Here is a 57,671-nt window from a genome sequence, read left to right as displayed (position 1 = left end):
AACTGCGTAATTCGAGCCGGTATCAGGATATCCGGCGGCAAAACTGGCGGTTGTTACCGGGAAATGGCCGCTGAGATCAAACGTTCCATTATTATCGACATCGATCCACCAGTCAACCAGGTTCTTGGAACTATCCTGATGGAATGAACCGCTCAGGTCAAAGGTAATGGCTGAATTAGCAGGGGTGGGATTGGGGGTAGCAGTCAATTTGGCTATTGGCCGCAGAGTGAAAACGTTTTTGGTCAGGATTTCCACTGCCCAGGAGGTCTCCAACACACGGTAAGTATGGTCGAAACTATCATCCCAAAATCCGCCTGGATTCTGGTAAGTAATGAGCCAGGTGCTGTAGGCATCGTACCAGTCCCAGCCCGGAGCTGATCCCAGGAATTGAATCTCGGAATAGGTATCACCCTTGCCATCGCCGTTGGTATCGATTTTAGCGATCCGGGCACCCTTGGCTACGGCATACATGTAGTACAGGAAAGCCCTATCGTCACTGAAGCCTTGATTGTAGAGACCAGGATTATTCTTCAAGAAATTCCCGGCAAGAATGATCCTGGGATCATCCTTGACTTTTCCCTGGAAGGATAACTGACAAATGCCGGACCCGGTACAGGCACCATATCCACCTGTTCCCTGAGCACTTTCCGAGGTATATCCAAAACGCCCGTTAGAAGCATTCTGGCTATAATTCGTCCAGTTTTGATTGAGGTCTTTAATTGCCTGGCGGATAGGAACTCCCCAGCCAAATTCAGCCGCCTCCATGCCAATGGCCGGCCATTGGCAGGCCGAGTTGTCAGGCCCATAACCAGGACCATATCTCCATCCACCATAGGTAGAGTGATACTGTGAATAATCGCAGTAATCGACCATATCCTCGACGATCGTGCGGTAGGTCTTGCCAATAACACCACTCGGTCCGGTGGTGGCTACCAGATTCGGTGCCCCGCTGGCTACACTGCCAGCCCCGACTAGAGCCATCATGTACATACCGATTTTGTATGGTCCCCTGTATCCCGAAGAGGGATAATAATTGTCAGCGATCCATACCCCATTGCCGTTATTATCATAAGGAGCACCTACACCTACTGCCGTCAGGGTGGAAATGATATAGTCAAGCCCTGCATGCACCGTTTTGGCATAGATACGGTCTTTTTCCCAGATTGCCCGGTCGGCTGCATCTACATCGCCGTCAAGGTCCTGGTCCTGAGTGCAGGGCTTATGGCCCTTGTTTTCAAAGGCCAAAACAGCCGCGGCTGTTTCAGCTCCCGATGAACTGTAGGAATTCAGATCGTAAATGGAGCCATTACTTCCCTGTTTCAGGTACAGCCATTTCAACCCCTTTTCAATGGCCAGATTGATCTTGGCTTCTTTAGTCTCGGAGGGTAAAACCCTGATTCTTACAACGGCGCTGTCAGATTCTCCATTGCCGTCGGTGACGGTCAGCTTGGCTTCATAAAGCCCGGAGGTAGCATAAGTATGGGTACAGGCTATATCCTTGGCATTGGTAACGGTACCGGTATAGTCAGCCGTGCCGTCATTATTAATATCCCATGCATAAGTGCCGGAAGTGGAACTGCCCCAAACTACATTTCCCCAGATAGTCAAAGCATTTCCTACCCAGGTATATGCCGAGGTATCTGTATCTCCATCCGGCATAACATTTACCTCTGGCGGGACGAGAGATGCTGTCGCTAATGAAGACAGCATCAATACAAAAAAGAAAACTAACAGGTTAACCTTGAGTGCAAAAAGTCCTTCCCTATGGTTCATAAGTTTCCTTTCCTCCTGTGGACCCTGGTTACCGTGCAAGAACGGAGGCCATTGGCTTATAAGCCAATGGCCTCCCGGGGGTTGCCAAGCGGCCCTCGTTGTAAATTGATAAGATAAACTATGAGAAAGAAGAATCAATTACTTACTGATGTTCTTTTCATCGCTAATCCCAAAGTCGCAAGACCAAGCACTACCAGAATTATGGTCGATGGTTCGGGGATAGGTGCAGGCCCGGCGAGTTGAGTGTATCCATTACCCAGGATCTGATAATTATGACTGGCGTCAAAATTCCCGACTTCAAAATATAACTGATCATAGGACCCCGAAGCATCCATATCAAAGGTAACTTGGAATCCTGAAAGCCAACTGCCAGGTGCGATACCCGGTGAAGTATCGATATCCGAATTGAACTGACCGGGGATGTCTACTGCAGAAGGTTCAAAAGAGTATGACGACCACCCTGCAGGTTGAGAAACTCCCGCATCATCAGGCACAAAATTACTGAACAATCCCGTATTAGCAAAATTCAATCCATCGCTGGTTTGACCAAAATAGATTGATATCCATTCAATGGGATCGGACAGGGTATCATTGGTAACGGTATAATCGAGGGTATAATTACCGCCTCCATTATTCGTCGGCACATATTCTATCTTGGTAGCCTTGGCGGTGGTAGCAATGATCATGAGGCAAAAGAGGAAGGTCATACAGAAAATCGCAGTTAGATTTTTCTTCATTTGAGGTTCTCCTTATAGGTATGCTAGATAAAAAATCCAATAATATTACCTCTTGTGCACTACCTTCCAGAACGATAGTCGCAGGTGGATGGTAACAGCAGCTCAATTCAGCTTATAATGAGAAAGTGATGCACAATTACCTGCCCTTGGTACTTCTCATGAAACAGCAATTCTGTCTTTCAAACTTACTGTTTCAAACTTACTGTGGATCACTTTTTGTTGAGCAGCCTGTCGAACAATCATGGAACCCCTGGTAACAGGGAAATCCAGAATCGGCATTTAGCCGCACGTGGCGATCTTCACGCCAGGTTTCCATTCTCCTGACAAACGTTTTATATATTCTTTTTACCACCTCCCAATGTAATAGCTTGACCCCTGAATAATTTGCCTGTATTTATCAGGCTTCCCAGGCGATCTGACAACCCCTCCTTCATCTATCCCTCATTCTCCGGTTAGAGAGAAGATAGCATGACAGGGATACTCGAGCGGTAACACCGCAGTCACCGCGCACTATAAGAGCTTGATGCTGTTAATAGTATTTATGACGATGTCCTTTTTTCTGAAAATATTTGCAAAAAAAATGCCAAAATATCAGCATTACCAATTCTGATATTACGAAACAGATGCTTACAGCCTTGGGTCATGCTTATACAGGATTATTACCTTACTTTTAGAGAAAGAACTGGGAAAAAATGCGTATATATGGCAATAGACATCATAATTTTTTCTGGAGGTATGTATAATTTTTTACCACAGGTTACTTTGGCAAAGGTATCTCAACACATTTACTGTTCCACAATCTTTAGCAACAGGTAGGATATATAAGGGAAAGTGAATTATTGGGGTATCGTGATTCTCTCAACCAAGGGAAACGCTGAATATTCCTACTCTCTTGCCCCCAGGCAGATATATATTAAAATATTAAATTTTTAATTTGAGATTGTCAAGCTAATTATCGGTGTTCATTCCGCAGCATCTCGACCGCGGCCTCGTACACCGAATCGACGGAAATGGAGCGGATACAGGAAAAATGGCCGCACAGATCGGTGTTTTCCTGTTTGCAGGGAGCACAGGGCAGGGAGCTTTGCACGATCCGGGAAATGCTTGACCAGGGGCGAAACATCCCGATTTTGGTCGGCCCCATGATAGCCAGGACCGGTACATCCAGGGCGCAGGCCATATGCATGGGGCCGCTGTCATTGGAGATAAACAGGCGGCAGTGCTGAATCAGGGCCGCTGCCTCAACAAGGGAAGTCTTGCCTGCAGCAGACAGGGGTTTATTTTTCATGAGGGCTGTCATACTTTCTATGTATGCCGTTTCAGTGCGTGACCCGAAAAAGAGTACCTGCACGTTCTGGTTTTCAATCAATCGATCTGCCAGTTGGGCAAAGTGCGAAGAGGGCCATTGCTTTCCCTGCCAACTGGCATTGGGATTCATGCCGACAAGGGGCTTGTCTCCCTGAAAACCTGCCTGGCGGAGGAAGCTCTGCATGGAGGAAATTATCGGCAATGGAGGGTAGAGGAAGGGAGGCTCCGGGGGGAGGGACAGCCCAAGCTCACTGCCAAGGGCCAGATACCTTTGCGTATCGTGAACTATAGTGCTGCCAAGCTCAACCGGATGGGTGAGCAGAAAATGATCAGCTCCGGCAGCGAGTGACTCCCGGTAATCGAAGTCGTGCGGGTAGCCGATCCGGTACCTGGCACCTGACAGGAGAGCGAGCCAGCTTCCAATGACTACAGGATACAGCACCAGCGCGGCATCATACCGCTTTTTTCGCAATCTTTTCAGGGTGGTGAAAGTTTTGCCGATGCTTCGGGAGTCTGCACTGATAACCTGATCGACGTAGGGGAGGAGGGAGCGAAGCTCCTGCCAGTTTTTTCCTACCCATAGATCGATTTCCCCGTGCGGATACCGGGAGCGCAGGCCCTTGACCAGAGGGAGGGAGAGGAGAACATCTCCCAGAGCAAACAGTTGGATGAGCAGGATTCGCCGGACCTGGCCCGGGGGAATAACCGGCGGGGGGCTTTGCGTCCCAGCCGGGAGTGTCCGGCCGCAGACCCGGCCGCACAGGTCCAATACCCTGCTCAGGATGTTGATGTGTTTTTTAACCTGGGGCAGACCTCTCATGGCCGCAGGAGGTATTTTCGGATCTGGATCATCATTTTTTCCTTTTCAGCCTCAAGGGTGTGGGAGGCTATGGTTTGTCGTCCTCCATCGATAATCCTGCTTCGCAGGACAGCATCATCCGCCAGGGTCAGGATTGCCCGGCAGAGAGCATGCGAATCGGCAGGAGGTATGAGCAGACCGTTGATTTTGTCACGGATGAAGCAGGGGATCCCCGCAACCGAAGTGGCGATGACCGGAAGTTTGCAGGCCATCGCTTCCAGGATGGTCTGGGGCAGGCCCTCTCCGGTCAGCGAGGGAAGGACAAAGACATCATGCTCCCGGAAACGGCTGAGCAGCTCCGGGCCATGTTTGACATACCCGGCAAATTTCACGGCTGCAGCGAGCCCTCGTTTTTCGGCCTCCTGCCGTAACAGGGGCTCTTCCTTCCCCCTTCCGATAATGGTCAGAGAGATTTGCCGCTTTTCCTCCTTCAGCAGCCTGTCCACGGCCTGAATAAGATATGGCAATCCCTTTTCCGGATCAAGACGGCCAGCGCTCAGCAGTCTGATCGGCTCATGGAGCAGGGGAGGACCGGGACGATATTCAGCTTCAAGGTTTTGCAGGTCCTGCCCGGAAACCAGGGAAATGATGACCGGAAAGGAAAGCGGATGGTTTTCCCGATACCGGCTCAACATCTCCTGACCTACGGTAAAAATCAACGCCTGCCGGGAAATCCTTTGAGAAAGCCATTCCAGCAGGTGAACCAGAAAGATGGAAATCGTGCGCCGGGCACCCCGGCACCGGTGCCGGACCTGCTCTGTCAGATTTTGGCGGACCAGAAAAAAGAAGGGTTTGTTTTTCCGGCGGCACAGACAGGCAGCCATAACCCCGATGGGGTGGGGAGCGGGCAGCCAGACCAGGTCCCATTGATCGAGGTTTTGTTTGAGCGATCGCCATATTTGCGGCAAAATGACCGGTCCCCTGGTATACAGGCTGTAGATATCCGAGTAGTAGGGAAAAGGGCAGACCTGGTGCTTGCGGGAATCCAAAGGATAGGCAATTTCCCTTTGTCCTCTCCCGCTCCTTTCGTCCCCGGAGTCAGCTACCCTTCCCCAGAAGGTGATCCGGTCGAAATCCCGGTCAAAGGCAGTGACAAACCGGATGAAAGCATCGTCCAGAAAATACCCCTGGCTGTCCCTCCAGATGATCCAATCATGAAACATGGCCAGATTCATAGCATTCCTCTCATAAGCATCTCTTAAGCATCTCTCCTGGAACTTTAATCATACCTGTTTTATCATAAAAAGCAACCAGAATGCCGATGGGCAAGTTAAGTTATCAGTGGTCAGTGGCCAGTGGCGCAAGGCGCTATCCTGCATCGTACCTGATTATCCTCATCACATTATTTAACGGGGGTCACAACAGAAGCTTACCATTTATAATGAAAATGTGATATCTTAAGAAGTAGTAGACTAAGTACACTGAATTAAGGCGTCGTGTACTAAGGTTGGACAAATAATCAGATCGGAGCTTTTTACGGGAGGAGAAGCTAAGATGGCAGAAACCGTTTCCATGAAAATACCAAAAAATGGCTCGATGGGGATACCTGACGAGCCTGCCATAATGCGGCAAATTATTTCTTTAGGGATCAGGCAATATAAAATGATCAGGCTCTGAAACTCTATAAAAATGATGGGGGTCCATCGGATATGTGGCTGAGTTATACCATCTGTCAAAGAGAGATTTGATTCAAGAGGCACGAAGAAGCGGAATAGAACCGGAGTTTTCGGAAGAAACAGTTCTTGAGGAACTTGGTTCGTGAAAGATATTGTTATTTCTAATGCCGGTCCATTGATCGTGGTATCGAAATTAAACCAGCTTCATCTGCTGAGGGAACTTTACGGCCAAGTTTACTTTTAGTACAACCCTCATTGACAGACTGATAACAGAATTAAACATACGATCCTAATTTTCATTGAGCAAGCACACAAGCAGGACAAGAACATGCCAAAAGTCAAGAAGTTGCGGCTTGCATGCTGCATCTGTGAAAATACCGACCCTGATGGCTATGAGGTATTGTATCCGCTGTCACGGGGCGAGGTCATCCGGTGCAGCCGCTGTGACCTGATCTATGTCAACGACCTTCCTCCCCTCCATGATGGTCAGGGCGATGAATATTTCGCCTACTGGGGAATAGATGTCTATCAGGAACTGGAAGGGTCTTTCTCCGAGGAATTCCGTCAGGCTCTCGAAGAAATAACCATGTTTAACCATTCACCCGGAAAGTTGCTCGATATCGGCTGTGGTCCGGGATATTTTCTCACGGTGGCCAGGCAGTATGGATGGGAGGCCGTGGGTCTCGATGTCAGTCAGGACATCGTGAATCTGGCCGGAAAACGCGGAGAAAGGGTTTTTTGCTGTACGGTGGAGGAATTTGCCCAAAAGCATCCGGCGGAAAATTTTGACTGCATTACGCTGTTCAATATCCTGGAGCACCTGGTCTATCCTGCACGCGCACTGTCTGTCGTCAGAAAAATCTTACAAGACAATGGGATCGTGGTCATTGAAACCCCCACCGAAGACAGCCTCATCCGCCGGACCGCCCACCTCCTCTACCGGCTGAGCGGAGGAAAATGCGACCATCTGACCAGGCAGTTATACCATTGCGGCGGCCACCATTTCGGCTTTTCTCAAAGGACAATACGCATGCTGCTGGCCAGCCAGGGCTTTGAGGTTATCAGCATTCAGCCGGTCCTTTCCTCGCCGAAGGTTGCCTTGAGAAAGAGAAAAGCGGAATTGGCCAAAGCGAAGGGCCTGAGTGAAAACCTGGTGCAGCTTCTCCTGATGGGATCGATTGCCCTGGCCTGGCTGGGAGCGACGATTTTCGGCCCCCGCCATGTGGCCAACCGGATGAGAATCGTGGCCCGGCCGGAAGGCTCCACAGCCCTGAAGCATGGTTGAAGCCCGGTCAGAAATTGACCGGATAGGATCAATAGCGGGTATTGGCCGCGCGTGCTTTGTAATATCCACTGAAGTCAGGGATTGTGCTGTTCGTGCTGCATCCAGATAGTAAAATGGCTTCGGCAATGTCAGTCAAAGGGTACTTCTGGTTCAAGGTCAGCCAGCACATTCAGCATATCTGACAAAGGGTCTCAACCTTATGGTATTTTTGAGTTTCCGGCTGAATGGTGACATGATTGATTCCAAATTCTTCTCGAAGAATCATGCACACCCTGACCATGACTTTTTCAGCTTCCACCAGGGAGCAATTGTCAAGAAGGATATGAAGAGAAGCATTGATATGCCGGCTGGATATGCCCCAGACGTGGATATGGTGAACATTGTGAATTTCTTCAATGGCATTCAAGCGGGCTTTGATTTTTTCAAGGTCAATGTTTTTCGGCACTCCTTCGAGCAGAATGTTGAGGGCCTCCTTCAATATCCCCCAGCAGTTAGCGAGAATGAAGAGAGCAATAGCCATCGAGAGGACAGGGTCCAGAATATAGCTTCGGGTGAAATATACCGTAATGCCCACAGCCAGAACCCCCAGGGAGGAAATTGCATCAGTCATAAGATGCACCAGAGTGCTTTTAATGCCAAGATCGCAGGAGGCACCTTTTCTGAGGATAAATACTGATATCAAATTAGCTGCAAGAGCCACAAGAGAGACCAAAATTACCATGCGGCCCATAACAGGCTCAGGGTGCTGAATCCGCTCAACCCCTTTCCAGAACAGAAAAGCGGCGGTCAGGAGCAGCAGCAGCACGTTCAGAATGGCAGCTATGGTTTCCGCCCTCTTAAAACCGAAACTCTTGGTATAGGTTGCTTTCTTTAAGCTGAGTTTGTTTGCGCCCAGGGTAATGAGAATTGAACTGACATCGCTGAGGTTGTGCATTGAATCGGAAATCAGTGCCAGGCTGTGAGAGTAAATCCCGGCCACTAATTCTACCGCCACAATGACCAGATTTAAAATAAGCGATATGATCAGCCGATAAATATTCTGGTGGTAACACTCAGATGGTGGGTGATTATGGCTCATATTCCCATGTTTGAGTTATAAGATTTTTTGTAAAGTATCTCTCTCAGTTTACCTTGATTTTTCTTTTTTGTACAGGATATTCTGGCTTATCCTGTTATTCTCAACGCATATTCATCGACCATCTGATCGGTCAGATTCAGCAGTCCGTCAGCATGTAATGATCCAGCCTTTGGGTATAAGGATATATTCTCTTCTTGAAACATATTCCTTGCTTGTGAATCAACTTTGTATTAATATTTTGCTAATTATGTAATTTTATCCATTTTCTGCTCTTATAACAGGAGAAGCGGGCAATGCAAAGATTTCTCCTTACCTGCACAGGCTCCATATCAGGCGTTAGGCGTTAATTATACTGCAACACAGGATAACAAAATAAGCACCCAGAATACCAGAATATATGGAAAGGGCAATGGAATGCTCTATAGTCGCCTTACCTTTACCAGTGAGTTACATGCCGAGGCCATTCTCCCTCCGTTCAAGGGATCAACTTTCCGCGGGGCCTTTGGTACTGCTTTAAAGCGGGTGGTCTGTGCCCTTGAGAGGCAGGATTGCCAGAGTTGCCTGTTGAACAGCCGTTGTGTATATTCTTTCTTTTTCGAGAAGAAAGAAAGTTGCACAAAAAGTGGCGTGAATCTTCCATCCCCGCCTCACCCCTTTGTCATCGAGCCACCGCTGACTCTCCAGGAGCATTTCAAGCCAGGTGATAGCTTTGACTTCAATCTTCTCCTTTTTGGTCGGGCAAATGACTGTCTCCCTTATTGTATCTATGCCTTTGATCAAATGGGACAGATCGGCATTGGAAGATATATAAACGGAAAAAGGGCAGGATTAAGCCCAATCAAAACAAAGGGATTACCCCAGCCAGCTATAACCTGGCTGGGGAAATGGAAATGAAAACGGAAATGGCGGGATTGGTGATGAGTTTTCAGTTACACAGGCCGAAGGGATATAAAAGAGAGGGAGACAGGGATCTTCCAGAAACAGTAAAGGAGCTGAAGCGTGTGCTGAAAAAGGCACAAAGTTCTTTTGCTTATGATAATCTGTACTTGCGAGACAGTCAGATTAGAGAACTGGCAGGTGTTCTGGTTGAATTTGCTGAAGATATCCATAATGATATTGGTATCTGGAAAGGCTATGAGCACTATAACCGGGAATTTTTTCATACTCCGCTGCCCATTACTCTCCGACCAGGGGTGAAATTAGAGGAGAAGGAGCTGTTGAAGCACCGTATTCATCATCTGATATGGGTATGGTATTCAATACTATGGACAGGGTTTATCTTTGAGCCGGAACACAAGGATTTAACTCTCCTGGCGGGAATGGCGGATGATTTCCTGGAAGAGCGGTTTACGACGATACCCCGGAGTTCGGGGGTAAAAGAATTCCTTTCCCGGCCGAATGAATACGGCTGGGATGTGAAGAAAAAACTGATCTGGTTAGGCCAGCATTCATACCTGTTCCGGCACAGCTTTCAGAATTATGCTCTTGAAGAATACGCCGGGCAAGTGAGCATTCCTATTATTGATGATTTTGTCTGTCAGGAAAACACCATTTGGTCCGGGCTGGGTGTTATCGATATCCTGGCGGCGACACTGGATATCACCCAAAAGCAAAAATCACAGGTAAGAAGCTGGTATGAGAGGCATCTGGCGTATTACAGGGTGTTAACTGTCAAAGGCCCTGGTGCAGAAGTGATGAATCTGATTAACGATAAACCATATACGGTTATGGTGGGAGAGCCTAATCCGTTTAAGGCCGGGCAGTTTATCTTCGGCAGCCTGGTTCCCTGGGATAAGGAATGGTACTGGTCCGGTGAACAAAAAGCCTTTCCCGAGATGCCGGAAAAACTCATTCAGGAAGCAAAGGATCAGTTTTTCAGAGAGCTCTCAGCAGTGTCTTACCGCTATTGTGAGGATCGGGCTCAAAGAGCCAGGGAGATGGTAAGTGCTTATTACCGCAAGTTCGTTAAATACAATGGTGATGATCTGGTAATCTATCCTGACGGTGCTTCCCTGTCTGCTGACTGGAAAAAGAAATTCCCGTTAATATACAGCCCTGATCTTCCGGCCAGAGAATTGGAAAAGATAAAAATGCCTGAGATACCTCTTTCTCCTGAGCTTGAACAATGCACAGACGGGATAGGTGTTTATTTTAACCCGGATGAGGGCGAGGAGATTATGACGGGATTCGACGATATTGTCAGCGGCTTTGAGAAAAAGGGAATTGACCTGAGTGAGGATGAGGAAGAAGGCATCATCGGGTTTATGCGCTCTGATTCAATCAGTCCGGGATTTGTAAAAAAAATGGTTGAGAAGTATGGCGATGAGTCCATAGCATCAGTATTCTATATGGACAGACTTCAGCATGAATATTATCTGGATTATCTGCTTCGCCGGTATAAAGGGCATTTTTACCGAAACAGGTATCCGAGTGTTTCTTTTCCCTGAGAGAAGGTAAGGAACGCTTGGATTCCCTTGATTGGAAGAGCAGAAAGTTCCGATACTTTAAAATATTAGCCAAGTTAACGTCGTGGACATAATAAATTGACTGTCGCAAAATTGCAGCAGAAAGTATCCCCGTATAACCGACCATGCTCCATCGAATTTCTCGTGAACTGCTTAAGGCTATAATTTATAAGCAGTTGGATTGTCTCAATAGTGAGACACTATAACAGTGGGTAGCAGTATTCCACAATCATCAGCATAAATTTCATGCCCATTTCTCCCTTTCCAAAAATTTTTATGGCTTTCGACAGATTTACGCTGGACTTACGCTGGAAAAAGATAGCAGCTTATAGGTTGTTAATATTACGAGAGCTTAATCGATAATCCTGTCATTTTCAAACAGGTTAAATGCACGATGGTGCGCTTAACCACGATGGTGCGCTTAACCATTGATTTAGTCCTGGAAATTGTATAAACTGACCAGGTAACAGTCACAGAGGATGAAAACAAGGATGAGAACCATAGTGAGCACTCCAGCCTTTTGGCAGGCAATTGTAAACCCTTTTTCCGAGATGAAAGGATAACGGCATGAAATTGAAGAGGATATTAGTCTTGAGTCTGATGGCAGGATGCATGATATCCGGTTTTCTGGCAGGTTCTCTTTGGGCAGGGGATTATTACATTGAGAAGCAGACCGAGACCCTGATTGATGGCAAACCAGCGGGCCCCCCTGCTTCCACGCTGAAGATGTGGGTAAAACAGGACAAGATAAGGTATTTCAATGAAAGCGATAAGAATACGGTCTTGCTCATTTATATGGACCAGGACAAGGCCTATCAGCTCAACGAAAAAGAGAAGATTGCAAAAGAGGTTGATTTGAAAGCGCAATTTGCGGCCATTGAGAAAGAGATCCAGGTATCCTCAAAAAAAACGGGGAAAACCAAAAAGATTGGCCAATGGGATGCCTATCAGGTTATCCTGACCAGTACCACCAAGGGGGTAACCACGGATGTGGAGTACTGGCTCAGCGATGCGGTCAAGATGCCCGCAGAAGTAAGGTCCAGAATGGCCGTTTATTTTGGACAAAAGAAAATCATTGGTGAATTGAACAAATACCCCGGATATCCGGTAGAGATTGCTGTTCATATGGATGCCCAGAACAAGAAACTCGATATGGTCACCAAGCTTGTCAAGGTGGAGGAAAAGGAAATCGACAGGAAACTGTTTGAGATTCCGGCGGAGTATAAGAGGGAGAATCTGGCGGCAAAGGACGCGGTGAAAGCATCCCCGCAGCCTGATGAGCAGAAGGGCAGCGGTCCCGCCCAACCCGGCGGAGCCGGTGTACCGGAAAAAGATACCCCTGAGCAGGGAAAAGGCGCTCACAAGTAGCGGTATTAGTGAAAAGATTTTGTGCGGCTCAAAGTTTTACCGCTGGTATGGGCAGGAAGTTCCTCGCTTTTTGCCCATACCATCTTGATTTCTCCCTTATTTCTCCCTCCTGAATCTTCGCCTTTATGCAGGCTTGGCAGAATCTGCCTTCCCAATCAGTTGAAAAGTCCCTCCTTACTTTTTCTGAAGGATCATAGGTTCTATGAATCAGGGCATTCCCCTTACTGGGAGATTTTCTATTGAAACACCAAGGACTTTCAAGGTTGAGCTCTCCTCATGTTCCCGGTTTGCATATACTATTCATAAGATGAATGATATATGCAAAAATATGCATAGCTGGGAGGGGAAAGGTTTTCGATTTATAAACATATGGTTAATCGATAAATGTTTCTCTGGTTATCTAATGCTCTGTGTAAGAAAGTACATAAAATTACATACCTGCACTATAAGGACCAGTTCTTGGCTTGAACTTGAGACAGCAGTCTCTCTCCAGGATAAAAATATAGCGGACTTCGATGATGGAAATTACGCATATTGAATCAATAGGTTAAGGTTACACCAGCACGAACTATCCAGGGAAAGACCGGGACTCTCCGTAACTTTTGTACTTGAGCATGGAATTTGCATTTCCTACAAAGGCAGAGGCAAGGAGGGAATATTGCATAAGAATTCCCGGTATTGGCAAGGTTACCGGGGTATGAGAGCGATAATTTCCATCATTATTTCTCGTATATTTAGTAGTATATAGAGAATTATCTGTTGATAACAGATACCCCAGCTTTACACCCCAGCTATTCAAAAGGTTAAGTTAATTTACTGTTATTCAGTGACGAAAGAGCCTATTCAACCAGAGAATGGGAAACTCTGAAGCGGTATTTTTCTATACTATTTCCAGGTTTCTCATTGCGGGTTTTTATAGTTTCGGCTTGGAGGATCTCTTATTGTACCCATTAACATTTAAGCGGTGACGAGATATGATCACATTTCTTAACTTTTTAAAAAACTTGACCAATTTCATATTTATCCAAGTGCTCCATTTTTTTTCTGCCAGATACCTCGACAATAGGAAATTAAAACAGATAGTTCGCTCCTCGTATCGATTTAAGTAAGATACCTGTTGCTGGAGAACTTGCAGAGCCATCTGCTGTAAGGTTATCCGGGATCTCAGAAAGATCCCGGGACGATAGAGACAGAGGTGATATTGTTAGGGTATTTATTGGTGCTCAAAAATGGACAGTTATGAAAATAACGAAAGGGGGTGAGAAGTTAAGAAACCAGCCCGGAAAGATTTTCAGAGAAAGGAGGTTGATTAAGGAATACTTCTTATTAGTGGTCGGCATGTATATTCATCCAAGTAAATTACTTCCCACTTGTCTTGCCTGCAATTTAACTCCTGGATAGTAGAATCTCAGGGCAAGCATTCAGCAAGGAGGTGTTTCTGAGAGAAGAGTTCGAAAAAAAAGGTCACCGGTACTTTCAAGGCGCGAACTTATCAATACCGATGACCCCTAAGGCTACATACAGAAAGTCTGGAACTTTTTGTATGCAATTCATATTTTTGCAAAAGATGTGCCAGGGGATGGCTTCCCCGAGGTAGCAAAGATTGAATGAGAAGTCATTCTTTGCTCTTAGCAAGATGTTGGATTACTTATGTTTTCCCGTCATAGTAGGAAGAACTTGAGAAACGAAAAGTGAGGGGAAGCATAATCGTTCCTCTGGCTCCAGTCCCATTAATAATCAAAGGTATGTTTCAGTGTTCAAGTTTTGCCTACTTGGATGTGATTCCTTGGCAGGCACATACCTTGAGCTGGAAGGGAGATTCATACTATGAGGAAATTTAGCTCACGAAAAAATGTAACGTGTCTTATTATTTTCTTCATGGTTACTGCTTTACTTGTTTCAACCCAGGTTTCTGCTCAGATTCTTCCATCGCCATACTATGACCCGTTTTATGGTTATAGTCCACTTCCATTGCCTCCGATTTCATTGTATCCTACACCTCCTCTTCTCTATCCTACAGTTCCCCTGTTCGATCCATATCTGGCGGCTCTGCCAACTCCTATCAGCCGTGCTGCGGCAGCAACGATAATTCTAACACCCGCAGCACCGGTAGTCACTGCTGCTGCACCTCTTGGAACGCTGGCTCTGACACCAACCACCCTTGTGTTTTTAATACTCTATCTGTCCCTGGAAGAATAGGACATGGAAAGTATCGTATGTTTTACCCTGTTTATGTTTAACTTTTAATGTAACTACTCAGGCTCTTGATAAAAGGATTATTCCTTTTAACAAAATCTTTGATTAAGGAGAATCTTTTACATGAAGCAGTTTAGCTTAGTAAGGTTTATGAGTTGCCTTATTATATTTCTCATAACAGTCATTTTTTTAACTTCAACACAGGTTTCCGCTCAATTTATTCCCTATCCTGCTCCGTATTATGATCCATACTTTGCCTTTGTACCTCCCGTGCCTTATTTCCCGGCTGCTCCGGTATTTGCTCCTCCGCTGTTCGATCCATACCTGGCACTGCCAACTGCAGCAAGCAGGACTGCAGCGGCAACTATTATTCTGGCTCCCACAACTCCGGTCGTCACCGCGGCTGCACCACTTGGCACATTGTCTCTTACACCAAGCACCCTGGTATTTTTGATACTGTTCCTGTCGCTTGCGGAATAAGTTCGGTATCGGCTGAAGAATTGAGGTGGTGTCCCTCTACAATTGGGGACAGGTCATTAGTCGTCCAAAATTAGTACAGGGACACTGCCGATGCTGGAAAACGTTTGAATGAAAGTATCACTTCAGATAACTTTCCGAAAAGTAGAGGAGTACAGATTTATGCGCAACAAGAGCTGTTTTATGAGTATCATTGGAAAATCTTTCCTAATTGTTATGTTATCTTGTGTTCTTACCTTAGCAGTCAGCCTTCAGAAGGGGTCCTGTCAATATCTTCCTTATATGCCCTTGACCTATGCTCCTTTTCTTCCGCCGCCGCCACCGCTTCTCTTCCCCTCGATCCAGTTTTGCCCTGTGCCATATCCAACGCTGCCCGGTATGAGAGCACCTCATGCCACCATTATCCTTTCAACCGGAATTACGGCGGTAAGTCCGACTACCGGAACTCTGGTCATTGGTGCACCGACAGTAGTTACGCCGACTACAGTACCGACAGTTGTCAGTACTGCTGTCCCGACAGTTACCACAGCAGCGCCTGCACCTTTAATCAGTATCCTGGGCATATTATACGCAAGCGCTCTCTATGAAAGCCCTCTTTCTGTGGCTAACCCACTGCTTTTTGCTTATTTATCATCGCTCACCATTTAGCAGACAAAAGAGAGCTTATATTCCTGCTAAGTGCGTAATCTAAGGAGATCAAGTTTATGCAGAAGAAGGGTTATTGTATGAGCCTTGCTCAGAAATCGCTTGCAGTCTTTTTCTTGGTGTGCATATTTATCTTGGGAATCGCTCTTCAGGAAGGTCTGGGGCAATATTATAACCCGTATTTTGATCCATTTCTTCCAGTTACGCCATTTGCTCCCGTGAGTTACAGTCCCTATCCGCTGCTTCCTCCTGTACCGATCGCGCCGGTGCCGTATATACGGGCACCTCAGGCTACGATTATTCTCTCCACTGGAATCACGGCGGTAAGTCCCACGGCAGGGGCGGTGGTCATTGGAGCACCAACGGTAGTTACTCCAACTACAGCACCAACAATTGTTTCTACTACCACACCTACAGTTACTACGGCAGCTCCTTCACCGTTATTTAGTATTCTGGCTGTACTTTATTCGGGCGCACTCTACGCACCGGCTCCCCTTTCTACCGCTAATCCGCTGCTTTTTGCCTACTTATCATCGCTGTTTATTTAGAGAGAGGGTTTAAGCAATGTCACAACAAGAAGTAAGAGGCCTTAAATTACTTTTAAGATTAGCTATCGCTAGTCTCTGTTTTATTTGTATTCTTTCTCTTTCCTCAAAATGTATGTCCCAGGTACCTGTTTTCTACCCCTATCCATATTTTTCCCCGGTTCCACCGGTCTATGCTCCCGTTCCTCCACCTTTATTCGTTCCTCCCTATATTGATCCAGTTCTGGCAGCCTCTCTGCCGATCCCGGTAACCAGGGCACCTGCGGCTACTATTATTATTACCAATCCGACAACAGGTGTAGTTTCCGTTACTACGGTAGCTCCACCCGCGGCTACAACTACTGCCTCAGTAAGTCCAATTGTTTCAGGCCTTGTCTCACTCTATGCGCAGGCACTTTATTCACCGGCAGCTTTAAGTACAGCCAATCCGCTTCTTTTTGCGGTATTATCGAATCTGTTTATCTGATCAGGAGGTGTCTTGAATTCCTCAAGATTCACTGTGGTGAATCTTGAGGAATTTCGCAATGCATAATTAGCTTGGCAGAACGGGTTTTTGAGAGAGATGAGAGATTTGATGAAAAGAGCTCTTGAGAGAGTATAGAGATACCTGGTAAGAAAGGAGGTTTATCATGGTCAAAGGTAAAAGAGGTATTGTGCTAGCCGTCTTTATGATTATAATTTCCCTGTCTGTGGTTTGTGTACCTTTGAGTAATGCGCAGTATACCGGCACTACTTTGCCTCCCCTCAGTACAGCCGTTGGATACGGGGGATTCTTTAATCCATATGTTTTTTCTCCCGGATTATACCGGACAGCGGCCAGTTATTATCCTGTTTTTGATCCTTTTGCCTCACTGCTCTACGCTCCTTTTGATCCTCTGCTCAGTGCAAGTTACTACCCGGCTCTCCCCACGCTGCCGTTTGCTCCACTCCCTGCCCCGGCAATATTGCCTGCAACTACGGCTGTTACTCCGACGCGTACAGCAGCCCAGACAGGAACCTGGGTAGGCACCTGGACGAGTACCTGGATTGCCTATATCGTTCTCTGGCACTCCGGTCCAATGACCTTGAATATTGTTGTAGATCCATTGTTAGGAACCGTTTACGGTACCGCTCTTCTCGCAGGAAGCAGATATACCAATATTCCGTTTGATGTAAGCGGGGTAAGGGTGAATAACATCATCAGTCTGGAAGGGATTCCAAAGCTGGGATTTCTTATTGATGTAACCTGTGTTCTCACCTCACCGACCACCATGAACGGTTTTTATGCGGTAACCGCTGCCGGCGATCTTGTGGATGAGGGAATATTCGATCTCAGCCTGCTTGCTCCGGTTCTTATATAGCTGTGCCATATAGTTAGCCGGCAGGTTATGAGAAGCATGAATTTTTTAACGTTTAAGGATGATCCAATTATGATTAGAGGGAAAAAGTATTTGTTATCTGTTTTGATCTTTACCTGTTTCTCAATAATGTGTTTGCCTCTGTGTGAAGCTCAATATCCCGTTTATCCCGTTTTTGACCCCTTTGCCGCTCTGCTGTATGCTCCCTTCAGCTATCCTGTTATTCCACCAGTACCTGTGGCGACTGCTCCAACCCGTACGGCTGCTCAGTCAGGGACATGGGTAGGCACCTGGACCAGTACCTATATCGCCTTTATCGTCCTCTGGAATACAGGGCCAATGACTTTGAATATCGTTGTTGATCCATTGCTCGGAACCGTTGTCGGTACCTGTGTTCTCCCGGGGAGCCGGTATGCAAATATTCCTTTTGACGTGAGTGGGGTGAAAGTAAATGACATTATTTCGGTCAGCGGACTTCTGTCTACCGGATACAATATGGTTTTGACCTGTCTTCTTACCTCACCGACTACGATGACTGGCTTTTATGTAGTAGAAGGCACCCATATCCCGGTACTGGATGAAGGAGTATTCAATTTGTCATTGCTGTCTCCGGTTTTACTATAGGTCACTTAATGTACTCCATCAAAGTTTAAGGATATTCAGCTATGATCAGAGGAAAAAGGTGCATCATATTATCTGTCGTTATTCTTGTCTGCGCCCTGATGGTCTGTGTATCTTCCGGCGATGCCCAGCTTTCCGGCGTTACCCTGTCTCCCTTAACCGGATTGAGGTCGGATGCCTTTACTCAAATGATTCCTGCTCTCCTTCCTCCCCTGCCGTATACTCCTTTTGCTGAAGGTTCTTCCTTTTTCAGTTTCGATCCTTTGAGCTTTCCTGTACTTTACGACCCTCTCAATTTCCTTTTGCCTTTGAATTCACTATCGGCTGTTTCCCCGTGGCCGGTAATCCAGGTGCCGTATTTGACCTCCATAATTCCAGCAGCAAGCTCGCTTGCTCCCGCTCTTTCTTCATCTGCCGGCCTGCCCATGCGCAGAGCCGCCCAGACAGGGACCTGGACGGGTACGTGGACCAGTACTTACATTGCCTATATTGTCCTGTGGCACACTGGTCCGATGACCCTGAATATAGCCGTAGATCCACTTACGGGAACCGCGGTTGGCACCTGTATTCTCACGGGGAGCAAGTATGCGAACTTTCTGGTGAATGTGAGTGGGGTAGAAGCCAACAGCGTCATTACCTTAAGCGGATTTCTGGGTACTGGATATGACCTTCTCATAAATGGCGTTCTTACCTCCCCGACTACCCTGACAGGCTATTATACAGTAACCGGTACCAATATCCCGGTACTGGATGAGGGAGTATTTAGTTTGGTGCTTCTGTAAATCGGAGGCAGAAGTTTTCATTTTTCGGAGCGGTCTTCCGTTTCCGGCGGCCAGGCTCCGGTATAATGTCCAGGCAGCAGGCGGGACGTTCATGTCCCGCCTGCTCAACCGGGCAGGGTGAGAAAATAAAAGGTGTCCTTTAAGACTATGGAAAAGCGAACGATCTCCATGAAAAAACCAGTATTCATATTTTATCTATTCTTTCTGCTGTGTTCTTTCCTCAGCCCCGTTTCTTTGAGCGAGGCTGCAGCCCCTCAACCGGGAAAACCGGCCTATAATCTTCTTCTCATCACCATCGATACCCTGCGGGCAGACCACCTGGGCTGTTACGGCTATCAGGATGTGAATACACCGGCGATCGATTCTCTGGCATCGGAGGGCATTCTCTTTACCCAGGCTCTTACTCCTGTTCCCATCACTCTGCCGTCCCATGTTTCGATCATGACCGGGCTCTATCCAGTTCAGCATGGTATCTGGAACAATGGAAATTTTGTTCTGCAGCAGGATGTCGTCACTTTGGCTGAAGTCATGAAATCAAATGGATACCGTACCGGGGCCTGCGTCGGAGCATTTGTGCTGAACTCCATGTTCGGCCTGGATCAAGGCTTTGACACCTATAATGATTCTCTTCCGGGCAAGAAGAGGTCATCGGCCAGCCCAATGGATAGTGAGCGCAGAGCAGAGGAGGTAACCAAATCAGCCCTGGAGTGGCTGGAGAAAAATCATAGCCAGCCCTTTTTCCTCTGGGTTCACTACTTCGACCCGCATGCGATTTATTTTCCGCCCCCTCCATTCAGGGAAAATTATAAGCACCGTCTCTACGATGGAGAAATTGCCTATACGGACAAGTGTCTGGGTGATTTGCTCGACGGCCTCAAGAGAATGGGAGCGACCGATAAGACGGTCGTCGTTTTGACCGCGGATCATGGGGAAGGGCTGGGTGAGCACGGTGAATCTACCCACACGATTTTTATCTACGATGCAACTCTTCGGGTCCCCCTGATCATCAAGGCTCCCGCCGGGCTTATGCCGGCAGCAAAAAAAATGATAAAGAAAGTACCTCAGATGGTTACTACCCTGGACATCTTCCCGACCATCATGGATCTTTTTTCAATCCAGCCTGACGGAGTCTCCTTGAGCGGTTTACCGGGAAAAAGCCTGCTTCCCCTGGTATCGGGAGGGTGTCAGGCCCTTCATCAGGAAGTATTCTGTGAAACATTGTATCCGGAGCTTAATTTTGGCTGGAGCCGGATCGAAGGGATAAGAACAGGGGACTGGAAATATATCAAGGCTCCCCGCTCTGAACTGTACCATCTGCTGAAAGATCCGGCAGAAAATTCCAATCTCCTGACCGGAGAGCCTGAGCTTGCCATTGACTGGGAAAAAAAGCTTGGAGCACTCAAGGAACAGCTCCGGAAGGAAAAAAGACAGCCCCAGATCGTCCAGAACGATGCTGCCCTGCGCCGGCTTGAAGGATTGGGCTACTTTCGGTCCACAAAAAAAGATCCGGCACAAGACTCTCAAAAACGGCCCGATCCCAAAGATATGATCCAATTGATCGACGGAATAGACCGGGGACTTTCCTATTATTATCTTGACTCTTATGAACTGGCCTACAATGAATTTAAAAAAGTAATCGATGCGAACCCGGAAAATGTCTCGGCCACCTTTTACCTTGCCTGTGTAGAGGAAAGAATGGGTAAATATGAACAGGCACGGGACAGATTCCTCCATCTTTTGGCCTTGCAGCCAGGCTATCTGGAGGCCCGTAACCACCTTGGCATCGTTTACCATCAGCTTGGCCAGCTTGATCAGGCGCTCAAGGAGTTTAAACTGGCCCTGGAGGAAGCCAAGTATGCAGATGTGTATTATAACCTGGGTGTGGTCTATAAGGAGATGGGATTAAAAGATGAGGCCATTTCAGCGGCCAAATCTGCCATCGAGCTTGATCCGGATTATGGCGATGCCATAAACCTGCTGGGTGAAATGGCCCTTGAGAGGGGAAGGCTGGAAGAAGCGAATAAATATCTGGAAGAGGCATATCAATACTTCACCCAGGTCCTGAAGCTTGAACCAAACCACCTGGAAGCACACAATAATCTGGGAGTGATTTATTTTCACCGCTCGAAGATGGAAGATGCTCTTCGGGAGTTTTCTCAGGCTGCGGCCATAGATCCAAACAGTGCCGAGGCCCATAATAACCTTGGCAGTCTTTTTCTGGCACAGGGATCGTATGACAAAGCCAAAGACGCCTTTCAGAAAGCCATGAAGATAAAGCCGGGCTATTCAGAAGCCCTGGTTAATCTGGGAACCGCATGGTTCAAGGAAGGTAACCTCGAAAAGGCTCAGGATATCTACCTCCAGGCTACCAGGCTTTTTCCGAACAACCAGGATGCCTGGAATTGCCTGGGGCTGACCCATTTCACCCGCAAGGACTATCAGGGTGCGATTGATCACTTTGAAACCGCTCTCAAGACAGGCCCGGCCAGAGCGGATGTTTACATCTCGATCGGGAAAACCTACCTGAGTCTGCGCTCCTTTGACAAATCGCTTGCCGCTTTGAAAAAAGCGGTGGAAGTCGATCCCCATAACAAGGAGGCGCATCTGATCATGGGACATGTTCTATTTGATGAGCTCGGCAGGGCCCAGGAGGCGGTAGTGGAATGGGAGGAAGCCCGCCGTCTTGATCCTTCCGACCCTGTTCCGCTGATGAACCTGGCCGCTGTCAGCTTTCAGGCCGAGAGATATCCGGAGGCCATTATGCTCTGGAAGAAAGCGCTTGAAATTGATCCTGATTCGAATGACGCCTGTCTCCACCTGGGAACAGCCTATCTTAAGCAGAACAATATCGAAGAGGCGATTCGGTCATGGCAGAAAATCCTTGACCGGGCACCTTCGCATACGGAAGCACTGATCAACCTTGGCACCGCCTTTTATCGGAAAGGAGACTTTGAAAAGGCCGTAGAAGTATGGCGAAAGGCGGAGGACGTCGCTCCGGAGGATCCGAAAATTCATTATAACCTGGCTCTGGCCCTCATGTATCGGAGAAACTACCGGGAATCCCTGGAAGAACTGGAAGAAGTCCTTCGACTTGAGCCGGACAACACCCAGGCACGAATGCTCATGGAGACAGCCAGACAGCAGGAGAGTTACTAAGATTCTCTGGTTATACATGTTACTTTTTGCAACAGGAGGTGAATATTAAGAAGTAAATTAGTTTTAACCATAAGCAAGAGCATATCCCCGAAAAATTGTATTTTATCTACTCGAATAGCCGGTACCATCCAGTTATGAAAACAGGATTAGTGACAACCCAGGAATACATCATAATACACCAAAGGAGGGAAAAACGATGAGAAAGTGGGTCTCATTACTCTTCATAGCAATAATCGTAGCATTCTCGTTTAGTCCCGGATCGGCTCAAATGCTGGCATATCCAGGGGCTCTTGGGTCTCGGGCTCCTTTTTTCTACGTTCCGCCGATTAGTCCCCTGTATGCACCTGCACCTTTTGCAACCCTGCCGTTAGGGATGCCGCCTCTGCTCACTGCTGCCCCGCGGCCTCTCCTTGCTCCAATGGGTATCCCGCAGCCGGTGAGAAATGCAGCGGCGACGATTACCATCATCTTTAATCCTGCTCTGTCAGTGGTTAATGTGAGCGCCGTGCCTATCGCCACAGCGGTTCCGGTAGTACCAACAGTACCAACGGCGGTGGTCCCTGCTCCGACTACAACTCCTACTGCTATTGCCACGCTTCTGCCTGCACTTTTGTCGGTTCCGACCGGCCCTCCCTGGACTCAGACCCAAACGATATCCACAACTGCCATTGTGCCTACTCTTCCAGCCGCAACTGCAACTATTCCAGGGTTAAGTGTCTTGCTGCCATTTATTTAATAGGAAGTGACGTTTTCACTGGTTAGAATTCAAACGTCAGGGCAAATCCCTCTCCACCACGGGAAAGCGGAGAGGGATTTGCAGTTTATGCGCTACTCTTCAATGCCAGGCTCAGAATCGGCCGCAGCAGTATATTCCCTTCCCACAAATCCTTCACCGGTAGTCTGGTAATATTCTCCAGGACATTGCCTTACCAGGTCCACCATAAAATCCGCCAAAGCCGGAAATTTTTCGTAGCTTATTTTAAGTTATCCCACCGATGTATCTACATAAATTATGTATCTAACTTTTATATTAGCTATAGATGCCTACACGCAACCAGAAACCAGAAAGTTTCCACAGATTCAGTGATTGGCTGCCAGTGCTTTTGACTTGGTTGTAATGTGGAAAATATTACCGGAGAGTCTAAAATTATGAAGATCTTGCAAGTTTGTCATGATGTTCAATCCCAGGGCGGAAAGGATTGGGTTGCTGAAGCAGATAAGCGGCTGCTCAAAAAGAATGGCCACCGGATAATTTACCTTGGGCAGGAGAATAAAAAGGCTATTAACGCCAGTAGATATACGGCTTCGCACACTGTCCATCATCATGGTTCACCCCACTGGAGAGATCAGTCTTCTCCGATTATCCAGATGATCCAAAAGCATCGACCCAATGTGGTACATGTCTATAATATGGCATTAACGGGCCTTCCTCAGTTCTCCAATACCTGTCAGAAGTTGGGTATCCCTGTTATCCAGAGTTTGTATCGGTACGAAGTGCTGTGTCCTAAATCCAGCCTTTTTTACTCAAATAAACTGTGCATTTCATGTATGAAACAATCTTTATTGAAAGGTGATGGTCTACAAAAATGTTGCAGGGATAATCAAAATCAGGTAACGGATGTAGTAAAAATGATCCGGGACTATTGGAACCAAAAAGCCTGTCATGGAAGTGTTGATTGTTACCTTGTTCCAACTGAATTCTTCAAGGAAAAGCTGATTGAATACGGCTTTCCCAATCAGAAGGTAGTTGTGAAACCTCATGCCGGCGACGAAGTCGAGTCCGCCCCCGCCCAGGAGGTTGAAGATTATGCCCTGTTTCTTGGAAAGCTATCTGAAGAGAATGGAATCCGGACCCTGCTGAATGCATGGTCATCTGTTCCCGATATCCCGTTAAAAATCTTAGGCGATGGTCCTCTCAAGCAGGAAGTGGAGGATGCCTGTTCCGGTTCCAAAAATCTCGAATTTTTAGGCTGGCAGTCAAAGGCTGAATGTACCTATCATCTGGCGCGTGCTTTAATGCTCATTTTTCCCAAAGAATCCCATGAGACCTTTCCATCCACCATCATCAGGGCTTATGCATATGGAATTCCGGTAATTGCCAGCGATTTGGGAGGAATGAAGCACTTTGTAATTAACGGAATCAGCGGCTGCCTGTTCCCTCCCGGTGATGCAAAGGAACTGGGGGAAAAAGTCTCCTGGCTCTGGAAAAACCGGAATATACTAACCTCGATGAGGGAGGGGGCCAGGACTGAATATGAGGAGAAATACAGTGGAGAGAAGAACTATCAGATACTCATCAATCTCTATCAGGATGTTTTATCTCAAAAGAAACGGGTAGCAGTCAAGAATATCAATCGAAATTTTCATCATCTGCAAAACCTGTGACCTGATCCGGAAGGTGTATCTTTCGTTCTACAAGAGAATCAGGCCGACCTGGATGAGGCCGATCATGAATCCGAGGACTCCTCCATAGATTTCGATGGCTTTGAGTTCCCTTGAAGATATTTCCAGAATAATCTGCTCTAATTTTTCCAGTTCGAATGACCTGATACGATCTGTCACCAGCGCCTGCATGTCGAGATGTGCCTCCAGGCCTGCGGCAAATCTTTCGGCCAGGTCCGGCAGCATGAGGATCATTTCGGAAACGATAGCTGTCCTGATTTTGGCTTTGGTCTCCGTGCCGATAAAGGCTGAAATCATAGGGTTCAGAGAAAGGATCTTTCGGTCGATCAATTCCTGCACCTTTTGGTCGATGAGTTGCCTGAAGGATTCAATAACCTGGACCGATTTCAGGCTTTCGGCAATATCCGCATGGGATATGAGGTGGTTTGAAACCGTTTTCCCAATACTTGCGGCCAGTTCCTCCCTTCGTTTCGGCACCAGTCCCTGTATTTTCAGAGGTCCAAAACCAACAGGCTGATACGGGTGAAAGATCATCCGCACAGCCAGGTAGTTGGTAAACCAGCCGATAAGGGCACTGATAAAAGGAATGGAAGTTATCTTGAGCGTCGTGTACACTGAATTTCTCCTTATATCTTCTCACAGGGATCCAGAAAGTGATCGAATCGAAATTCCTATTATACCCGATCTTCACCGAGACTGAAAACGATTTTCTCGTAATCTTCAGCATGCAGAGCGGGAAAACAGGTAAAAATTCCTGACGGTCTGAATCCTATCGGCAGAGAAAAAATTTATGCCTTGAGAAATATTTTTTATACCCCTCTCAGGTCTCCCTGCGGTTTCAGATGGCTCATTTTTTGATCGTCTGCATCTTTAGTCAGTTGTTATCTGCCTGATTCTCTTCCTTTACCGGATATTACCCTCTCTGGTATTGATCTTGCTTGTATGAGAAGCAAGCAAAATCAGGGTCGTGCACTTTTAGGCCAGCCGCACGTGACAGGTTGAGGTTGGGTGAGTGATAAGGGCAGTAGCTGTTTGTGGTGGTTATGGTTGTGATTGTGTGGGTCAAAAGGGGTTAGAGTGAAGTGAGGAGCGAAAGATGGGTAGTAGGGGAAGTAATTGGTTATGGACGATATTGTGGTTAGTGGTTATTTGCCTGGGAGTGGTGAACAGAGCCAGTGGTCAAAGTATACCGGACAAGATGATTATCAATAATGAAGTGTATACTACCGATATTTACCAGGGGGTTCAGTTTGATCATAGCGGCCATGCTGTGAATCTCTCCATTGCCTGTAAGGTCTGCCATCATGAGTGGAAACAGAACGAAACCAGGGTGCCGGGCAAGTGCATTGGTTGCCATGCGGGAAAAGAGGCAGAGGGAATTCTCCTGCGGGATGCTTATATGAATATATGCAGAGGATGCCATAGCAATTTAAAGATCGAGGGAAAGCCGTCGGGCCCAACCCGGTGCGACGAATGTCATCCAAAAAAGAGACGTGTTAAGCAGTAATTGACGAAGATATATCGATGGTATGGAGACTCATGAATGAGTAGTGTGGAAATAGAGCTAACCAAGCAAAAGGGCGAAAATACTTTCCCCCTTCGGGTTTTCGATTATCAGCAATTGCTGATCAAGTACCTGAATTACGTTGTCTTGAATAATGAATTGATGAAGGTCAATAACGAGCTGAATACCCTTATCAAAAAATTGAAAAGACAATGCTCCCAGGATGGTCAAACCGGTTTGTATAACTATCGGCATCTTCGTCAGCGATTGAATATGGAATTTAAACGGGCCAGAAGGTATCAGGAGCCCTTGACCTGCATCATGCTCGATGTAGACCATTTTAAATCAATTAACGATACCTATGGCCACCGGTTTGGTGATTTTGTACTCAAGAAACTGGGTTATATGCTGCGGCATCCTTTGCGGGAGACGGATATCGTGGCCCGGTATGGTGGAGACGAATTCGGCATCCTCGTTCCCAACACCGGTTACCAGGGAGCGTTCATAATTGCCCAGAAGATCTATGAACGGATCACCAGCTACTCTTTCCGGTATAATGGCACCTGTACCAATATTACCGCCAGCCTCGGTCTGGCATCATTTCCGGATGATCAGGTTCTCACCCCCGGCCAGCTCATAGATTTTGCCGACAGGGCCCTGTATCAGGTGAAAAAAAATGGAGGGAACGCAATCTTGGGCTTTCAGGATATTGGAAAACCGCAAGAATGCACCATGGCAGCAGCAAACCGGAAGTGAATCAGCATACGAGATGTGAAGTGAAGTGAAGTGAAGCGGATTATCTGTCAGAAGAACGATCAGGTGGTTCACCGGAAGTGTCACGGAGTCTGTCCATGACTACCTCGGCACGGGTATAATATTTTTTCTCAGCATTGCACTTCTTACAGCAGGGGACAACATTGCCTTTGGTACTGCTGCCGCCACGGGACAGGGGTACAATATGATCCATGGTCAGCTCCTGCGGTGAAAATTGCTTTTGACAATAGTAGCAGATTCCTGCCCCTATCCTGTTTTTCCACCATTGGGATTTTCGAAGCTCTCTGGCCTTTTCTTTCTCCCTGGCTATATGCCGTGGGTCTTTTTCAATATGAATCCAGTCGTTCTCCATAATAAAATAAGTCTCTTTTTCTCCAAAGCTTTTCATTCAGCCACAAAGGTTCCCTCAGCCGAAGCAGGTTGAGGACTTTTCCTGACCAGCAGGTAAAAAGGAAGCCCAACCAGGCCCCAGAAGATCGCTATCAGGTGAATCACGGCGATGATTTCACCTCCCAGGGATGAGCCTACCAGTTTATACAGGTATTCAAAGGCTGCCTCTCCCACTCCCAGGCCGGCCGGAGCAATGGGCAGAGCACTGGCAATGAGACCAAGTGGCGTGATAACCCCGTAGAAGCGCCAGCTCATCGGGGAACCGATAACCCTGCCAATGATAAGGCTGGTGATAATGATGGTCGTATGAACCAGAGAGGAAAGGAAGAGTGAGAAGTAAATGGTAAATTGTTTGTCCCGATAGACCCGCATCGCCCGGTAGCCCCTCATGAGCATATTCCCCAAGAGTCCGTGGGAATGTCTTTCCAGATGGGCATCGAGAAAAGAAACCGGCAGATTCAGCAGCAGAATCAGTCCCAGAAGGGTGGTGATGCAGACTGCGAGAATAGAACAACTGAAGGTCCTGACCATCCGGTTTCCGCCCAGACTGATAGCCGGATGGGCAAGCACCGATATTCCCCCCACCAGCACCAGCCCGGCCACTCCCAGAACCCGATCGATGAGGACCGTGGTGATGGTTTCCATTTTCTTGCCCGGATAGATGGAAGCCAGGTAGTAGCATTTGACCAGATCGCCTCCGGTAGCTCCCGGCAGGCACAGATTGAAAAACATGCCGATGAAATTCAGGCTCAGTGTTTTCCAGAAAGTAATCATTACCCCCTGGGCGAGCAGAAGCAGATACCATCGAATGGAAGTGATGACCGTCAGAAGGCCCCACAGAAGCGTAACCAGCGAAAACCACCCCGGATGCGCCATGACTTTACCCATCGAATGCAGGTTCAGGCCGCCACTTGAAATCAGATAAACGATCAATCCGGCCGCAAAGGCGACCTTGAAGGCCGTTAACAGGTTCTTGTGCAGTTTAGTCATGGAGGCAGTCTTTTCCCGGTTACAGTTTTTCCTGGTTGTCCAGATGTTCCCCATCTTTGATGGGAACATCCCCTCCACTCCTCATGGTAGACGTAACCACCCTTGTACTCGATTTTGACAACTTCGTTCATATTCCACATATGATTTGCCTCATGTTAAGGGTTCAATCTCCAGGATGGACCTCTCCCTCCAAAGAGGTGCGAGGGAGTAGAGCTGCGGATTTATCGCCACGTGTACTCTGCAGCATGCAATTTTTCAAGAATCCATTCACGTATTAATTCAGTATTTTTCAACCCCCTTCGGCGTGCTGATCTTTCCAGGGATTGTATTTCATCCTCTTCAAGATGTAATTGAATGTCCTTCCCCTTGCTGAAAACTGGCTCGGTAACTTCTTCACGTAAATCCTCAAAGTCAGTAATATCGTGTTTATCCCAAAAATGAGCAAGCTCACTTATTGAATTTTTGGTAATTCTTGCTTCCTCATTTGTACCTCCATTTTTTATATCGATCTTTTTCTTTTTGTGTCATATCTCTGGCTGTTACCGGATACCCTTTGATTACAATATACCTCAATCCGGGAATTTTGGGAAGTGTACTTGTATCATAATTCTACCAAAAACATTCTCAAGTATTCTTCTCTGCCCACTCGTCACAGCCTGCTGCAAGAAAGCTTGGTGGAGAAGGATATTCCGGCTTGCTGAATTACCGGAAGAATGTTACCATAATTCTCTTACCTGAAAAGCACCTATAGGGTACTGATAAACCATAATCGCGAAAAACACGAAAGACAGGGAAAAACACCTATAACCTCACGAAAAGGAGGAACTGCTCAATGCGTCAGGAATCGTTTGATTTTTTGAAAAGGCTGGTCGATGCTCCAAGCCCGTCGGGGTTTGAGGCACCGGCGGTGCGGGTATACCGGGAATATATTCAACCCCATGCTGATACGGTAACTGTTGATGTTATGGGCAATGCCTCGGCAACGCTGTCAGGGAAAACTCCCGGCCCCCGCATCATGCTGTGCGGGCATTGCGATGAGATCGGCTTTATGGTGCAGTATATCGATGATCAGGGGTTCATATTCTTTTCTGCCATCGGCGGAATCGATATCCATCTGGTTCCGGGCCACCGGGTCCGCATCCATACTTCAGGAGGGTCGGTCCTTGGAGTCATCGGGAAGAAACCGATCCATCTGATGGAGGATGAGGACCGGAAAAAGGTGGCCAAGATTACTGATCTGTATATCGATATCGGGGCTAAGGATAAGAAGGAGGCTGAAGAGGCGGTCCTCATCGGAGACCCTATTACCATAGATGTGGGACTGGAGCGGTTAAAGAACGATCTTGTCTGCTCCAGGGGGCTTGACGACAAGGCAGGCGCCTTTGTTGTTGCGGAAACTCTGCGTCTGCTCAGGGAAGAGGGCAAGCCTTTTTGCGGCCAGGTGATTTCCGTGGCTACGGTCCAGGAAGAGGTCGGCCTTCGCGGTGCCACGACCAGTGCCTATCAGCATAAGCCGGATGTGGGAATTGCGGTTGATGTCGGGTTTGCCACTGATCAGCCGGGCATCGAGAAGAAAAAGGTGGGCGATTTTTCCCTTGGCAAAGGCCCGATCATTTCCCGTGGAGCTAACATCAATCCGGTAGTCTTCGACCTTCTGGTCCGGTCAGCCAAAGAAGCGGATATCCCCTGTCAGATAGAGGCGGCCCCCCGGTCCACCGGCACTGATGCCAATGTCCTGCAACTGTCCAGGGGCGGGGTGGCAGCCGGGCTGGTCAGTGTTCCCTGCCGGTATATGCATACTTCGGTCGAGGTGGTGTCCCTCCAGGATATGGAAAGCTCTGCCCGGCTGCTGGCTGCTTTTGTCCGGAATTTATCGGGCGACACTTCCTTTATTCCGGTATAACAAAGGGCTGGTTTATTTTCAGACTGGCAGGGGGGGATTCTCAAGCCCCCTCTCTACCGCTTGAGGACCACGATGGTTGCTCCCCAGGAGCCTGCCTGCGGAGGAGCCAGGGAAAAGGATTGCACCAGGGGAGATGTCCTCAGAATGCTGTGGACTCTCTCCCTCAGCATTCCGGTTCCCTTGCCGTGAATGATGCGGACCTGATAGATATGCCTTTCCCGGCAGGCCTCAAGATAATCCTGAAGGAGATCAGGAACCTCTCCGGGCAGGAAGGTATGAAGATCCAGAGAATCCTCAATGGGGACCTCTACCGCCTCAAATTCATTGTATTGTGAGCTCTCTGTGTCTGACATGGCTGCTTTGCGGCTCCCAGGAGGGATGAAAGCGTTACTCTCCCTCAAAGGTAAGATTCATAATCTTAAATAGCCATTGCGTAATGTATCATTGTCAAGCTATTATACAGTGAGTATTGGGGTCGTTGCAATAATCGTCCACATTATGCCGGGGCTGGAAACTTTTGCCTATCGGGAGCACAAGGAATATTGCTATGAAGACAGTGACTGTACTTCAGGTTAGAAGCCATCTGGGAGAGACCCTGGATCTGCTTGCCAGGACCAAAGAACCGGTTTTGATAAAGATCAGCCAAAGATCGCGGCTGGAAAAGCCAGCAAAATTTGCGGGACGTCCCATTTTAATTTTACTAATCGTCTGAAGTTTGTTACAATTATGAGAGAATAGATAGCCTTACGATGTCCGGAGAGTAGAAAAGAAGAGCATGTCTTTTTTAGATCAATTGCGGCCGCGTTTTTCACCTGCAGTTCGCCAAAGCGGCGAAACGTGCTTTGCTCAGGGCCTGGTAGATATCAGAACACTCAATCCCAGGAGGATTGAGGCCACAGTCAAAGAGAAAAGGAAGTACACCGTAGGGATTGATCTCCAGGATCGATCCCGGGTCGAGATGTCTTGTACTTGCCCCTCCTTCCTTGATTGGGGCGAAAATTGCAGGCACCTGTGGGCTACCCTCATTGAAGCTGACCAGCGGTGGAACCTGACAGACGAGTGGAAGGGCTCGAAAACCGAAGCTCAGGCTCCGGAAGCTGACGACCTTGCAAATGATGGTCTTCAGGAGAGCCTGGAGTTACCAAAACCCACTCATGGCCACGAATTAAAATCCACCTGTGATGCCCATGACGAGACTTTCATCCTTTCTGAGCTGAAGCGCAGGCGGGATTGGCGGATTCTGTTGCCCGGACCTGATGATGCCTCCGGCGCGAAGCATAAGCGGCGGAGCAGGGAAGCATCCCAGCAGTTTTTCCCCTTTTTTATCCTTGACCGGGAATTGAGCCTTCAGCGTGGACAGGCAATTCTCAAGGTTGAAGAAAGGTTCCTGAAAAAAAACGGGGCCTGGGGCAAGTCCCGAAGTGTCAGGCTCGACCTTGGCAAGGCCGGGGCTGAGCGATATGAAAGTGCCGCTGATCAAAAGGCTATGGAGCTCATTCAGTCTCTGAAAAGCGGGCGTGAGCATCTGGTTTACCGCTACAGCTACGAAAGCCTCCGGGATAGGGCAGCCGATGAAATTCCTATTCCCACGACCATTGCCTGGGACTTTCTGTCCATCCTGGAAGCTACCGGACGGCTCTATTTCCGGATCAATGAGATCGACAAGACAAATTGCTTTCAGACCCGATACCGCGAGGTGAAGCTGAATTTCGCTCACGTGCAGCCCTGGCGTTTTAATATTCTCTTTGAGGAGAACGAGGAGGAGGATGGTTATCAACTGTGCCCCGTACTCACTCTTCAGGACCGGTCGATTCCCCTTACTGAGCCGGATATTATCTTTTCCGGAGATCCCCACTGGTTTATCTATCAGGGGGAGATTCACCGGATTGCCAGCCGGATACCCTTCATCTGGATTCACGAGTTGCGCAAGCCCGGACCGATAGTGGTTGATCGGGCCGAGATTCCGGATTTCCTTCGCACGCTTGACCAGGAAGGGAGACATTCGCTTTCCGATGTCTTTATCCTCCCCAGGGAGCTGGAATTTACGAAAATCCTGGGATTAGTACCGCGGCCACAGCTCTCCATTACCTTTACCAGAGAGCTGTGGGCACATCTTGATTTTCGGTATGGTGATGACTGCCTTGTGGATTCACGAAGCTCCTCTGCGGTTATCAGTGACTTTAACCGCCGGGTTCAGGTTCTGCGCGATCTTGTCCGGGAGCAGGAGTGCATCCGGAAACTCCAAAGTCTGGGATTTAAGCCGCTTAACCATCCTGATTACGAATTCAGTATCTCCCGGGATGCGTCGGTCAAGGCTTTGCAGAATCTCGTGGAGGATGAAAAATGGCAGGTACTGGGCCGGGACCGGAAGAAAATCCGCCTTTCATCCAGGTTTCAATTTACGGTTGCCTCCGGTGTCGATTGGTTTGATCTGCGGGGAGAGGTCGAGTTCGGCGACCAGACTGTCTCTTTGCAGAAGATATTGGAGCTGCAAAAACACGGAGAGCGGTTCATCCCCCTGGGAGACGGGGCCCTGGGTATCCTGCCGGAGGTCTGGCTGAATCGTAATCGCTTTGCCCTGGAACTGGGCAAGAGTCAGGGAAAAGACAGCCAGGGCCTGCGGTTCTCTCTCGGACAGGCAGGACTGCTTGACTTCCTGCTGAATTCGGGAGAGAGGGTATCGTTTGATGAGCATTACCGAAAGATCCGGGATTGTCTGAACAATTTTCAGGGCATCCGGCCTGTGGCTGCACCGAAAGGCTTTCAGGGGATCCTGCGCCCGTATCAGAAGCGGGGGCTCGAGTGGCTGCTCTTCCTGAACGAATTCGGCTTTGGCGGCTGTCTGGCCGATGATATGGGCCTTGGCAAGACTATCCAGGTTTTAGCCTTGCTGGAGCATATCCGGGAAAGAGGATGTCAGGCACCTTCCCTCATCGTCGTTCCGACCTCGCTGGTTTTCAACTGGCAAAGAGAAGCCCGCCGGTTTACTCCGCTCCTGCGGGTACTTGCCTACACCGGCTCTCAGCGCAGGAGCATGGTGAGTGATTTTGGAAATTATGACCTGATCATCACCAGCTATGGAATTCTGCGCCGGGATATCCTGCATCTGCGGGAATTTGAATTCACCTACCTGATTCTGGATGAAGCCCAGGTTATCAAGAACCATCAGACCCAGGTAGCCAAGGCGTCCTCGGTAATCAGGGCGAAGCATCGCCTGTCTCTGACCGGAACCCCCCTGGAGAATCATCTGGGAGAGCTCTGGTCCCAGTTCGAGTTTTTGAATCCCTCGCTTCTGGGCAGCTACCGGGAATTTATCGACCGGTTTGGCAGCCAGGCAAAGATTCAAACCCGGCGGAAAGATGATGCCGCTGGCCAGGAGAGGGAAGAATTGCCCGGCCAGGCGCAATCCGATCTAGAACCCTTGAGACGGCTGGTCCATCCGTTTCTGCTCAGGCGGACCAAAGATGATGTGGAGCCGGAACTGCCTGACAAGACCGAACAGATTCTTTACTGCGACATGACCGAGAGCCAGCGCGCTCTCTATGCCAGGTTCCGGGACCGCTACCGGGACACGCTGCTGAAAACCATTGACCGGGCCGGGCTCGGCTCTTCCCGGTTTAAGGTCCTGGAGGGGCTTTTGCGATTGCGGCAGATATGCTGCCATCCCATGATCCTGGCCGGGATTCAGACGGTTGAAAAAGGGTGTTCTTCCGGTAAGTTCATTGCCTTTCAGGAGATGCTCAGTGAAGTAATTGGAGGTGAGCATAAGGCCCTGGTTTTCTCCCAATTTACCAGTATGCTCAGGATCATGCGCCGGTGGCTCGATCAGAACAGCATCAGCTACCAGTACCTGGATGGCCGGGTCCGGGACCGTGATCAGTGCATCCGCCGGTTTCAGGAAGATCAGGACTGCAAGCTGTTCCTCATCAGCCTGAAGGCTGGAGGATTCGGCCTGAACCTGACAGCCGCCGATTACGTGTTCCTGTACGATCCCTGGTGGAATCCTGCGGTTGAACGGCAGGCCGTTGACCGGACCCACCGGATTGGCCAGCAGAAAAGGGTTTTTACCTACCGATTGATAACCAGGGATAGTGTGGAGGAGAAAATCCAGGATCTGCAGGAGCAGAAAAAAGATCTGGTCAAAAATGTCATTCACTTCCACGAAGGCTTTATCAAGCACCTGACCAGAGAGGATATCGTCGCGCTCTTTTCCTGAAGGGGGAAAGTATTCTCCCGGCGATGACGATGGTTTCTGCCGCTTTAAGCTTCCCTTACACTTCCCGTCCGAAGCTGACGAACACTACATTGCCTTCTTCCTGCCTGAAGATATCCTGCTCCAGCTCCGATTTCCATCTATTCGCCAGATGGAAGAGCTGGTCCAGGTCCTGAACCGGGGTATCCAACGTAGCAGTGCCAATCCCGAATTCCTGGATAGCTGCCAGAAATTTGATCTTTTCTTCCTTTGACAACCTGCCAACAGGAGCCTTCATCCTTCTTCCCGGCCTTGAACAATCTTTTCCAACCATGCCTAACCGTCCTCCTTAAAAAGAGAAGTTATCAGTTATCAGTTTTTTGCTGGTCACTGGCCACTGATCACTGACTACTGAAAAAAATCCCCCCAGATCATTTAATCGGCAGATTCCCTGTATTTCTTCGGCATTTCCGGAAAAAAAGTACGAGTGCAGTGTTTGCGGCCGTACGCGCATGACCCCTGGTTTGCAAGATAATGGTTTGTAAATATTGACAAAAGCTGTCTTCTGGGATATCCTGTCATCAGTAAACTAACCGGGAGGCAAATTGTATGGCTACCAGAAATGTGATAATTCCGATTGCCGGAATGCATTGTGTCAATTGCGCCCTGAACGTCGAAAAGAGGCTGAAGAAGCTTCCCGGTATAGTGGAGGCTTCGGTCAATTTTGCCACTGAACAGGCTTCTGTCGAGTACCTGACGGAGCGTGCCACTGAAGAAGGGATAGTGGAGGCTATAGCAGAGGCTGGTTACCGGCCCTTGTTCATGCCAGCCGGGGCTGAAGAAGAGGCCGGGGGGGAGACCGAGAAGGCTGCCCGCAGGGCCGAGATAGCAGACCAGACCCGGAAGTTTCTCGTTGGTCTGATTCTGACCATTCCCGTATTCATCCTCAGCATGGGCAGAGACCTTGGCCTCCTTTCGGGAGCATGGGTCCATGCTTCCTGGTTCAACTGGCTGCTGGGGATCCTGGCTACGCCGGTCCAGTTTTATACCGGCTGGGATTACTACCGGGGGGGATGGAAGAGCCTGAAAAACCGCAGCGCCAATATGGATGTCCTGGTGGCTATGGGCTCCTCGGTGGCGTATCTGTATTCAGCGGTGGTCCTCCTGTATCCTGCGCCTGGTCAGCATATCTATTTCGAAACCTCGGCCATGATTATCACCCTGATCAAGCTGGGCAAGATGCTGGAAGCGCGGGCCAAGGGCCGCACGGGTGAGGCCATCCGGAGGCTGATCGGGCTGCGGCCAAAAACCGCCACCATCGTTATCAGCGGGAAGGAAAGGGAAGTGCCTCTTGCTCAGGTTAAAATCGATGATACTGTCATCGTCCGTCCCGGAGAGAGCATCCCGGTTGACGGGCTGATTCTGGCGGGAGAGTCGGCGGTCGATGAGTCCATGCTGACTGGAGAGCCACTGCCGATCGACAAGCGGCCGGGCGATAGTGTCATCGGGGCCACCATAAATCAGGTGGGGATGCTCAAGGTCAAGGCCACCCGGGTTGGCCAGGACACTGCCCTGGCCCGGATCATCCGGCTGGTGCAGCAGGCCCAGGGCAGCAGGGCCCCTATCCAGAATCTGGCTGACCGGACCTCGGCTGTCTTTGTGCCAGCAGTCATCGGGATTGCCGGGCTTACCTTCATCCTCTGGTGGACTATTGGCGGCGCCTTTGCCCCGGCCATGATCCGCATGATAGCGGTCCTGGTCATCGCCTGTCCCTGCGCACTTGGCCTGGCAACACCGACAGCCATTATGGCCGGGATGGGCAGGGCCGCAGACCGCGGCATCCTGTTTCGAAACAGCGAGGCACTGCAATCGGCCAGCAGGCTGGATACTCTTGTCCTTGACAAGACCGGCACTATCACCCTGGGCCAGCCATCCGTGGTCAGCGTCATGATCCTTGATCCGGCCATGATTCAGACTGAGGATGAGCTTTTGCAACTGGCCGCTTCCGCCGAGCGGGGGTCTGAGCACCCTTTGGGCCGGGCTATTGTCAGGAAGGCTGAAGGAGAGGGAATCGGGCTTTTTGAGCCGGAGAATTTTCAAGCCCTGGGAGGATCGGGTGTGTCAGCCATGATAAACGGCAAACCGGTCCGGGTGGGAAAGCAAGCCTGGTTCGGGGAGCTTGGGCTGAAGCTCGAAGAAGGGGCGAAAAGCCTGATCCGCGCCTTGCAGGAAGAAGGGCAGACAGTCATGCTGGCAGCGATTGAAAACCGACTGGCAGGTCTGATCGGGGTGGCTGATTCAATCAAACCCGAATCACCCGCGGCTATCGAAGAGCTTCATCGGCAGGGGCTGAAGGTGGTCATGCTGACCGGAGACAGCCTCCAGACCGCCAGGACTGTCGCCTCCCGGATGCATATCGATGACATTCTGGCCGAGGTCAGACCGGAGGAGAAGCTGAGCAGGATCAGGGATCTTCAGGACAAGGGACATCTTGTCGGCATGGTGGGTGACGGCATCAACGATGCTCCGGCCCTGGCTCAGGCGGATGTGGGTTTGGCTATCGGAACGGGAGTGGATATCGCCATCGAGGCCGCAGACATTACCCTGGTCAGCGGCAGCCTGAGCGGTGTGCCCAGGGCCATTCAGCTCAGCAGGGCCACGATGAGAACTATCCGGCAAAACCTTTTCTGGGCTTTCTTTTATAATGTCGCCCTTATCCCGGCAGCAGCAGGAGCCTTCTCCGCCATAGGATTCCTGCCGGGATTCCTGCGGCAGTTACATCCCGTTCTGGCTGCCCTGGCCATGGCTACCAGCAGCCTTACGGTTGTGTCAAACAGCCTGCTCCTCTCCAGGGGGATGGAGAGGGAGAGTGGCCAGTGATCAGTGGCCAGTGGTCAGTAAAGGCAGTGGCCGGTTCTCAGAGCAGATTACCAGGGAGTGCCAAATCGCTCCGGGCATCGGGGGGGAATGTCCGATAAGCAGAATATCATGCGTTTGGCACTCATGAATGCAAGCCGGTAACTTCGATGGTTTTGAGGAGACAGGAATAGTGGACGCAAGATCATGGATCCCTTATGGGCGTGCGCTCCTTGATTTTTCCAGGGGCAAGGTTGCAGCCAAAGTCATTGTCCATGAGACTGAGGGAAGAACAAGGAAAATGGCCATGAGCACTTTCTTCCGAAAGCCTGCCGAATTTCCGACTCTCGAGCAGACCGCACTGAACCTTTGCCGGGGCCGCGTTCTCGATATCGGCGCCGGAGCCGGATGTCACAGCCTTGCCCTTCAGGAGCGGGGATTTTCAGTCTGTGCCATTGACATCTCTCAGGATGCGGTGACAGTTATGAAGAAGCGGGGAGTAAAGGATGTTTACTGCGCCGACATCTTTGACTTCCAGGCAGGGCCATTCGATACGATCCTTATGATGATGAATGGCATCGGGGTGGTTGAGAGCCTGAACGACCTTGGCCGTTTTCTGGATGCTGTTCATAGCCTGATCAAGCCTGATGGACAGATTCTGCTTGACTCTTCCGATGTGAGAAGAGGCTCGAAAAAATACCGGGATACGGACTCCATGATTGACAGCGAGTCAGGCCGCTATATCGGGGAGGTCTGGTTCCAACTGGAATACAAAGGCCAGAAAGGGCTTCCTTTCTGGTGGCTGTTTGTGGATTCCGATACCCTCACCGAGCAGGCTGTAAAATCGGGCTGGTTCTGCCAGGTTATTTATCATGAGTGGGACGGACACTACCTGGCCCGTCTGGTCCCCCTGGGGGAAGAATAATGGAACTACTCAAGGCACAAAGGGGCAAAGGCACAGAGGCACAAAGTTCCCTTTGGCTGTTTTGTGCTCAACTGCCCGATTACGATGCTCAAAATGCACATTGTATCTTCTTTACCCATTTGTGCCTTTGTCCCTCTGTGCCTTTGTGCCTGAGTAGTATGGAACATCTTGAAATTCCCTGACTGGCGAAGGCTCCTTAAACGCCAGGCGTAAAAGTATCGGGGTAATAATGGCTGTGCTCAGGCACAGGAGAACGGTCATGGAAAAATCTGTCTGATTGATAATTTTCTGTGACAGGCCGATGGAGGCTACAGCCAGGGCCACTTCAGCTCTTGGCACCATACCAATCCCGATCCGCAGGCTCTCCCTGGTCGGCAGCTTGAATGCCCTGGCGGCCAGAGTGCAGCCTATGACCTTGGTCAGGACAGCCGCCAGAATGAAGAGAGTAATGAAGAGGACATTACCGTGCATGCTCTGCAAGCTGGCTTCAAGGCCGATGTTGACAAAAAAGATGGCAATAAAAAAGGATTGGCCGAGCACATTAAACCCCTGAAGAATCTCTCTCTTCAGTAAAGTGTTGCCCACCAGAAGCCCCGCCGTGTAAGCGCCGGTAATGGCAGCCAGCCCGCACCGATTGGCCAGTGCGGCAAAGATGAGCATCAGTCCGATAGCTACAGCCAGGGGTGCCTGTTCGGATTTCAGACCCTTGATATAGTGCAGACAGGGCTGGATGACCCATTTCCCCACGATAATCGAGACCAGGAAAAACAGGCAAAGCTTGCCCATTGAAGTCAGGATATGAGTATCCTGTGTTCCGATGAAAGCTGACACCAGGGCCAGTACCACGATCCCCATTACATCATCGATGATGGCTGCGCTCAGGATCGTTCTCCCTTCCAGGGTGTCCAGCCGCCTCATGTCCCACAGAGTCATGACGGTGACACTGATGCTGGTGGCGGTCAGGATCGTGCCGAGTAAAAGCGCCCTGGGAAGGCCGAAGCCAAAAAGCATGGTCAGACCGAAACCGGCCAGAAAGGGCAGGCTCACCCCGCAGGAGGCAACCGTGAAGCTGAGGGTCCCCTCCTTGATCATCTTGTGAATATCAGTTTCCAGGCCAGCCATGAAAAGCAGGACAAAAGCCCCGATTTCCCCCAGCACTTTGATGATTTCATTTGACCTGATCATGCCGGTAGCCGAGGGGCCAAGGAGCAGACCCATGAACAGGAGACCGAGAACCGGAGGCTGCCTGAGGCGGGAAGAAATATCGGAAAAAATCTTGGCCAAAATGAGGATAATCGCTAAATGAACATAGAATGCCATACCTGCACCAGACCTTTACTTATGGATGTTCCAATCATGTGAGTAGGAAAAATATTTATGATAATCCTTGCTGTCTTGGTCTGTCAAGAGTAAGTTTTCGACAGGACACGATAATTTGTTCTAATTTTTAAACTGTTGATGCGTATATTCGTTCTGGGGGGCCCAACGACCGCACAGAAGAACCGGCCATTCTCAGGTTATTCACCAGACATAAGGAGTAAAAGACACAGGAGAACAAAGAGAGTACGCGCTTTCTCAATCCCAAGACGGATTTTGCCTTCAAGAAGATATTCGGCAGCAGGGAGAGTTTGGAAAAAATTAAAGAAGCCATGAAGGACAGCATCGAGCTGCAAGGAAATAGAAGAGTTAATCCTGCGGTAATTGCTCTGGAATAATCCTTCTGCAAGTTACCGTTACCGTTTCTTTTTATTCGCTTCCTCCTCATACAGTTTCTGATAGAGGATTTCCCATTCCGCACTTCCTTCGATCACTTTCCGCTTGTAGCTCTCCAGGCGTTGTCGCACTTCCTGGTCCAGTTCTTCTTCAACTTTTAACTCGTCAGTGATGATCCTGACAATCTCAAGCCGTATGTCATTTTCATCTCTGAAGATCTCAATATTTTCATCCTGCATGAAGGCTTTCATCAGTATATGGGAAATATGATTAACCTTCTCCCTGCTCAATCTCATGATTTTATCACCTCGTAGTGGATAAGAGTTTATTAGAGAATCAAATTCCTCTCTTTGACCAGCTTCTCCTTTACCAGCCGGAACATCTTATGGTATTCAACACTTCCCTGGCGCACTTCGGAAGAAACCTTCTCCAACAACTCTCTGACTTCATCATTCAACTTGTCTTCAACCATAAGATCATCGATGATCACTTTTCTTACCAATGCCTTGGCCTTGCTGTCATCCTCAACTTCCAGGGCTCCCTTGTCTTGAAGCTCATCGATGATCCTGGATGCAATAACCTCTATGTGCTGTTTTCTCAGTTTCATGCAACTTTCCTTTTGACTCGAAAAAGCCCCGAAGGGCAAGCAGCTCAAGCCGCTGCTCAAAGGTTTTGAAGCTTAAATTCAAATAAAAACAAACATCAAGGGTTAAAACATATCCCATTAAATCCGATAGTGCTCCAGCAGGTGGTCTTCAACCGGAGAGACTGTCAGTACGCTGTGCCGGTCATTGCCGCCCGGTGCATAACTTACCTGAATAGCATCCCTGACTTTTGCATCACTGTATCGGGCCGTAATGGAAGCTGCAAGTTGAAAGTCTGCCTCTTCCAGATTCCCCAGGGCCAGGGATATTGGGCCGGGTGCATTCATAACCCGAAAAAGCCAGTTGTCGGCATTCGCCAGGGCGAGAATCTTCTGGTTTTCAGCGTGGTTCCTCCCGACGATCAGCCTCACCCCCGGTCGAATCAAAAAGTGCCTTCCAAGCTTGAGCAGAGGCATATCTTCCAGCCTGACCCGATCATCTTTCCGGGCCAGAGTAGCCTTCAGCCGCCGGGAAAAGCTCTCATCCGTGAGCAGACAACCGCCGGCGGGACTCGGATAGTTGAAGATGCCAAACTCCCTGGCCAGCTCCATCTGCCGCTTTCTGGATCTGCCGGAAATGTCCAGCAGGGCATCCCTCCTGACCAATCCCTGCTCTTCAGCCTGAGTCGGAGGCAGCAGTCGGGCGGAAAGCGGACGTAAAAGATACCGGGTGAGCCCGGAATCCCTTTCGATGATACGCAGGGCATCCCTTCGCTGTGACATTGGGCGCTGGCCCAGCACTTCTCCGGTGAATACAAAAGCCCCTGCGCACTCCTTCAGAATCTCTCCAGCCTTTTTAACCATAAATATCTTGCAATCCAGGCAAGGATTGAGATTCTTCCCATACCCATATTCCGGCGACTGGATCACCTGAAGGAAATCAGCGCCAAGTGTTACTTCGCGCAGACTGAACGATTCCGCAGGCAAAATGCCGTCCAGGATTCCTGTTTCAGGCTGACGGTCCTCGAAAATGGGACCCGTAAACTTTACCAGGATTACCCGGAATCCCTGATCCACGATCAGCTTTACAGCCAGAATGCTGTCCAGTCCCCCCGAATAGAGGCCAACAGCCAACTTCTCCATGTTATCTTCTCTCCATCACCCAATCGGGTGTTCACTGGCGGTTTTCACACCGCACCAAACCAGGCCCCTTATCCTCTTCCCAAGTAGACCATAGCCAGGCCAATAAGAATACTCGCCAATCCCAGGAATCGTAACATGGATTCAGGAATATCATCGATTCGCAACAGCATCTTCTTCCAGGCAACTGGAAATAAAAAATTCGGAATACCCTCAATAATAAAAACCATACCAACTACACAGAGAAAAAACTCCATCTCTTCCCCTTCAGGATCATGTATCTGTCTGTTAGTGGCTTACTCCTGGTGGTCATGCTTTTAAACCCATGTGAGAGCTGGGGCTTTGCTTTCTCCATGAACTATACAGGTAATCAAAAGTACAACCAGTCAAGCCTAAATCATAACATTAATGCCTGGAATCTTCAACCCTGAACCGAGAAAATTCTGAGTTTTCGATATAAGGGGAAAAGAGGTGCATGCCCTCTTTGGTTTTTTGGATTGGGTACTTGTGGTGAAGGCTTTGCTTGGTCTGGCGAAAGAGGCTGTTTTCAATAATACTTCTTTCATCATAAGCATCGAAAGCCAAAAAGAGGTCCTGGGAAACGTCCATGTTCGTGACAAAGACCCTGGATTTATCCCATCCGCAGTTATGATTTTCCCATTGAGTAATCACAATGGCATTGATTGGATTCGGGATAAAAGATTTCTTGTTCTGATCCTCAGCATGTCCTGGCGGTCTGTAGGCCGCAGAGGTATTCAATTGGGAAATTCCATAGAGTTCGGTAACTATTTGCTGCGTATAAGCTTCTTTGCCCCAACTCCTGGTCACAGTCTGCGTTCTGCGTTTACAGCAGACTTCACTGCCAGCAAGTTGAGCAATCTGTCTGGCATCTTCTTTGATATGCATTCCTTCCTGTTTTCACCGGCACCACAAAGCGAATATTCATCGTCTTATGAAGCCACCACAAGGTTTCTCCATCTAAAAATCCTCTATCAGCCATAAGTTCCGTAATCTTGCTGTAATGCCCAGTGACGACTATCAGCCAGGAGCCCATACCTCCTACAGGCTGATTCGGGGATTACCCTGATTGACTATTTTCAGATTTTTGATTTCGATCCTGTAGGGGAGAACGCTCTTTTCTACAGCTTCCGTGAGAAGGGAACGAATCCGGCTGACTCCCAGGCGTCCGGCCAGAATGAGCGGCAGGTATCCCTGAATATCGGTTTGAATCCGCTGCCTGATCCTGGTTACCAGAGCCTGATCGACCGTTTCCATACTGCAACCAAGGTCGGTATAAATCCTGGCCAGATCGGAAGTCCGGGATAATCGGTAGAGAACTTCCAGGTCAACAGCCATAAGAGGCCTGGTCTCTTTGGTCAGTTCGGCCCTGATCTCGACGACGATTTTCCGGTCCTGCACGGTAAAGAGAACCGGTTTTTGAGCCAGATAAAATCCCAGATAAAATCCCTGTTCACCGCATGATGCCGGCTGGCGGTCACTGGTGAGGAACAAGGCCCTCTGTCCTTCCGGCACATAGATAAGGGAATTGGCAGTTATTGGCCCCTGCCAGAAAAGAACATACAGGAGAATTAACCGTGCGGTCCGCTTTCTCCCCTGTGCCTCCGACAAAAAGGCAGACTGCGGCAGGACGAGTACCAGGCCGGTCAGCCACAGGAAAAATCCCAGAAAATATCCCGGCCCCGGAGCTTGACCCAAAAGCAGGATGACCAGCGGGAGGATCACGCCAAGCAGAGCATAGACAGCCTTCCAGCCCGCGGTATCACCGGGAAGACCTTTCCTGCTCAGGGGGTGGGCTTGTGCAGGATGTTTCTGCTGACCTTTGACGCGAGTAGAACTGGTCTGCTGGCCGGGCAGTGCTGCTTCCTGGTTTTCTTTTTCCCGGAAGGGGAAGAAAAAGACCGCCCATAGCATAACCGGCAGGAGAAAGAGAAGATAAACGCGGAAAAAGGTATAGAGATACAGCCATCTTCGGGCCATCTTCTGAATCACCAGGATCAGCGTAAAGGCATGATAGCCGAAAAGAACCATACTGCCAGCCATTATTCCCAGCACCTTGACCCTGGGCCGCAATTTGCTCACCAGCATGAGGGAGATGAAAGGAATCAGATTGGGAATGATGAAGGGAATATCCTGAATCTGCATCTTCCCTCTGGCATAAATCAGCCAGAGGTCATTCTGCTCAACAGCCAGCCGCAGAGGCCAATAATCCAGCCAATATCTCCATGAAATGGACAGTGCGGCATTGACCAGCCCCTGCAGAAGAAAAAGATAAACCCGGAAAACAGCCATCAGAATTCCATAACTCAGACCGGAGAAGAGAATAAATTTGACCGTCGCCGGGAGAATACCTTTACCCTGGCGGAGTCTGCTGCCAAGCTGTCCGTCGATCCACAGGAGCCAGAGGTAAACCATAACCATAACCAGCACCATGAAGGTGGCCTCCCAGAGATACCGGTGAACCAGATCGAGATATTGAGGCCAATGGAGCTGGATCATGGCCAGAGAGACAATGCGAAGCACGTTGAAAAAACCAAGGATGGGAATAAAAATGGCCAGACCCAGAAGTTTTTGACGGATCAGAGCCGGGTAGGAGAGAACAAAGGCCGTGAAAATGAGAAAGATATATATCCCCGTGCACTCATAGATGATCTCCAAGGCCCCTCCCTGAGAAATACTGATCGTGCTCTCTGAAAGCCCTGATCGAATCCTGAGCAGATTGAGAGTGGCGGAAACCATCCCTGCGGTCATCCGGTTGGCCAGTTGAATCGTGGAAGGTGAATACTCCTCAAGGTTTTTATTCACCAGGCAAAACAGGCCAAGGAGCAGAACGAATAGAAGGGAGGAGAGGATGAGGCTTTTGTTTTTGGCCACAGTACTTTTCATGGCTGTATATTGGATCATGTGTCGATGCTGAGGCATGCTGGTCATTTATATTCATCAGCTTCCTTTCAAGGAAGTGTTTGAACCATCATGACTTCTGGCCGTTCTGAACCGATGACTGAAAGCTCTCGCAAGACCGCTTCAGGAATGAAGACCTCAACCCAAAAGATAATCTCATTCATCCAAACTTTTAATCCTTTATCACACAGTTATGCAGAGCGTAAAATTTGCTTTCGTAGCATCTCGCTTACAAGTTGACTGACAGTGATACCAAGTTTCTGGGCTCGCTTATGAAGCTCGTCAATGATATCTTCATCTACTTCTACCTCATAACGCCTTTTTTTTAGCTCACCTTGAACATCCACAGTCTGAAATATTTCCAGATAGTCTGTTGTATCATGGGTATCCCAGAATTCTGCCGCTTCCTCGTAGCTTGCAAATTCGTCTGGTATAGGATCAATCTGTTTTTTTTTGCTGTTCATAATACCTCCGTTCAGCTACGGTCATATCTCTGGCCGAAATGGGCAGTGCCATTGTCTGGCGTTTGCGAACAAAGAAAACAACCAGATATCTCCCTGCCTTCGTTTGACCATAAGCAACGTATAAATCTTCTCCCTTTATTTTTCCCTTCTCTACTCGACGGACATAAGGTTGAGAGAATAAGACCTGTTCGACCTCATAGACAAGAACGTTGTGCTTGCTTTCGATCTTATCCATAAGCTTATCTTTCCAAATAACTTCATGCAGCAGCACAATCAAATCCTCATGCTAAGGTCGCCACTCTCATCTTTATTATTTAATTTTACCAAATTGTTACCTCTTCTGCCAGCATAGAGTTCACCCAAATTCATTTCCGGGTGAACCGGAAATTCCTTTTCACCCCCTCGGCCTTTCGATCCGGTACTTTTTAATTTTCCGCCAGAGCGTGGTCCGGCTGATGTTCAGCCGCTGGGCGGTCTGGGTCAAATCCCATTGACATTCCTGGAGTGCCTCAAGAAAGGCCGATTTTTCCGTATTGGCGATCAGGTCATGCATTGAGGCTTTTTCCCCCTTTTTCTGGTTTCGGATTTCCGCCGGGAGGTCCTGGACTTTGATTTGTGCTCCCTGGCATCGGATGATGGCATATTCGACAGCGTTTTCCAACTGGCGGATATTGCCCGGCCAGTAATATTCCATGAGTATATTCACGGCCTTCTGAGACATATCGATGATATTTTTCCCGACCTTTTGGTTTATCTTGGCGATAAAATGCTCCACGAGCAGAGGAATGTCCTCCTTTCTCTCCCGCAGGGCCGGAACATCGATCGGCACTACGTTGAGGCGATAGTAGAGGTCCTCGCGGAAAGTTCCCCTGGCCACAGCTTCTTCCAGGTTTTTGTTCGTGGCGGCAATGATCCTGACATCGACCTTAATCCGCTCGTCTCCCCCCACCCGGACAATCTCCCGCTCCTGGAGGACCCGAAGCAATTTAATCTGGGCATTGAGGCTGACATCGCCTATTTCATCGAGGAAGATGGTGCCTCCGCTAGCCTGCTCGAACCGCCCCTGCTTGTCTTTGATGGCCCCGGTAAATGCGCCTTTGACATGCCCGAAAAGCTCGCTTTCGAGCAGATACTCGGACAGGACCGAGCAGGTCACCTCGACAAAAGGATAATTGCACCGTGGGCTATGGTCATGAATGGATTGAGCAATCATCTCTTTACCAGTACCGCTTTCTCCTTTGAGCAGGACGGTACTGTTGTTCTGGGAAACAACCTGGATAAAATCATAAATTTCCTGCATTCTCCTGCTCTTGCCGATAACGTCGCCAAACCGGCATATTCCCTGCTGTGTTTTGGCCTGTTTCTCATGCCACTCCCGCAACTGTTCTTCCAGCCTCTTTCGCTCCGAAATGTCCCTGCCGATTCCCATGACCTGCGTGATTTCATTTCCCTTGCCCTGGAGAGGGGTCTCATTGATTTCCAGAAAAATTGGCCGTCCATCACTGGTTAAAAATTCGACCCAGTAAGGCTCTGCCTTCTCACTCCTGGTGCTCCAGCGGGATGGGGATTCAATGAAGGCCTGGTTCAGGGGGTTGGCGCTCAGGATTTTTTCAGGGGGAAGGCTTTTGAATTCCTCAGGGGAATAGCCGAGAATGCGATGAACAGCATGGCTGACAAAAGTGATCTCCCCCTTGAGAGTGCGGATAAAGATCAGGTCGTTGGTAGTATTAATCAGGGTATTGAGCTTATCACGCTCCTCCCTGATCTTTTGCTCGGCTTCGGCCTTCTCCCGGATATCGCGGGCAATCCCGATAATTTGCGTCAAATCGTTTTTCTCATTCCGCATGACTGACCAGGAAAAGCTCACCGGGATCGTCTCTCCTGCTTTGGTGAGCATGATGCAGGAGCTATCCTGTCCTCCTTCCTTCTGAACTATGTTTTCAAAATCCATCCCCTTGAAGGGGCAATCATGATGGAAAAGGTGATCGAACGATTTGCCGATCATCTCATCACTGGTATATCCCAGGACGTTCACAGTGGTCTGATTGACAAATTCGATGCTGCGGTCGGGAGAAACGATGATCAGCAGATCGTTCATGGTATCGAGGATAGTCTGGAAATAGTTCCGGGAAATCGATGTTCGCTTTAAATTGTCGGTCATGCCATTGAAGGCCTGGGAGAGGGTGATCAATTCCTTGTGGGATTGGACATCGGCCCTGGTGTCGAAATCTCCGGCTGAAACACAGCGGGTAGCCTGAATCAGTTGATTGATGGGAATAGTGATTCCCCTGCTGATAAGAAATCCGAAAAACAGGAGCAGTATACCTCCCATGAGGCTTGCCCACAGCAGGTTCAGGACGATCTTTTTCAGGCTGTGCTCTTTGCCCTCCAGACTGCACAGGAGCATGAGAGCCCCTATGGCTTCTCCCTGAAGGTTCTCGATGGGAAAGGAAACTGCCCGGTACTCGTCATTGAGGATGAACACCCTCTGTGCTGACTCTGATGGCTGCCCATGGGTGTGGTAGACCTTTTCCCGGATCTTTGGAGGAACCGCAAGCTGCTCTCCCGAGTGAATCGGCAAGGTACTGAAAACTGACGTCCCGTCACTGAAGACCAGAACGTGAAGGCCGGTCAGTTGATGAACCTTTTCAAAAAACCGGTTATCGAGGTTACGGATAGCTGCCATATAACCGAGGATTCCTCCACGGCGGTTGCGGATGGGAAAGATCATTTTGGCAACCAGGGAATGAGAAGCATGAGGAGCCTTATCAAAGCCAAAAATTTCAGCCGTCACCTTCCGCTGCATGATCTGATTCCGGAACTCGTCATGGCTTTCCTTTTCCTGTGCTGCCATGAAAGATTCCTGGAGGATCATCCTGCCGCTTCGGTCGAAGAGGGCCACATAATTCAGGACATTATCCAGCAGAAGGTCATGCTTGAGGGTATCCCATTGAGAAGAAAGAAGGGGACAGGAGAAAGCCACGTCGTTTTTCAGGGCAGTATCCAGGGAATCCGGCAGCAGGGAATCAGCCATGCACGCCAGTTTTCGCATCGGCTCCTTCACTTCCTCAGTAACAAAGTAATTCCAGATAATGTTCATCATGCCGGTAGCGCTTTGAGCGATAAACCTGTCCAGTTCCCGGTCCATCAGTTGGGTCTGCATGCCGATGTGGGTCAGAAAAAGAGTAATGAATACCAGTAAGAACGGTACTACGATGCTTTTGAGAATCGTATTGGGTTTCCTGCTCATGGTGGTCTCTTCTAGGATTCAGTCCTGGCCCTGATAAAGGAAAGGAGCAGCATACAGGCTGTGAACGTAGCAACGGTTCCCAGTGTTCCTCCAAGGATTTTGGCTATCTCCTGATCTTTGATCCCCGGTACATGATAATCCGGAATTGGTGCCTGATAATGGATAATAATGCGGTGGGGATGAATATGCCCCCGGTCCAGAACCAATTTCTCCAGTCCTTCGGCAGATCTTGAAGCAAAGGGAGATATGGCCAGGCTGATCAGCAGGGCAAGTCCCAGCAGGGTAGAGGAAATCTTTTTTGCTGATGCCGAAAGAAGCCTTTGCTGGCTGAATAAATCAGGAGCCCAAAACCGGAAGCCAACCAGAAGAAGCACGGTCAGCATTCCTTCGGCAATGCCGACCTCGACATGTGGCCCGACCATAGGACCGAGGGTAGCGAAGAACCGCTGAATTCCGCATACGGAGAGCATACTGCAAACTGCCAGACTGGTGATCAGCAGGGTAAGCCAGGCTGAGAGAAAGGCACTGATGTAGCAGCCATACGGCTCAATGGCAAATTTTTTCAGTAAAGAGTAGATATAGTAACTCCCAAAGGTGCTGATCAAGGCAATGGTCAGCAAATTAGGGCCAAAGGCCATGATGCCCCCATCCTGAAACAGGAGAACCTGGATGATATGCTCAAGGGTTATGACTACCGTGCTTACATGTGGCCCCAACAGGATAGAAGCAAAAACCCCTCCCATAAAATGGCAGGAAGACCCCCGCGCAACGTCAAAGTTGGCCAATTGCAGAGCAAAGGTGAAGGCCCCTACGGAGCTGGCCAGGAAAACTTCCCTGGTGCTGATTCGCTTCCAGGTTTTCTTTATACTATAGGCCAGCACTCCGGTGCAGGCCACGTCCATGATCAGGCAAAGGCTGTTACTGTAAAATCCGTCCGGTGCATGCACTGCTTCCTATGACCTCCATCTTTGGAACATCATAATACGGTTCCTGGTATGTATCGTACTGTTCACTCTGGTATTATTCACTATTGTGTGTTTTCTCTTGTAAGGATAGCATTAGAACTTCAATAAATAAAGCAGGATTTTAAAAAAAAACGCAAACTCATTACTCATATCGGCATATGCCGGCATGAAAATGTTTCATGAATGAAATAAATATTCCACGTTTGCAATGCAACCCGCCTCATTGTCCGGCATCTCTCATGAGGGTGCATCATTTTAAAATTAGCGCTAAGGTGCTGATATTTGCCTGAGAGAGAACATAAAAATCCTTGCTTCGATGCAAACTTGAAACAAATCACGGTAATAGTTCTCAGGGAATCTAGGCCAGGATTACGGCATGTCCTGCTATTTTCAAGGCATTTCCTGTATGGCATACTATGTGCATAAAGAGGAAGTGCCTAATACACCAAAATTAGGCTACCTATTCAAACCGTGGCAGAAAAAAGAAGCCTTTCCGCTGACGCAAACAACTGGACATTGTAAAAGTTAAGAAGGGCCACCGTAGACAGGGAGGTGTGGGCCACCTCCCTGTCTACACCACGGAAAAGGTGATGCTGTTCTCAAAAGGATGGAAAAGGGGGAAAAAGGGTAAATTTGGGTGAAGGAAGATAACTGTCTTATGAAGGGAAAGCTGTTCGCTCTGGGTCTGGTAATACTTCTCAGTATCCTGCTCTGTTCCATTAGTGCGTTGGATGCCCCGGAGTATGTACGATGCGGGCATATTGGCATTTGTGAATTCCTGGAAGTGTGTGGGAATTTAGGCAGTAATTTAGGCGATTCTTACCTCTTCTATGTATCGATGATATCAACAGCTATGGATCAGCCGTTGAAGGATTTGATTCATAGTCTGATCCATCGGAATCAGATTGGCATCCAGAATACTGCTCTATCGATGGCAATATCGATAGCGTTAAGGGCTGTGAATCAACCTTTGAAGGATTTGATTCACAGTCTGATCCATCGCAATGAGACTGACATTCGAAGTTTTCCCTGGCCGGACGCGGTTAAAGATACCCATTTCATTATAAGATTTATTAACTCTGCTCAGAAAATATTCTTATTACTTCCTCCGAGAGTGGACAATACAACGCTCATAAAACCTTCCAATGCAGGAATTGCTCACCCCGCAGGGGTAAATAGCCTACCTTCAGAAACCCTTCGATTCATAACCACCTCCATTATCAGGTCTTGAGATTATTATTTCGAAAGTGTCTCCGACACGAAGAGAGTATTCGCCTCAACTTAATTGAAAATTGGAAGAGAGATCGACTTCCTGCAAGGGAAGATATTCTCGTTTTATGTTACTGTTAATTATCCACCTGGACAAAATCTTTGTTAGATGTTCTCAGAGAAAGCAGTAATTGGACAAGTATGGGAGCAGGAGTATGATAATGAATGTCGAAAGGTTAGGAAAGATATTACTGATAATATTATTATTACAAGCAGTAGCAGTTTTTGGCATCAGGGGACTGGCTCAGGCACAGAACCCGATGTATGGCAATGTATTAGCCACCCAGTCTCCCCAGATGCTTCCGTTCCCGACCGAACGGGGAGTATTGGTAGATAACTTCGAGTATTGGGATAGCCCTCGCAATCATGGATGGAAGGCTTATGAGCCAGACTATCCGGTATGGGGCAACGGAGTCGGCTACGGAAGTTTGGAAACGGTGCTTGATTTCAATCAAGGAAGCCGGGTCATGGAAGTTTCCATGCCGTATTCTATATTTTTACCGGCTCAAGGCATGCAACTGGTGATCGAGAAATCTATTACCCCCGGTATCCCGGCTAACCAGCTCTGGGCCAGTATCAGGGCACCGCTGGAAGTTGAGCAGTTTGCCATGTTTAAATTTGAGGTAATGGGTGTAATCAATAGAAGCGATAATCTGGTAATACCTTTTTCCATCCGCTTCACCCCGGCTGGCATGAATTGTAATACGGACATAGATGGGGTGGCCCCTGACCAGTATGACCTTTTGGGTCCGGAGAATACCCTCCCCAAGGTTTACACGATTAATATGCCGCTCGGCCGTAACTACCAGGATGGTTCATGGCATACAATAAGTGCCAACCTTTTGGAAGTTATCAAAAAGGCAGCCAGAGATGACGGGAATGCCATTTCCAGTCTGAATAACCCGGCAGAACCTTTAATCATAACCGGGATCAGAGTTTTTGGAAATCAGTACCGCCTGGATAATATCTGGCTGCTGAAAGACGATAGCCTCATCAATGGAGAGCCTCCTTACTTCTTCAAGATCGGCCAGCAATTCGTCCAGCTTTTTCAGCCCTTTGAATATTACTGCTATGCCAAGGACCCGGATTTGACCTACCGGGTATTCCTGGATATATGGCAGAATGAATTCGAAGCGACCGGCGTAGAGCCCGACTTTGATTATGTGGAAAGACTCACCAGAAGGTTTATCACAGACCAGAAATTCTCCACCCAAAACGGTCACCTTTCCGATCCCGATGCCATTAATCCTAACCGGGATAGACTGTTCTGGACTTGCACCGTGGGCGGATGGGGTGCAAACGGTACTGCCGCCACTATGCTGAGCGAGGTTCCAATTCCTGTTGTTCCCGGCAGTAACCCGCCTGTTTGTGACCTCGAAGTGATCAAACGGATTCCACAACTCTGGATGGATCCATACAAACCCTGCATGGTAGATCTTCCCACTCCCTGGGAGCCTCCTTATGACCCCGATGAGCCTGCGGATGCCCCTGCACGTATTTCGGAATATGATCCCGAAACCATACCCCACCTGCGCCAGGGAACTGGTGGGGTTCGGATCTATGATCCCAAAGCAGTGGCTGCTTATGGCGATTACCTTTTGAAGTTAGGCTTCAGAACCTGGCCGCAAATAGCCCGGATCTACTTTACTCCTCAGGTGCTGGAAGACCTTTTCATTACCGTGCGGGTACAGGATTCTAACGGCCGGACGGATTTAGAGACCTTCGCCCTGTCAGTAGTGAACTATCCAGTCACCAATCATCCGCCAAAGATGGAAAACCTGGATGAGCAGGGAGTGGAAGTAGGACAAGTCTGGCGCTATCAGATGGTAGCAACTGACCAGGACTGGTTCGATCCTGGGAATGGATCGTTCATCGCAGATCAATTAAACCTTACCTGGAAGGCAACCATCGATGGACTTCCAGCCTTTCAGTATGGCCCCTGGTCAGAGTCTATTATCAATCCCATGACTGGAGAACTGACCTTTACACCTCCATTTGAAGGAGTATTTCATATCGTTGTTCAGGTAACCGATTCCCGCGGCCTGGTGGCTATCGGTGATATAGATATGCTTGCCACATCACCCGGCACCTGGCTCAACCATCGCCCCTACATTATGGGAGATTTCAATGATGCAGCACCGTTAGTGATCAAGGCGGGACAGCTTTTCATCCTTGGTCCGCCCATGCTCGATTTTCATGATCCGGATGGAGATACACTCGAATACTCCTGCAATATCGGATCTATTGTTGTTAACAAAGACGACGACGGTTTCCCACGGGCGTTCTGGACATTCCAGACGAATTTCCCCGGCTTCTATTGGGTACAAATCACTGCGTTTGACCAGCGCGGCGGTTGGACAACCTCAGAATTTCCAATCGATGTCCAGCCGTGGTGGTCATACTAGTTGTCAGGCTGACAGGTTCACACCTCTTCTTGCCATTAGTTGAAATGCGGTGACACGGTTGAAGGGGGGACCGGATTTTAAATCCGGTCCCCCCTTCAATAAAACCAGCAGCAATAAATCCTAATCACTCCCCCTTCCGCCAGGATAATTCATAGGATAGTTCCTTCTCCAGGTTTCAACGCCTCGGCTCTTTTCCTTAAGAAAGCCCGATCATAACCTGTAATTCCTGCTATCTCATCACCCCAGGAGGATGACATCTATTTAAAATTCTATAAGTCAATACTTAATATTTACTTTTTAATTTGGCATTTCAACCCTTAAACATTGATTGTTTCGTATTTGGAGCGATGTTTCAACTTTGAAACTCAAGATGCTGTCCTTATTCCTTTCGTTTAAGATAACTATTTGATTAATATTGCTTTTATGTTGGCACTCAATTTGCTCTGTAGTATTGTGGAGGCTCTGTAGTATTTTGGAGAAGGACTGTAGCCCTAAGTACATGGCGCGGGAATTACGCGGCTGGTTAAATAATAGCCCCCCTCACCCCAGCCCTCTCCCCAAAGGGGCGAGGGATAAAAACACTGCCCTGGGCTCAGTGTTTTATGGACGAGAGCTATCCCTCATGAGATAAGGCATTGACCACATGGAGGGTGGGGCTGCTTTTTTGCCCCACCAAATACCGCACGCGATCTCTTGGTCGAGACTAACTGGCCTCGGATTTATCGTGACGTGTACTAAGGTTAGGTTGGAAAGCGAAAAAGGAGGATACGAAGAAATATAGTATGCGTGCAGAAAGGCACGAGGTTAAATAACAATACCAAAGGTTAAGGAGAGAAGACCATGAATACCATGCGAGGCAGTAAAAGAAAGGCGCTGCTTTTATCAGTTTTTTTCCTCATCGGGATCATTATTTATCCCCTGTTCAGAATACCAATGACCGAGGCACAAAACTGGACGGCTTTACCCCCCTATAATACCCTGTGGCCGTTGTGGTCTCCGGCGCTCTCGCCAGTCGATTCTGCTACCGGGCTCCCTGCCCCTCTGGTCACCAGCATTACTTCAAGGACGGTATTACCCGTGCAGCCTGGCCTCACCTGGCACCCCAGCATGAGGAATCCCTGGCTGTTGTATAATACTCCTCTGGGTCTGGCCTATTACGACCCAATTGGCGGTATCGACCTCTGGCCGCCACCGATATTGACCAATGTAATCACCGGGCTTCCTATTAACATTACCTTGCCAGCCGGTTACTCTTCTCTGCTTCCGACTCCGGCCTGGTGGCTTTTCAATAATGTCGCCGCAGCCAACTGGTCGTACCTTGTTGCTTATCCCAGCTATTCAGCAGCGGCTCCCTCGACTGCTACACTGCTCCCTCAGCCATCAATAACCTCCCTGCTGACTGCCACCGCTCTCCTCTTGTGATCCGATGTCCTATCGCCTGTGCCTGTCCATCGATATTAGCTGAGTAAACTCTCCCAAGGAAGGCCGGAAAAAGATGCTTCTGATATTTTTCCGGCTCCTCCTTTCTCATCATACCAAAGGCGTTTCGGTTTTTCATGGGCTCACTATACCTCAAAAATATGCCCATCTTCTGAAAGGTTGTGCTTTATGGGGCAGCTATACTACAATAATATCCAGGAAGAGAGCAGGATCCAGATTATTATGGATAAAAGGGAGCTTATGATCAGCGTTACCAGTACCATAGCCATTGACGAGAAGGAAATTCATCAGGAATTTACCCGTTCGTCCGGACCTGGCGGGCAGAATGTTAACAAGGTCGCCACAGCGGTGCAGCTCCGCTTTGATGTGGCCAACTCTCCTTCCCTGCCTGATGATGTGCGCCAGCGTCTGGTCCGGCTGTCTGGCAGGCGTATCACTACCGATGGTGTGCTGGTTATCGAGGCCAAACGGTTCCGGACCCAGGAGAGCAACCGCCGGGATGCGCTCAACCGTCTGTTAGAGTTGATCCGCAGGGCAGCCGAGCCTCCCCCCAGGCCCCGGCAGGAGACATCTCCCTCACGTGCATCGAAGGAGCGCCGGATCGGGGCCAAACGACGCCGCAGTGAAATCAAACGCAAGCGGCAGCCTCCTCAATACGAAGAGGAATAATTCCTCCAGCCATGTATTATCTTTGGCAATATTAAATCAGTTAGATTGCCTCGATCAAACTCTAACCACCTTGAGAATGTGCCTGCCTCTTCTCTCTCGCCATCCGGGGCATCTCTTCTCCCGCACCCCTAAATGCGGGGACATCTTTTTCTCCCTGATCTCTTGACCTTGCTGTCTAAGCCCATATTTTTTTAATATTTATTAATATTAATATATTTTCAACCTATAATTATTATATTATATTATATTGAAATTTACTCTTGAAAAATGAGCTGGATTAATTTAAAATTGAAATTAAACGATGTTCGCCCTTGGATTGTTTGTCAACTCATAAAGTGGTTCTCTCCCGCGATCGATTTCCTGCCGGATATTATGCTGTGCGCTGCACCGTATCTGTTTTCCTGATCAGTGACATCATCAATAGGAAAGACAAGAAGAAGGAGGTGATACTCATGTAACCCGTCAGGTATATGAGGCTGGACAGAAAGGATCTTGTATGAATTGAGCACCTTGCAGGGGGGGAATGATTGGGAAGTAAAAATGTTTAAGGAGGAACCCTATGAGGTATCATAGTGCTGGAAAATTTATTTTTTACTGGCTAGCGATATTGCTGGCCTTAGCCATGACAACAGCCGCTTCTGCAAAATCGCTGTATATGTTAGCCAACCACCACACTAATCAGTTTGATGCCTGGAACATCAATCCTGATGGAACGGTAACCTATCAGGCGACATATGGTCTATCATTTACTCAAGAGCCTTCCGGACTGGCACTCGATGCAGATTCAGGCACCCTGTTTTTTACGGATGAGTTTAATGTACCCGGGCAGGACCCTGCCATTGAAATGGTAGATGCAGTTTCCATGAAATCCCTGGGAAGTGTAGTGCCAAGAGGAAGAGATGGCAGGCCGGTTCGCGACCTTGCCGGGATCGATGTGGATGATAAGCATAATATTGTATATATCGTGCAAAGGAGGCGTCCTGACATTTATGTCTACGACTGGGATCCCAACTTTATTGTAGTCAATCCCACAAACCCCGATGAAGTTATCGTGGATTCTCGCGCCATGACGCTGAGAGATGGATATCCACAAGCATTGCCTGGAGTTGTTGGTGCTTTTGGCATTGCTCTTGATGAAAGAGCAGGAGTATTGTACGTAGCGGACTCCAGGGATAGAAAGGTCAAGGGATTTAATACCAATACCTGGGAGGAGGTCTTGAATTTTACACCCACAGGTCTTGTACCCGGTGGCATTGCGGTTGACAGGAGAAAGGGGATCATTTATACAACAGCCCCTGATTTAGCTGTTGAGGAGTGTTGTTTTGGATTAAGAAATGTCTTTGGCCCCGAAGGTTCCACCAAAATCAGTAAATACGACCTGGCTACCGGCTTGGAAACGGTAATGGATATGAGTCTCGCAGGCTTGAACCATGGCGGTATGGGAATTTGGGTGGACGAGGTCACCGGCTATCTCTACGTTACTGGCGGATGTACCGGTGATGACTTAACCATCTGGGATACTTCCACTCCCACTTCTCCCGACATCCCATTCACCCTCGTGCATGCAAGCGGCCCAATTGGAAACCCTGCCGCTTTGGCTATCGGGAACATCAGCTACAATCCTCTGCACCTCACCATTCCCCAGGAGGAATGCGCCAAGCCAGGTGAATCTATTACCTATACAATTTGCTATGACAACATGGACAATGAGGATTATGTTACGAATGTGAGGATCGTAGATAAATTGCCGGATCAGGATAAAGTAAGTTTTGTTGAAGCAACCGATGGCGGAGTTTATGATGAGGCAACTCATACCGTGACCTGGAACGTCGATGAATTGCCGGGCGGATCACGGCAGTGTATCAGGGTGGTAGTGCAGGTAAATCCTGCTATCCCCTCAACCGCCATACTTAAAAGCTTTGTTACCATTACTTCTGATCAAACTCCTCAACCCACGACGGTGGTTGATGAGCGGTCAGTCTGCTGTCTGCCGGGCAACTGCCCCCCCATCGGCATTACGGTAGATTATATTGATCCTGATCGATGCATGGCTGCGGTATCCTGGACCGAACCAACCTTTGAGAACTGTGATGGTCCGCTGATAGTGACTGTTCAGGCTGTTTATCCTGACGGCTCAACCCGTGACAATGTAAAACCCGGTGATTTATTCCCTATAACGTGTGGCACTCCAGGAACCATAGTTACCTACACGGCATGGGATAGTGTGGACGATAGAGTCATCGGCCAGTGTAGCTTTCCTATAGAAATTCTTGACCAGCCTCCGGTTGTGGATTATTGCCCGGCAGATATCGTCCAGTGTAGTGCTCAAGTAACCTGGGAACTCCCAAGGTTTCGTGATGATTGTGTATTGCCGCCTGTGCCTGGCAAAGCTGTCTACCCTGATGGTTCAACTTCCGACGATGTACAGCCGGGCGACACCTTCCCCATTGGAACAACGATTATTACCTACACTGCTGAAGATAGATGCGGTAATACGGCAAGCTGCACGTTTAAAGTAACAGTAGGGGGTGATGAGCCTCTCACCTGCACCTGTCCTTCAGACATAACGGTCAATAATGATCCTGGAAGGTGTGGTGCCGCAGTCGGCTGGGAGCTGCCATCATGCTCCGATAACTGCGGTGAGATTTTCACTGTCACCTGTGACCATG

The 57,671-nt window shown here is 48.8% G+C and carries 52 protein-coding genes (1 of these 52 only partly in view); 28 read left to right on the top strand and 24 right to left on the bottom strand.

Annotated features, from left to right (window positions below):
* From AB1611_06115 to AB1611_06100, 4 genes are all read right to left on the bottom strand, one after another.
* Window positions 1–1,773: the 5' portion of a PKD domain-containing protein gene (locus tag AB1611_06115; protein MEW6379165.1), read on the bottom strand. It extends 705 nt beyond the left edge of the window; 1,773 of the gene's 2,478 nt are visible here — the first part of the coding sequence; it begins with the start codon at window positions 1,771–1,773; its stop codon lies off the left edge, out of view.
* Window positions 1,774–1,907: 134 nt separating this feature from the next.
* Entirely contained in the window at window positions 1,908–2,510 is a 603-nt protein-coding gene (locus AB1611_06110) for a PEP-CTERM sorting domain-containing protein (protein ID MEW6379164.1), read from the bottom strand.
* 952 nt (window positions 2,511–3,462) lie between these two features.
* On the bottom strand, window positions 3,463–4,638 hold the full coding sequence (gene waaF, locus AB1611_06105) for a lipopolysaccharide heptosyltransferase II (protein ID MEW6379163.1): 1,176 nt from the start codon (window positions 4,636–4,638) through the stop codon (window positions 3,463–3,465).
* On the bottom strand, window positions 4,635–5,852 hold the full coding sequence (locus AB1611_06100) for a glycosyltransferase family 4 protein (GenBank protein MEW6379162.1): 1,218 nt from the start codon (window positions 5,850–5,852) through the stop codon (window positions 4,635–4,637). Before AB1611_06100 ends, waaF begins: the two co-directional genes overlap by 4 nt.
* 319 nt (window positions 5,853–6,171) lie before the next feature.
* Here AB1611_06100 and AB1611_06095 point away from each other — a divergent pair, with 319 nt between their 5' ends.
* Window positions 6,172–6,294, top strand: a complete 123-nt coding sequence (locus tag AB1611_06095) for a hypothetical protein (protein ID MEW6379161.1) — start codon at window positions 6,172–6,174, stop codon at window positions 6,292–6,294.
* A gap of 327 nt (window positions 6,295–6,621) precedes the next feature.
* Entirely contained in the window at window positions 6,622–7,578 is a 957-nt protein-coding gene (locus tag AB1611_06090; GenBank protein MEW6379160.1) for a class I SAM-dependent methyltransferase, read from the top strand.
* 169 nt (window positions 7,579–7,747) lie between these two features.
* On the opposite strand, the gene AB1611_06085 is transcribed toward AB1611_06090, so the two are convergent.
* Together AB1611_06085 and AB1611_06080 are read right to left on the bottom strand one after the other, a co-directional pair.
* Window positions 7,748–8,656: a cation diffusion facilitator family transporter gene (locus AB1611_06085; GenBank protein ID MEW6379159.1), complete on the bottom strand. Its 909-nt coding sequence runs from the start codon at window positions 8,654–8,656 to the stop codon at window positions 7,748–7,750.
* Window positions 8,657–9,169: 513 nt separating this feature from the next.
* Window positions 9,170–9,436 carry a hypothetical protein gene (locus AB1611_06080; GenBank protein ID MEW6379158.1) on the bottom strand — a complete coding sequence of 89 codons (267 nt, stop codon included), beginning with the start codon at window positions 9,434–9,436 and terminating at the stop codon, window positions 9,170–9,172.
* A gap of 221 nt (window positions 9,437–9,657) precedes the next feature.
* Here AB1611_06080 and AB1611_06075 point away from each other — a divergent pair, with 221 nt between their 5' ends.
* The 13 genes from AB1611_06075 (at window position 9,658) to AB1611_06015 (ending at window position 22,984) form a co-directional block, all read left to right on the top strand.
* Window positions 9,658–11,103, top strand: a complete 1,446-nt coding sequence (locus AB1611_06075) for a DUF3843 family protein (protein ID MEW6379157.1) — start codon at window positions 9,658–9,660, stop codon at window positions 11,101–11,103.
* A 585-nt stretch (window positions 11,104–11,688) separates the two neighbouring features.
* The gene (locus AB1611_06070) at window positions 11,689–12,489 is read left to right on the top strand and encodes a DUF4412 domain-containing protein (GenBank protein MEW6379156.1); all 801 of its coding nucleotides are present in this window, start codon (window positions 11,689–11,691) and stop codon (window positions 12,487–12,489) included.
* A gap of 202 nt (window positions 12,490–12,691) precedes the next feature.
* Entirely contained in the window at window positions 12,692–13,027 is a 336-nt protein-coding gene (locus AB1611_06065) for a hypothetical protein (protein MEW6379155.1), read from the top strand.
* A gap of 1,340 nt (window positions 13,028–14,367) precedes the next feature.
* Window positions 14,368–14,688 (top strand): hypothetical protein, encoded by a 321-nt coding sequence (locus AB1611_06060; GenBank protein MEW6379154.1) that lies wholly within the window; start codon window positions 14,368–14,370, stop codon window positions 14,686–14,688.
* A gap of 120 nt (window positions 14,689–14,808) precedes the next feature.
* On the top strand, window positions 14,809–15,165 hold the full coding sequence (locus AB1611_06055) for a hypothetical protein (GenBank protein ID MEW6379153.1): 357 nt from the start codon (window positions 14,809–14,811) through the stop codon (window positions 15,163–15,165).
* 213 nt (window positions 15,166–15,378) lie between these two features.
* Entirely contained in the window at window positions 15,379–15,810 is a 432-nt protein-coding gene (locus AB1611_06050) for a hypothetical protein (protein ID MEW6379152.1), read from the top strand.
* Window positions 15,811–15,866: 56 nt separating this feature from the next.
* The gene (locus AB1611_06045) at window positions 15,867–16,355 is read left to right on the top strand and encodes a hypothetical protein (GenBank protein MEW6379151.1); all 489 of its coding nucleotides are present in this window, start codon (window positions 15,867–15,869) and stop codon (window positions 16,353–16,355) included.
* Between the two features lie 112 nt (window positions 16,356–16,467).
* Window positions 16,468–16,818 (top strand): hypothetical protein, encoded by a 351-nt coding sequence (locus tag AB1611_06040; GenBank protein MEW6379150.1) that lies wholly within the window; start codon window positions 16,468–16,470, stop codon window positions 16,816–16,818.
* A 163-nt stretch (window positions 16,819–16,981) separates the two neighbouring features.
* The gene (locus AB1611_06035; protein ID MEW6379149.1) at window positions 16,982–17,692 is read left to right on the top strand and encodes a hypothetical protein; all 711 of its coding nucleotides are present in this window, start codon (window positions 16,982–16,984) and stop codon (window positions 17,690–17,692) included.
* Window positions 17,693–17,761: 69 nt separating this feature from the next.
* Window positions 17,762–18,313: a hypothetical protein gene (locus AB1611_06030; GenBank protein MEW6379148.1), complete on the top strand. Its 552-nt coding sequence runs from the start codon at window positions 17,762–17,764 to the stop codon at window positions 18,311–18,313.
* 41 nt (window positions 18,314–18,354) lie between these two features.
* Window positions 18,355–19,092, top strand: coding sequence for a hypothetical protein (locus AB1611_06025; GenBank protein MEW6379147.1), 738 nt, complete (start codon window positions 18,355–18,357; stop codon window positions 19,090–19,092).
* 147 nt (window positions 19,093–19,239) lie between these two features.
* The gene (locus AB1611_06020; protein ID MEW6379146.1) at window positions 19,240–22,248 is read left to right on the top strand and encodes a tetratricopeptide repeat protein; all 3,009 of its coding nucleotides are present in this window, start codon (window positions 19,240–19,242) and stop codon (window positions 22,246–22,248) included.
* Window positions 22,249–22,444: 196 nt separating this feature from the next.
* Window positions 22,445–22,984: a hypothetical protein gene (locus AB1611_06015; protein ID MEW6379145.1), complete on the top strand. Its 540-nt coding sequence runs from the start codon at window positions 22,445–22,447 to the stop codon at window positions 22,982–22,984.
* A gap of 92 nt (window positions 22,985–23,076) precedes the next feature.
* Here AB1611_06015 and AB1611_06010 read toward each other — a convergent pair whose 3' ends face one another.
* Window positions 23,077–23,202 carry a hypothetical protein gene (locus AB1611_06010; GenBank protein ID MEW6379144.1) on the bottom strand — a complete coding sequence of 42 codons (126 nt, stop codon included), beginning with the start codon at window positions 23,200–23,202 and terminating at the stop codon, window positions 23,077–23,079.
* Between the two features lie 195 nt (window positions 23,203–23,397).
* Here AB1611_06010 and AB1611_06005 point away from each other — a divergent pair, with 195 nt between their 5' ends.
* Window positions 23,398–24,633 carry a glycosyltransferase gene (locus AB1611_06005; protein ID MEW6379143.1) on the top strand — a complete coding sequence of 412 codons (1,236 nt, stop codon included), beginning with the start codon at window positions 23,398–23,400 and terminating at the stop codon, window positions 24,631–24,633.
* A 27-nt stretch (window positions 24,634–24,660) separates the two neighbouring features.
* On the opposite strand, the gene AB1611_06000 is transcribed toward AB1611_06005, so the two are convergent.
* On the bottom strand, window positions 24,661–25,266 hold the full coding sequence (locus AB1611_06000) for a DUF445 family protein (GenBank protein ID MEW6379142.1): 606 nt from the start codon (window positions 25,264–25,266) through the stop codon (window positions 24,661–24,663).
* Window positions 25,267–25,747: 481 nt separating this feature from the next.
* Between AB1611_06000 and AB1611_05995 the strand changes: the two genes are divergently transcribed.
* Complete coding sequence (locus AB1611_05995) at window positions 25,748–26,158, top strand: cytochrome c3 family protein (GenBank protein MEW6379141.1); 411 nt, start codon at window positions 25,748–25,750, stop codon at window positions 26,156–26,158.
* A 36-nt stretch (window positions 26,159–26,194) separates the two neighbouring features.
* Window positions 26,195–26,911: a GGDEF domain-containing protein gene (locus AB1611_05990; GenBank protein ID MEW6379140.1), complete on the top strand. Its 717-nt coding sequence runs from the start codon at window positions 26,195–26,197 to the stop codon at window positions 26,909–26,911.
* A 40-nt stretch (window positions 26,912–26,951) separates the two neighbouring features.
* On the opposite strand, the gene AB1611_05985 is transcribed toward AB1611_05990, so the two are convergent.
* From AB1611_05985 to AB1611_05975, 3 genes are all read right to left on the bottom strand, one after another.
* Window positions 26,952–27,281, bottom strand: a complete 330-nt coding sequence (locus AB1611_05985) for an HNH endonuclease (GenBank protein MEW6379139.1) — start codon at window positions 27,279–27,281, stop codon at window positions 26,952–26,954.
* 32 nt (window positions 27,282–27,313) lie between these two features.
* Window positions 27,314–28,378, bottom strand: a complete 1,065-nt coding sequence (locus tag AB1611_05980) for a lysylphosphatidylglycerol synthase transmembrane domain-containing protein (GenBank protein ID MEW6379138.1) — start codon at window positions 28,376–28,378, stop codon at window positions 27,314–27,316.
* A gap of 152 nt (window positions 28,379–28,530) precedes the next feature.
* Window positions 28,531–28,764: a CopG family antitoxin gene (locus AB1611_05975; GenBank protein ID MEW6379137.1), complete on the bottom strand. Its 234-nt coding sequence runs from the start codon at window positions 28,762–28,764 to the stop codon at window positions 28,531–28,533.
* A gap of 377 nt (window positions 28,765–29,141) precedes the next feature.
* On the opposite strand from AB1611_05975, the gene AB1611_05970 reads away from it, so the two are divergent.
* Window positions 29,142–30,212 carry a M42 family metallopeptidase gene (locus tag AB1611_05970; protein MEW6379136.1) on the top strand — a complete coding sequence of 357 codons (1,071 nt, stop codon included), beginning with the start codon at window positions 29,142–29,144 and terminating at the stop codon, window positions 30,210–30,212.
* A gap of 53 nt (window positions 30,213–30,265) precedes the next feature.
* On the opposite strand, the gene AB1611_05965 is transcribed toward AB1611_05970, so the two are convergent.
* The gene (locus AB1611_05965; protein MEW6379135.1) at window positions 30,266–30,565 is read right to left on the bottom strand and encodes a Smr/MutS family protein; all 300 of its coding nucleotides are present in this window, start codon (window positions 30,563–30,565) and stop codon (window positions 30,266–30,268) included.
* 194 nt (window positions 30,566–30,759) lie between these two features.
* Between AB1611_05965 and AB1611_05960 the strand changes: the two genes are divergently transcribed.
* Window positions 30,760–30,924: a hypothetical protein gene (locus AB1611_05960; protein MEW6379134.1), complete on the top strand. Its 165-nt coding sequence runs from the start codon at window positions 30,760–30,762 to the stop codon at window positions 30,922–30,924.
* Between the two features lie 63 nt (window positions 30,925–30,987).
* A complete protein-coding gene (locus AB1611_05955) occupies window positions 30,988–34,428 on the top strand; it encodes an SNF2-related protein (protein MEW6379133.1) in 3,441 nt (1,146 codons plus the stop codon).
* A gap of 55 nt (window positions 34,429–34,483) precedes the next feature.
* On the opposite strand, the gene AB1611_05950 is transcribed toward AB1611_05955, so the two are convergent.
* Window positions 34,484–34,738 carry a hypothetical protein gene (locus tag AB1611_05950; protein ID MEW6379132.1) on the bottom strand — a complete coding sequence of 85 codons (255 nt, stop codon included), beginning with the start codon at window positions 34,736–34,738 and terminating at the stop codon, window positions 34,484–34,486.
* A gap of 275 nt (window positions 34,739–35,013) precedes the next feature.
* On the opposite strand from AB1611_05950, the gene AB1611_05945 reads away from it, so the two are divergent.
* Both AB1611_05945 and AB1611_05940 read left to right on the top strand, forming a co-directional pair.
* Window positions 35,014–37,284 (top strand): heavy metal translocating P-type ATPase, encoded by a 2,271-nt coding sequence (locus tag AB1611_05945; GenBank protein MEW6379131.1) that lies wholly within the window; start codon window positions 35,014–35,016, stop codon window positions 37,282–37,284.
* A gap of 169 nt (window positions 37,285–37,453) precedes the next feature.
* Window positions 37,454–38,185, top strand: coding sequence for a class I SAM-dependent methyltransferase (locus AB1611_05940; GenBank protein MEW6379130.1), 732 nt, complete (start codon window positions 37,454–37,456; stop codon window positions 38,183–38,185).
* A gap of 111 nt (window positions 38,186–38,296) precedes the next feature.
* Here the strand turns inward: AB1611_05940 and AB1611_05935 are convergent, their stop codons facing one another.
* The 11 genes from AB1611_05935 to AB1611_05885 form a co-directional block, all read right to left on the bottom strand.
* Window positions 38,297–39,505 carry a cation:proton antiporter gene (locus AB1611_05935; protein ID MEW6379129.1) on the bottom strand — a complete coding sequence of 403 codons (1,209 nt, stop codon included), beginning with the start codon at window positions 39,503–39,505 and terminating at the stop codon, window positions 38,297–38,299.
* A 413-nt stretch (window positions 39,506–39,918) separates the two neighbouring features.
* Window positions 39,919–40,194 (bottom strand): DUF507 family protein, encoded by a 276-nt coding sequence (locus AB1611_05930; protein ID MEW6379128.1) that lies wholly within the window; start codon window positions 40,192–40,194, stop codon window positions 39,919–39,921.
* A 32-nt stretch (window positions 40,195–40,226) separates the two neighbouring features.
* Complete coding sequence (locus tag AB1611_05925) at window positions 40,227–40,505, bottom strand: DUF507 family protein (GenBank protein ID MEW6379127.1); 279 nt, start codon at window positions 40,503–40,505, stop codon at window positions 40,227–40,229.
* 117 nt (window positions 40,506–40,622) lie between these two features.
* On the bottom strand, window positions 40,623–41,624 hold the full coding sequence (locus tag AB1611_05920; protein MEW6379126.1) for a tRNA 4-thiouridine(8) synthase ThiI: 1,002 nt from the start codon (window positions 41,622–41,624) through the stop codon (window positions 40,623–40,625).
* A gap of 68 nt (window positions 41,625–41,692) precedes the next feature.
* A complete protein-coding gene (locus AB1611_05915; protein MEW6379125.1) occupies window positions 41,693–41,878 on the bottom strand; it encodes a DUF2065 domain-containing protein in 186 nt (61 codons plus the stop codon).
* Window positions 41,879–42,026: 148 nt separating this feature from the next.
* On the bottom strand, window positions 42,027–42,527 hold the full coding sequence (locus AB1611_05910; protein MEW6379124.1) for a hypothetical protein: 501 nt from the start codon (window positions 42,525–42,527) through the stop codon (window positions 42,027–42,029).
* 153 nt (window positions 42,528–42,680) lie between these two features.
* Window positions 42,681–44,543, bottom strand: a complete 1,863-nt coding sequence (locus AB1611_05905; protein MEW6379123.1) for a hypothetical protein — start codon at window positions 44,541–44,543, stop codon at window positions 42,681–42,683.
* A gap of 188 nt (window positions 44,544–44,731) precedes the next feature.
* Window positions 44,732–45,004, bottom strand: a complete 273-nt coding sequence (locus AB1611_05900; protein MEW6379122.1) for a CopG family antitoxin — start codon at window positions 45,002–45,004, stop codon at window positions 44,732–44,734.
* On the bottom strand, window positions 44,979–45,275 hold the full coding sequence (locus AB1611_05895) for a BrnT family toxin (protein ID MEW6379121.1): 297 nt from the start codon (window positions 45,273–45,275) through the stop codon (window positions 44,979–44,981). The genes AB1611_05900 and AB1611_05895 overlap by 26 nt, the downstream gene beginning before the upstream one ends.
* A gap of 123 nt (window positions 45,276–45,398) precedes the next feature.
* Window positions 45,399–48,254 (bottom strand): sigma 54-interacting transcriptional regulator, encoded by a 2,856-nt coding sequence (locus tag AB1611_05890; GenBank protein MEW6379120.1) that lies wholly within the window; start codon window positions 48,252–48,254, stop codon window positions 45,399–45,401.
* Window positions 48,255–48,265: 11 nt separating this feature from the next.
* Window positions 48,266–49,201: an energy-coupling factor ABC transporter permease gene (locus AB1611_05885; GenBank protein ID MEW6379119.1), complete on the bottom strand. Its 936-nt coding sequence runs from the start codon at window positions 49,199–49,201 to the stop codon at window positions 48,266–48,268.
* A 1,448-nt stretch (window positions 49,202–50,649) separates the two neighbouring features.
* On the opposite strand from AB1611_05885, the gene AB1611_05880 reads away from it, so the two are divergent.
* The 5 genes from AB1611_05880 to AB1611_05860 form a co-directional block, all read left to right on the top strand.
* Window positions 50,650–52,893: a hypothetical protein gene (locus AB1611_05880; protein ID MEW6379118.1), complete on the top strand. Its 2,244-nt coding sequence runs from the start codon at window positions 50,650–50,652 to the stop codon at window positions 52,891–52,893.
* Between the two features lie 840 nt (window positions 52,894–53,733).
* Entirely contained in the window at window positions 53,734–54,315 is a 582-nt protein-coding gene (locus AB1611_05875) for a hypothetical protein (GenBank protein ID MEW6379117.1), read from the top strand.
* A 258-nt stretch (window positions 54,316–54,573) separates the two neighbouring features.
* Window positions 54,574–55,002 (top strand): alternative ribosome rescue aminoacyl-tRNA hydrolase ArfB, encoded by a 429-nt coding sequence (gene arfB / locus AB1611_05870; GenBank protein ID MEW6379116.1) that lies wholly within the window; start codon window positions 54,574–54,576, stop codon window positions 55,000–55,002.
* A 320-nt stretch (window positions 55,003–55,322) separates the two neighbouring features.
* Window positions 55,323–55,460: a hypothetical protein gene (locus AB1611_05865; GenBank protein ID MEW6379115.1), complete on the top strand. Its 138-nt coding sequence runs from the start codon at window positions 55,323–55,325 to the stop codon at window positions 55,458–55,460.
* A gap of 101 nt (window positions 55,461–55,561) precedes the next feature.
* Window positions 55,562–57,671 (top strand): HYR domain-containing protein (locus AB1611_05860; protein ID MEW6379114.1); only part of this gene is annotated, 2,110 nt, incomplete at its 3' end.

Source organism: bacterium, from assembly GCA_040755755.1.
Classification (GTDB): domain Bacteria; phylum SZUA-182; class SZUA-182; order DTGQ01; family DTGQ01; genus DTGQ01.
Note: the sequence above shows the minus strand (reverse complement) of the source record. Positions and strands in the feature narration are given on the sequence as shown.

What these genes read in the sequence shown, in the direction of transcription:
- AB1611_06110 (MEW6379164.1), bottom strand. Translation starts at nt 2,510, where the DNA reads ATGAAGAAAAATCTAACTGCGATTTTCTGTATGACCTTCCTCTTTTGC.
- waaF (MEW6379163.1), bottom strand. Translation starts at nt 4,638, where the DNA reads ATGAGAGGTCTGCCCCAGGTTAAAAAACACATCAACATCCTGAGCAGG.
- AB1611_06100 (MEW6379162.1), bottom strand. Translation starts at nt 5,852, where the DNA reads ATGAATCTGGCCATGTTTCATGATTGGATCATCTGGAGGGACAGCCAG.
- AB1611_06095 (MEW6379161.1), top strand. Translation starts at nt 6,172, where the DNA reads ATGGCAGAAACCGTTTCCATGAAAATACCAAAAAATGGCTCGATGGGG.
- AB1611_06090 (MEW6379160.1), top strand. Translation starts at nt 6,622, where the DNA reads ATGCCAAAAGTCAAGAAGTTGCGGCTTGCATGCTGCATCTGTGAAAAT.
- AB1611_06085 (MEW6379159.1), bottom strand. Translation starts at nt 8,656, where the DNA reads ATGAGCCATAATCACCCACCATCTGAGTGTTACCACCAGAATATTTAT.
- AB1611_06070 (MEW6379156.1), top strand. Translation starts at nt 11,689, where the DNA reads ATGAAATTGAAGAGGATATTAGTCTTGAGTCTGATGGCAGGATGCATG.
- AB1611_06065 (MEW6379155.1), top strand. Translation starts at nt 12,692, where the DNA reads ATGAATCAGGGCATTCCCCTTACTGGGAGATTTTCTATTGAAACACCA.
- AB1611_06060 (MEW6379154.1), top strand. Translation starts at nt 14,368, where the DNA reads ATGGTTACTGCTTTACTTGTTTCAACCCAGGTTTCTGCTCAGATTCTT.
- AB1611_06055 (MEW6379153.1), top strand. Translation starts at nt 14,809, where the DNA reads ATGAAGCAGTTTAGCTTAGTAAGGTTTATGAGTTGCCTTATTATATTT.
- AB1611_06050 (MEW6379152.1), top strand. Translation starts at nt 15,379, where the DNA reads ATGTTATCTTGTGTTCTTACCTTAGCAGTCAGCCTTCAGAAGGGGTCC.
- AB1611_06045 (MEW6379151.1), top strand. Translation starts at nt 15,867, where the DNA reads ATGCAGAAGAAGGGTTATTGTATGAGCCTTGCTCAGAAATCGCTTGCA.
- AB1611_06040 (MEW6379150.1), top strand. Translation starts at nt 16,468, where the DNA reads ATGTCCCAGGTACCTGTTTTCTACCCCTATCCATATTTTTCCCCGGTT.
- AB1611_06035 (MEW6379149.1), top strand. Translation starts at nt 16,982, where the DNA reads ATGGTCAAAGGTAAAAGAGGTATTGTGCTAGCCGTCTTTATGATTATA.
- AB1611_06030 (MEW6379148.1), top strand. Translation starts at nt 17,762, where the DNA reads ATGATTAGAGGGAAAAAGTATTTGTTATCTGTTTTGATCTTTACCTGT.
- AB1611_06025 (MEW6379147.1), top strand. Translation starts at nt 18,355, where the DNA reads ATGATCAGAGGAAAAAGGTGCATCATATTATCTGTCGTTATTCTTGTC.
- AB1611_06020 (MEW6379146.1), top strand. Translation starts at nt 19,240, where the DNA reads ATGGAAAAGCGAACGATCTCCATGAAAAAACCAGTATTCATATTTTAT.
- AB1611_06015 (MEW6379145.1), top strand. Translation starts at nt 22,445, where the DNA reads ATGAGAAAGTGGGTCTCATTACTCTTCATAGCAATAATCGTAGCATTC.
- AB1611_06005 (MEW6379143.1), top strand. Translation starts at nt 23,398, where the DNA reads ATGAAGATCTTGCAAGTTTGTCATGATGTTCAATCCCAGGGCGGAAAG.
- AB1611_05995 (MEW6379141.1), top strand. Translation starts at nt 25,748, where the DNA reads ATGGGTAGTAGGGGAAGTAATTGGTTATGGACGATATTGTGGTTAGTG.
- AB1611_05990 (MEW6379140.1), top strand. Translation starts at nt 26,195, where the DNA reads ATGAGTAGTGTGGAAATAGAGCTAACCAAGCAAAAGGGCGAAAATACT.
- AB1611_05985 (MEW6379139.1), bottom strand. Translation starts at nt 27,281, where the DNA reads ATGGAGAACGACTGGATTCATATTGAAAAAGACCCACGGCATATAGCC.
- AB1611_05980 (MEW6379138.1), bottom strand. Translation starts at nt 28,378, where the DNA reads ATGTTCCCATCAAAGATGGGGAACATCTGGACAACCAGGAAAAACTGT.
- AB1611_05970 (MEW6379136.1), top strand. Translation starts at nt 29,142, where the DNA reads ATGCGTCAGGAATCGTTTGATTTTTTGAAAAGGCTGGTCGATGCTCCA.
- AB1611_05965 (MEW6379135.1), bottom strand. Translation starts at nt 30,565, where the DNA reads ATGTCAGACACAGAGAGCTCACAATACAATGAATTTGAGGCGGTAGAG.
- AB1611_05960 (MEW6379134.1), top strand. Translation starts at nt 30,760, where the DNA reads ATGAAGACAGTGACTGTACTTCAGGTTAGAAGCCATCTGGGAGAGACC.
- AB1611_05955 (MEW6379133.1), top strand. Translation starts at nt 30,988, where the DNA reads ATGTCTTTTTTAGATCAATTGCGGCCGCGTTTTTCACCTGCAGTTCGC.
- AB1611_05950 (MEW6379132.1), bottom strand. Translation starts at nt 34,738, where the DNA reads ATGGTTGGAAAAGATTGTTCAAGGCCGGGAAGAAGGATGAAGGCTCCT.
- AB1611_05945 (MEW6379131.1), top strand. Translation starts at nt 35,014, where the DNA reads ATGGCTACCAGAAATGTGATAATTCCGATTGCCGGAATGCATTGTGTC.
- AB1611_05935 (MEW6379129.1), bottom strand. Translation starts at nt 39,505, where the DNA reads ATGGCATTCTATGTTCATTTAGCGATTATCCTCATTTTGGCCAAGATT.
- AB1611_05930 (MEW6379128.1), bottom strand. Translation starts at nt 40,194, where the DNA reads ATGAGATTGAGCAGGGAGAAGGTTAATCATATTTCCCATATACTGATG.
- AB1611_05925 (MEW6379127.1), bottom strand. Translation starts at nt 40,505, where the DNA reads ATGAAACTGAGAAAACAGCACATAGAGGTTATTGCATCCAGGATCATC.
- AB1611_05920 (MEW6379126.1), bottom strand. Translation starts at nt 41,624, where the DNA reads ATGGAGAAGTTGGCTGTTGGCCTCTATTCGGGGGGACTGGACAGCATT.
- AB1611_05915 (MEW6379125.1), bottom strand. Translation starts at nt 41,878, where the DNA reads ATGGAGTTTTTTCTCTGTGTAGTTGGTATGGTTTTTATTATTGAGGGT.
- AB1611_05910 (MEW6379124.1), bottom strand. Translation starts at nt 42,527, where the DNA reads ATGCATATCAAAGAAGATGCCAGACAGATTGCTCAACTTGCTGGCAGT.
- AB1611_05905 (MEW6379123.1), bottom strand. Translation starts at nt 44,543, where the DNA reads ATGATCCAATATACAGCCATGAAAAGTACTGTGGCCAAAAACAAAAGC.
- AB1611_05900 (MEW6379122.1), bottom strand. Translation starts at nt 45,004, where the DNA reads ATGAACAGCAAAAAAAAACAGATTGATCCTATACCAGACGAATTTGCA.
- AB1611_05890 (MEW6379120.1), bottom strand. Translation starts at nt 48,254, where the DNA reads ATGAGCAGGAAACCCAATACGATTCTCAAAAGCATCGTAGTACCGTTC.
- AB1611_05880 (MEW6379118.1), top strand. Translation starts at nt 50,650, where the DNA reads ATGAATGTCGAAAGGTTAGGAAAGATATTACTGATAATATTATTATTA.
- AB1611_05875 (MEW6379117.1), top strand. Translation starts at nt 53,734, where the DNA reads ATGAATACCATGCGAGGCAGTAAAAGAAAGGCGCTGCTTTTATCAGTT.
- arfB (MEW6379116.1), top strand. Translation starts at nt 54,574, where the DNA reads ATGATCAGCGTTACCAGTACCATAGCCATTGACGAGAAGGAAATTCAT.